This is a genomic window from Mycobacterium neglectum, from assembly GCF_002591975.1.
Lineage (GTDB): Bacteria > Actinomycetota > Actinomycetes > Mycobacteriales > Mycobacteriaceae > Mycobacterium > Mycobacterium neglectum.
Genome location: NZ_NVQE01000002.1, coordinates 229,077 through 270,149 on the forward strand (window position 1 = coordinate 229,077; position 41,073 = coordinate 270,149).

41 protein-coding genes and 1 pseudogene (1 of these 42 cut by a window edge) are annotated in these 41,073 nt (G+C 65.6%); 19 read left to right on the forward strand and 23 right to left on the reverse strand.

Features of this window, described 5'->3' with window-relative positions:
* The 8 genes from CSQ99_RS03075 to CSQ99_RS03110 form a co-directional block, all read right to left on the reverse strand.
* Positions 1-556: the 5' portion of an enoyl-CoA hydratase gene (locus CSQ99_RS03075; protein ID WP_099037562.1), read on the reverse strand. The gene continues 290 nt to the left of window position 1, outside the view; the window shows 556 of its 846 coding nt (coding positions 1-556); it begins with the start codon at positions 554-556; its stop codon lies beyond the left edge, outside the window.
* 18 nt (positions 557-574) lie between these two features.
* Positions 575-940, reverse strand: a complete 366-nt coding sequence (gene trxA, locus CSQ99_RS03080) for a thioredoxin (RefSeq protein ID WP_099037563.1) — start codon at positions 938-940, stop codon at positions 575-577.
* Between the two features lie 62 nt (positions 941-1,002).
* On the reverse strand, positions 1,003-1,227 hold the full coding sequence (locus tag CSQ99_RS03085; RefSeq protein ID WP_099037625.1) for an anti-sigma factor family protein: 225 nt from the start codon (positions 1,225-1,227) through the stop codon (positions 1,003-1,005).
* Positions 1,228-1,238: 11 nt separating this feature from the next.
* Positions 1,239-1,874 (reverse strand): RNA polymerase sigma factor, encoded by a 636-nt coding sequence (locus CSQ99_RS03090; protein WP_099037564.1) that lies wholly within the window; start codon positions 1,872-1,874, stop codon positions 1,239-1,241.
* Complete coding sequence (locus CSQ99_RS03095; protein WP_099037565.1) at positions 1,871-2,509, reverse strand: hypothetical protein; 639 nt, start codon at positions 2,507-2,509, stop codon at positions 1,871-1,873. The genes CSQ99_RS03090 and CSQ99_RS03095 overlap by 4 nt, the downstream gene beginning before the upstream one ends.
* Positions 2,510-2,539: 30 nt before the next feature.
* Positions 2,540-3,085, reverse strand: a complete 546-nt coding sequence (locus tag CSQ99_RS03100) for a hypothetical protein (RefSeq protein WP_099037566.1) — start codon at positions 3,083-3,085, stop codon at positions 2,540-2,542.
* 28 nt (positions 3,086-3,113) lie between these two features.
* Positions 3,114-4,814 carry an MOSC and FAD-binding oxidoreductase domain-containing protein gene (locus CSQ99_RS03105; protein ID WP_099037567.1) on the reverse strand — a complete coding sequence of 567 codons (1,701 nt, stop codon included), beginning with the start codon at positions 4,812-4,814 and terminating at the stop codon, positions 3,114-3,116.
* Positions 4,811-5,335, reverse strand: coding sequence for a CGNR zinc finger domain-containing protein (locus tag CSQ99_RS03110; RefSeq protein ID WP_099037568.1), 525 nt, complete (start codon positions 5,333-5,335; stop codon positions 4,811-4,813). Before CSQ99_RS03110 ends, CSQ99_RS03105 begins: the two co-directional genes overlap by 4 nt.
* A gap of 85 nt (positions 5,336-5,420) precedes the next feature.
* Here CSQ99_RS03110 and CSQ99_RS03115 point away from each other — a divergent pair, with 85 nt between their 5' ends.
* From CSQ99_RS03115 to CSQ99_RS03130, 4 genes and pseudogenes are all read left to right on the forward strand, one after another.
* A complete protein-coding gene (locus tag CSQ99_RS03115; RefSeq protein WP_099037569.1) occupies positions 5,421-6,290 on the forward strand; it encodes an alpha/beta fold hydrolase in 870 nt (289 codons plus the stop codon).
* 23 nt (positions 6,291-6,313) lie between these two features.
* Entirely contained in the window at positions 6,314-7,192 is an 879-nt protein-coding gene (locus CSQ99_RS03120) for a DUF427 domain-containing protein (RefSeq protein WP_099037570.1), read from the forward strand.
* Positions 7,189-7,625, forward strand: a pseudogene (locus CSQ99_RS03125) (VOC family protein). The gene CSQ99_RS03120 and the pseudogene CSQ99_RS03125 overlap by 4 nt, the downstream one beginning before the upstream one ends.
* Entirely contained in the window at positions 7,618-8,295 is a 678-nt protein-coding gene (locus CSQ99_RS03130) for a haloacid dehalogenase type II (RefSeq protein ID WP_099037571.1), read from the forward strand. The pseudogene CSQ99_RS03125 and the gene CSQ99_RS03130 overlap by 8 nt, the downstream one beginning before the upstream one ends.
* A 7-nt stretch (positions 8,296-8,302) precedes the next feature.
* Here the strand turns inward: CSQ99_RS03130 and CSQ99_RS03135 are convergent, their stop codons facing one another.
* The 7 genes from CSQ99_RS03135 to CSQ99_RS03165 are packed head-to-tail and all read right to left on the reverse strand — an operon-like array spanning position 8,303 to position 14,426.
* The gene (locus tag CSQ99_RS03135; protein ID WP_099037572.1) at positions 8,303-8,650 is read right to left on the reverse strand and encodes a metal-sulfur cluster assembly factor; all 348 of its coding nucleotides are present in this window, start codon (positions 8,648-8,650) and stop codon (positions 8,303-8,305) included.
* Entirely contained in the window at positions 8,628-9,083 is a 456-nt protein-coding gene (sufU, locus tag CSQ99_RS03140) for a Fe-S cluster assembly sulfur transfer protein SufU (protein WP_176560853.1), read from the reverse strand. Before sufU ends, CSQ99_RS03135 begins: the two co-directional genes overlap by 23 nt.
* A gap of 11 nt (positions 9,084-9,094) precedes the next feature.
* Entirely contained in the window at positions 9,095-10,342 is a 1,248-nt protein-coding gene (locus CSQ99_RS03145) for a cysteine desulfurase (RefSeq protein ID WP_099037574.1), read from the reverse strand.
* Between the two features lies 1 nt (position 10,343).
* On the reverse strand, positions 10,344-11,111 hold the full coding sequence (gene sufC, locus CSQ99_RS03150; RefSeq protein ID WP_099037575.1) for a Fe-S cluster assembly ATPase SufC: 768 nt from the start codon (positions 11,109-11,111) through the stop codon (positions 10,344-10,346).
* Positions 11,108-12,286 (reverse strand): Fe-S cluster assembly protein SufD, encoded by a 1,179-nt coding sequence (sufD, locus tag CSQ99_RS03155; protein WP_099037576.1) that lies wholly within the window; start codon positions 12,284-12,286, stop codon positions 11,108-11,110. The genes sufC and sufD overlap by 4 nt, the downstream gene beginning before the upstream one ends.
* A complete protein-coding gene (sufB, locus tag CSQ99_RS03160; RefSeq protein ID WP_099037577.1) occupies positions 12,286-13,713 on the reverse strand; it encodes a Fe-S cluster assembly protein SufB in 1,428 nt (475 codons plus the stop codon). Before sufB ends, sufD begins: the two co-directional genes overlap by 1 nt.
* The gene (locus CSQ99_RS03165; RefSeq protein WP_099037578.1) at positions 13,710-14,426 is read right to left on the reverse strand and encodes a helix-turn-helix transcriptional regulator; all 717 of its coding nucleotides are present in this window, start codon (positions 14,424-14,426) and stop codon (positions 13,710-13,712) included. Before CSQ99_RS03165 ends, sufB begins: the two co-directional genes overlap by 4 nt.
* 76 nt (positions 14,427-14,502) lie before the next feature.
* Here CSQ99_RS03165 and CSQ99_RS03170 point away from each other — a divergent pair, with 76 nt between their 5' ends.
* The 4 genes from CSQ99_RS03170 to CSQ99_RS03185 are packed head-to-tail and all read left to right on the forward strand — an operon-like array spanning position 14,503 to position 18,908.
* Positions 14,503-15,510, forward strand: a complete 1,008-nt coding sequence (locus CSQ99_RS03170; protein WP_099037579.1) for an NADP-dependent oxidoreductase — start codon at positions 14,503-14,505, stop codon at positions 15,508-15,510.
* Between the two features lie 16 nt (positions 15,511-15,526).
* The gene (gene mptB / locus CSQ99_RS03175) at positions 15,527-17,215 is read left to right on the forward strand and encodes a polyprenol phosphomannose-dependent alpha 1,6 mannosyltransferase MptB (RefSeq protein ID WP_099037580.1); all 1,689 of its coding nucleotides are present in this window, start codon (positions 15,527-15,529) and stop codon (positions 17,213-17,215) included.
* Positions 17,212-18,141 carry an ABC transporter ATP-binding protein gene (locus tag CSQ99_RS03180; protein WP_425437761.1) on the forward strand — a complete coding sequence of 310 codons (930 nt, stop codon included), beginning with the start codon at positions 17,212-17,214 and terminating at the stop codon, positions 18,139-18,141. The genes mptB and CSQ99_RS03180 overlap by 4 nt, the downstream gene beginning before the upstream one ends.
* A complete protein-coding gene (locus CSQ99_RS03185; protein ID WP_099037581.1) occupies positions 18,138-18,908 on the forward strand; it encodes an ABC transporter permease in 771 nt (256 codons plus the stop codon). Before CSQ99_RS03180 ends, CSQ99_RS03185 begins: the two co-directional genes overlap by 4 nt.
* On the opposite strand, the gene CSQ99_RS03190 is transcribed toward CSQ99_RS03185, so the two are convergent.
* Positions 18,822-19,508 carry a hypothetical protein gene (locus CSQ99_RS03190; RefSeq protein WP_099037582.1) on the reverse strand — a complete coding sequence of 229 codons (687 nt, stop codon included), beginning with the start codon at positions 19,506-19,508 and terminating at the stop codon, positions 18,822-18,824. The two genes, CSQ99_RS03185 and CSQ99_RS03190, sit on opposite strands and share 87 nt — an antisense overlap.
* 89 nt (positions 19,509-19,597) lie before the next feature.
* On the opposite strand from CSQ99_RS03190, the gene CSQ99_RS03195 reads away from it, so the two are divergent.
* Positions 19,598-20,170 carry a TetR/AcrR family transcriptional regulator gene (locus CSQ99_RS03195; protein WP_099037627.1) on the forward strand — a complete coding sequence of 191 codons (573 nt, stop codon included), beginning with the start codon at positions 19,598-19,600 and terminating at the stop codon, positions 20,168-20,170.
* 74 nt (positions 20,171-20,244) lie between these two features.
* Positions 20,245-21,228, forward strand: a complete 984-nt coding sequence (locus CSQ99_RS03200) for a COX15/CtaA family protein (protein ID WP_245908656.1) — start codon at positions 20,245-20,247, stop codon at positions 21,226-21,228.
* Here the strand turns inward: CSQ99_RS03200 and CSQ99_RS03205 are convergent.
* Positions 21,124-22,062, reverse strand: a complete 939-nt coding sequence (locus tag CSQ99_RS03205; protein WP_099037584.1) for an ATP-grasp domain-containing protein — start codon at positions 22,060-22,062, stop codon at positions 21,124-21,126. The genes CSQ99_RS03200 and CSQ99_RS03205 overlap by 105 nt on opposite strands.
* 19 nt (positions 22,063-22,081) lie before the next feature.
* Here CSQ99_RS03205 and CSQ99_RS03210 point away from each other — a divergent pair, with 19 nt between their 5' ends.
* A complete protein-coding gene (locus CSQ99_RS03210) occupies positions 22,082-23,053 on the forward strand; it encodes a quinone oxidoreductase family protein (protein ID WP_099037585.1) in 972 nt (323 codons plus the stop codon).
* Here the strand turns inward: CSQ99_RS03210 and CSQ99_RS03215 are convergent.
* Positions 23,050-23,982 (reverse strand): heme o synthase, encoded by a 933-nt coding sequence (locus CSQ99_RS03215; RefSeq protein ID WP_099037586.1) that lies wholly within the window; start codon positions 23,980-23,982, stop codon positions 23,050-23,052. The genes CSQ99_RS03210 and CSQ99_RS03215 overlap by 4 nt on opposite strands.
* A 177-nt stretch (positions 23,983-24,159) precedes the next feature.
* Between CSQ99_RS03215 and tkt the strand changes: the two genes are divergently transcribed.
* The 8 genes from tkt (at position 24,160) to CSQ99_RS03255 (ending at position 34,121) form a co-directional block, all read left to right on the forward strand.
* Entirely contained in the window at positions 24,160-26,253 is a 2,094-nt protein-coding gene (tkt, locus tag CSQ99_RS03220) for a transketolase (protein WP_099037587.1), read from the forward strand.
* Between the two features lie 20 nt (positions 26,254-26,273).
* Positions 26,274-27,395 (forward strand): transaldolase, encoded by a 1,122-nt coding sequence (gene tal / locus CSQ99_RS03225; RefSeq protein ID WP_176560855.1) that lies wholly within the window; start codon positions 26,274-26,276, stop codon positions 27,393-27,395.
* Positions 27,392-28,918, forward strand: a complete 1,527-nt coding sequence (gene zwf, locus CSQ99_RS03230; protein ID WP_099037589.1) for a glucose-6-phosphate dehydrogenase — start codon at positions 27,392-27,394, stop codon at positions 28,916-28,918. Before tal ends, zwf begins: the two co-directional genes overlap by 4 nt.
* Complete coding sequence (opcA, locus tag CSQ99_RS03235) at positions 28,915-29,826, forward strand: glucose-6-phosphate dehydrogenase assembly protein OpcA (protein WP_099037628.1); 912 nt, start codon at positions 28,915-28,917, stop codon at positions 29,824-29,826. The genes zwf and opcA overlap by 4 nt, the downstream gene beginning before the upstream one ends.
* Entirely contained in the window at positions 29,823-30,560 is a 738-nt protein-coding gene (pgl, locus tag CSQ99_RS03240) for a 6-phosphogluconolactonase (protein WP_099037590.1), read from the forward strand. Before opcA ends, pgl begins: the two co-directional genes overlap by 4 nt.
* Before the next feature lie 115 nt (positions 30,561-30,675).
* Positions 30,676-32,214 carry an HNH endonuclease signature motif containing protein gene (locus CSQ99_RS03245; protein ID WP_099037591.1) on the forward strand — a complete coding sequence of 513 codons (1,539 nt, stop codon included), beginning with the start codon at positions 30,676-30,678 and terminating at the stop codon, positions 32,212-32,214.
* A 237-nt stretch (positions 32,215-32,451) separates the two neighbouring features.
* A complete protein-coding gene (locus CSQ99_RS03250) occupies positions 32,452-32,829 on the forward strand; it encodes an ATPase (protein WP_099037592.1) in 378 nt (125 codons plus the stop codon).
* Positions 32,829-34,121: a cytochrome P450 family protein gene (locus tag CSQ99_RS03255; protein ID WP_099037593.1), complete on the forward strand. Its 1,293-nt coding sequence runs from the start codon at positions 32,829-32,831 to the stop codon at positions 34,119-34,121. Before CSQ99_RS03250 ends, CSQ99_RS03255 begins: the two co-directional genes overlap by 1 nt.
* Here CSQ99_RS03255 and CSQ99_RS03260 read toward each other — a convergent pair whose 3' ends face one another.
* The 5 genes from CSQ99_RS03260 to ppc form a co-directional block, all read right to left on the reverse strand.
* Positions 34,122-34,925, reverse strand: a complete 804-nt coding sequence (locus CSQ99_RS03260; RefSeq protein ID WP_099037594.1) for an SDR family NAD(P)-dependent oxidoreductase — start codon at positions 34,923-34,925, stop codon at positions 34,122-34,124.
* A 4-nt stretch (positions 34,926-34,929) separates the two neighbouring features.
* Positions 34,930-35,562, reverse strand: a complete 633-nt coding sequence (locus CSQ99_RS03265) for a TetR/AcrR family transcriptional regulator (protein ID WP_099037595.1) — start codon at positions 35,560-35,562, stop codon at positions 34,930-34,932.
* Positions 35,562-36,707, reverse strand: a complete 1,146-nt coding sequence (locus CSQ99_RS03270; protein WP_099037596.1) for a sulfotransferase family protein — start codon at positions 36,705-36,707, stop codon at positions 35,562-35,564. The genes CSQ99_RS03265 and CSQ99_RS03270 overlap by 1 nt, the downstream gene beginning before the upstream one ends.
* On the reverse strand, positions 36,704-37,927 hold the full coding sequence (locus CSQ99_RS03275; RefSeq protein WP_245908642.1) for a DUF1214 domain-containing protein: 1,224 nt from the start codon (positions 37,925-37,927) through the stop codon (positions 36,704-36,706). The genes CSQ99_RS03270 and CSQ99_RS03275 overlap by 4 nt, the downstream gene beginning before the upstream one ends.
* A 138-nt stretch (positions 37,928-38,065) precedes the next feature.
* Positions 38,066-40,855 carry a phosphoenolpyruvate carboxylase gene (gene ppc / locus CSQ99_RS03280; protein ID WP_099037597.1) on the reverse strand — a complete coding sequence of 930 codons (2,790 nt, stop codon included), beginning with the start codon at positions 40,853-40,855 and terminating at the stop codon, positions 38,066-38,068.
* Between the last annotated feature and the right edge of the window lie 218 nt (positions 40,856-41,073).

Sequence of the window (41,073 nt, forward strand, 5' to 3'; positions counted from 1 at the left end):
CGTCGCGGCCGGTCAGCATCAGTTCGAAGGCCCGCGAAGTCCCGATCGCGCGGGGCAGCAGATAGGACAGACCGAGCTCGCTGGCCGTCAGCCCGTTGTTGATGCCCGCCGCGCGAAAGTATGCCCCAGCTGCGGCGACGCGGATATCGCACGCCAATGCCAAGCACAGGCCGCCGCCGATCGCCGCGCCGTTGACCGCGGCGATGACCGGCTGGTGCATCTTGCGCAATGCGAGGATGACGTCGTCGAGCACCTCCATCGACCGCAGCGCGAAGCTGGGGCGCGTCAGCCCGTCGATGTGCGGTACCGAACCGGCCGACTTGTGGTCGGCGCCAGACGAGAACCCACGCCCCGCGCCTGTGAGCACGATCACGCGAACCGAGTTGTCGTAGTTCAGCTCGTCGAGGACCTTCTTGAGCGGAACCATGACGTCGAACGCCATCGAATTCATTCGCTCCGGACGGTTCAACGTCACCAGCGCCACGCCTGCGCGTGGGCGGTCGACTAGGACGAATTGTTCTTCTACAGGACCTGAGGGTTCGCTCACGGATTGCACGCTATCGCGTGCGAACCGTTACTCCGGCTGCCCGTTGTCCTGCGCGGCCATCGCTGCGTCGACGTCGAACTCCTTGACCTTCTGAACCAGGTCTTCCAGGGCGGCGGGCGGCAGCGCTCCGGCCTGGTTGAACACCAGCTTGCCCTTCTTGAACACCATCAGCGTCGGAATGGAGCGGATGTCGGCAGCGGCAGCGAGATCCTGCTCCGCCTCGGTGTCGACTTTTGCGAAGACGACGTCGGGATGCTGCTCAGAGGATGCGGCAAACGTCGGCGCGAATGCCTTACACGGGCCGCACCACGACGCCCAAAAATCCACCAGCACGATGTCGTTCTCCGTGATGGTCTCGTTGAAATGTTCGGCGGTGATGTCCTTGGTAGCCACGTCTCTCCTAACGTCAGGCTCAGGTCGTCTGTTCCCGGTATGTGGTCAGGGCAAAACCGAAGTCAGCCGAAATCCTTGAACGCGTCGAGCAGACGCTGCCGGAAGGCCGGATCGAGTTCGTCGTCGCGGATCTGGCCGACGGTGCGCACGGTCTGATGGAATTGCTGGAGGTAGTTCGCACAGCCGTCGCATTCGAGCAGGTGCTGGTCGAAGCGGGTTCGGGTGTCCGGATCGAGCGCACCGTCGAGGTATGCCGTCACCAGCTCCACGAGTTGATTGCAGTCCATCGAGTAGCTGGTCACGATGCCGCCTCCGTCAGATAGTCCTCGAGTACCTCCCGGACCGCGGCCCTGCCGCGGTGCAACAGCACCCGCTGATTGGCTGTGCTGATGTCGAGGAGCTCGCATACCTCCGCCGAGTCGAACCCGAGCATGTCGCGCAGCGAGACGACGATCCGCTGCCGCTCGGGCAGCTTGTCGAGTTCCCGGCGGGCCACGCCGACGAGCTCATCGCTCAGTAGAGAACCCTCGGGGGTCTCGGGAAACGCCGACGGCACATCGTCGGGCCTCCAGTGACCGGGATACGGGTCGTCGCCGCCGCGGAACCGTGCCGGGTCCACCGTGCCGCCGGTGTACGCCGCGATCGCCGCATCGGAATCGCGCCGTTCCTTCACACCGCGCGCCTTGGCGATATTGATCATCACGGTGAAAAGCCACGTCCGCAGCGATGATCGACTCTCGAACCTGTCGATCCCCTTGATCAATGCGATCCATGTCTCCTGGACCACCTCTTCGGCGATCTCGTGGCTGGGCACGTACCCGCGGGCGACACGCAGCATCGACGGGGTGTGCCGATCGAGCAGCTGCGCGAACGCCGTTTGGTCACCGTCGCGTAGTGCGGCGATCAGCCCGGATTCGTCGACTGCAGCGGTCACTGCTGCTTCGACAACTCTCGGCGGCCGCGTTCGAAGAAGTCCGCGATGCGTGTGGCGAGACCGTCGACGTCGGTGGCGCGGTCCAACGGGTAGAGCGCCCCGAACGGCGCGTTCCAGAACTCGCCGGTGGGCACCGACCACGGGCCGACATACGCATACGGCATGGGGTGCTGTTCGTCACCAGCGGATACGCCGTAATTGACTTCATCCTCGGTCACCGCGACGTCGAAGTGTTCGGGCCACAGCACCGGATGACATTCGGGCAGAAAGCTCTTCAATGCGTACCCGCCCGCGTAGTGGCTGCGGTTCACCAACTCGGCCGCTTCCGCGTTGAGCCTCAAGTCGGTGTTGGGCGGCAGCGGGTCGACGATCGTGTAAACCCCCTCGGGTGGGCCCGCGACGATGCCGGCGGCCTCGGCGATCGAACTCAACGGACCCTCCAAGGGCACCGCATCGTTCGGCAGAACCAGCTCGGTGCCATGTACCGCGACGGGGATGGTCACCGCGGCGAAACCATCGGGCCGGACAGCCAGCCGGATCGTCCCCGACGAGCGGTACTGCGGGCCGGCTATCAGACTTTCGGCCACCCCGCGCAGCTGGCGCCGGGTCCCGACATACTTCGCCTCGAAGGTCACACTGACTGAGTTACCAGATAGCGCCGGGCGTTACAGAGCCTTTCGAGCCAATGTCGCGGTCCGGTCGGCGTTGGCCAACAGCTGCGCCTGGTGTTTCGGCATCCAGAACACCTCGACGGCGAGGGCCACCAGATAGATGCCCGACGCCACGGTGTTCCCCCACGAGCCGTAGACCGAGTCCCACACCGCCGTGCCCGCCGCGACGACGAGGACGAAGATGAGCAGCCAACGCAACCACCGCCCCTTCTCCGCGGCGGCATGCAGGCCGCGGCTGTAATCAATGGCCGACGTGGCCAGTCGATGGTCATCGACGGGCTCGCCCCGGCGAACGGCTCGAGCCACTGACACGCGCTCCCGGCCGGAGAGGTCGCCGGCGTCCGGCCAGTACCGCGCCATACGCCGGGCCATCCAGATCCCGTAGAACGTGCCGACGATGACGAGCACGATCACCCCGGAAATCCAGAAGCCCGAGTCAAGCCATGCCAATGCACCCGCGCAGAGCCCGACGGCACCGCCGACTGTCAGTGCCCGGAGCGCGAATCCACCACGCCACACCACCGCGGGAATCGTGACCACGCGACATAGTGTGACCGAATTCGATGCCTCACAGGTCCAACACGACACCCTGACGCGGCTGGGCCGAACAGATCAGCACGGACCCCTCCGCGGGCAGTTCGAGGGGCGGCTGCCGATAGGTGACGGTCCCGTCCACCAACGGCGTCACGCAAATATGACACACGCCGCTGCGGCAGGAGAACCGTGTCGGAACATCGCAGGCCTCGGCGAGTTCGAGAATGCTGTCGTAGTCCTCCGACCAGTCGACGGTGATCCCACTGCGCGCGAAAGACACTGCCGGCCCTGCGCCCGGCGGCCCGTCGGGCAGATGTGGTGCCCGGTGCGGCGCGGCCGTGATGCCAGGGTTGATCGGCGGCAGCGCGCCGAAGAGTTCGGAATGTATCCGTGACTCCTCGATCCCCGCCCCCGCCAGCGCGCTGCGCATCTCGGCCATGAACGGTTGGGGCCCGCACAGATACGCGATCGCCGTGTGTGGCAATCCGAGCGCACCAATCGCCGCCGCGTCGGGTCGGCCGGACTCCGCGGTGAAGAACACGCGCTGGCGCGCATTGGCCAGCGAGTCGATCAGCTCGCTGACCTCTGGGCCGAAGGCGAGGCTCTTCGCGTCACGCGTGATGTGCAGCCACCAGACTTCCCGCTCGCTGTGCTGCGCGCCGAGAGCGTGCAGCATCGCCAGAACCGGGGTGACCCCGATACCCGCCGAAACGAGAACGACCGGATCGGCGTCGTCTTCGAGATAGAAGTCGCCGCGTGGCGCGGCCGCCGCCACGACGGTCCCGGCACGGACGTTGGCATGGATCCACCCGCTCACGCGACCGTGTTCTTCGCGCTTGACGCTGATCCGATACCGCGCGCCTGAGCTCGACAGCGAATAGCTGCGCAGTGCCGGGAGTTCGCCGTCGGGAACCCGCAGCGTCAGGAACTGGCCCGGCCGCGCAGCAGGCAACATCGCGCCGTCGGAGGCCTCCAGTTCGATGGACATGACGGCCGGGCTTTCGCGGCGGGTTTGCGCGACGCGCAGTGTGCGGAATCCGTGCCACCCCGGTTCGACGCCGACGGGCGGGGGCGATGTGGCAGCAGGGTTGTCCTGGACGGCAAGCAATTCGGCGAAGGACTGCTGCCAGCCCGGGCTCAGCGCAGGCACGTCGACCGCCTTGCGGAGCATGCCGACATCTCGGTCCGGGAGATACAGCAGCGCATCGATATCGGCGACGCTCAGTTCGTGACGACCCCGTCGCGTCCGCACGATCTCGTCGCCCGCCACGACACGGCCTTCGGTGATGACGCGAAAGTAAAACCCTGGGCGGTGATGGGCGACGAGGAGATTGGGCATCTCGGGCTCGCCGAGTCGCATACCGACCCGAAAGCACGTCACCCGCGGTTGGGTGACCTCGAACTCGGCCTCCCCGATCCGGTACCGGTCGCCGATGCACACCTCGTCATCGCCGAGACCGGTGATGGTGAAGTTCTCGCCGAACATGCCGGGCCGCAGGTCGTCGCGCCCGAAGTGGCGCTGCCAATGGTCGTAGGACTCCGTTTGGTACACCATGACCGCGCGTTGCTCACCGCCGTGACCGCCGAGGTCGCCCTGTCCATCACCGTCGATGTTCAGTCGCCGCACCATGACCGGGCCACGCACCGGTTCCTTGTATATGCCGGTGTGAACGGTCTTACCCCGCCACGCCACGTCCGCGGGTTTCCCGACGTTGACGGACACCAGAACACTCACAGCTCACCTCCCGTGCGGGCCCGGCGGTAGTGCCTTCTGGCCTTCATCCGGTTGCCACAGATGGCCATCGAACACCATCTCGCGGTGTTCGGCTTGCTGCGATCGATGAGGAACAACCGGCAGTCGGAGTTCGCGCACGACCGCAACCGGCCGGGACTCGAAATTCGCAGCGCATCCCAGGCCAGGACCGCGCGCGCGGCGCCGCTGGCACCACCGTCGACGTCCACCCGCCAGTCCAATCCGTCGGCTCCTGCGACGGGCCGCAGGCGGACGTCCTCGACGAACCGTTTGAGGGCCTTGGGTCCAGCCTCGCCACGCACCACTTTCTGCAGGACCGAGCGCGCTTCGAGTAGTGCGGCCTCCTCCGTCTTGGTGGTGGCGATTCCGTGGGCACGCATCCAGGTTTTCGCATCCGCTGAATTGGCGAGGCCGTCGTGCACGATGCCGTCGATCACCGGCGTTGTGTTCAGTAAGTCGAGCAGAAAGGCCTCGTCGGAAGGTTCAACCGCCACCAGGTCCATATCTAACCTCCAAATTGATATTGACAGGTTACATGAGAAGGAGTTCACTGTCACTAACCGATAAACCCAATCAAAGGAGTTAGTCATGGGAGTCCAGGTCCACCATCGCTACACCACCGTCAGCGGCCATCGGCTGTTCTACCGCGAAGCGGGTCCGCACGACGCACCGACGCTGGTGCTTCTGCACGGCTTTCCCACCAGCTCGTTCATGTTCCGCGATCTGATCCCCCGGTTGGCCGACCGCTATCACGTGATCGCGCCGGACCACCTCGGCTTCGGGCTGTCCGACGCACCCACCGTCGCGCAATTCGACTACACCTTCGACGCGTTGGCCGATCTCACCGAAGGACTGCTCGACCAGCTGGGCCTGACCCGATACGCGATTTACGTCCAGGATTACGGCGCCCCCATCGGCTGGCGGCTGGCACTGCGGCGTCCGCAGGCGATCAGCGCGATCATCACGCAGAACGGCAATGGTTACGACGAGGGCTTCGTCGAGAGCTTCTGGACGACGGTATGGGACTACCAGCGCGAACAGACCCCCGACACCGAGGCAGGCGTTCGCGCCGCGCTGGATGTCGATGGAATCAGGTGGCAGTACGTGACCGGCGTCGGCGACGAATCGCTCGTGAGCCCGGACACTTGGACCCACGACGTGGCCCTGGTGAGCCGGCCCGGAAACGACCAGATCCAGCTCAAGTTGTTCCGCGACTACGCGACCAACGCACCGTTGTACCCGGCGCTGCACGACTACCTGCGGACGAGCAGGGTACCGGTGCTCGCCGTGTGGGGTCACGGTGATCCGATCTTCGGGCCCGACGGTGCCCGCGCCTTCGAAAAGGACGCTCACGACGCAGAGATTCATCTGCTCGACGGCGGCCACTTCCTGCTGGAAACCGCCGCCGAGGAAGTCTCTGAGTTGATGCTCAGCTTCCTGCACCGAGTCAACGCGTAAATAGCAAGAGAAGGGACACGACAATGGGATTGGCATGGCAACAAGGCCCGCTGGCGGCGGGATCGATCGGCCGTTTCCTCACCGCGCAACCGATGCCCGAAAACCTGCTGTACGCCGAGCCGCTGCGCCGGCGGATGCGGGTCCGCGTGGACGACGACTGGATCGCCGACAGCGAGAACGTGTTGGCGCTTCACGAACCGGGTCGCTACCCCGTCGCCTACTTTCCGCTCGACGATGTCGTTGACGGAGTTCTGGTCGCCGAGGAGCGGGTCACAGGGCACGGCGATCTCGGCGACATGCAGTGGTACACCGTGGTCGTCGGCGAGCGCCGACTCCCCCACGCCGCGTGGCAGCATACGGCGCTGCCCGCCTATGCCACCGAGCTGACGCACCGCGTCGCATTCGCGTGGCGGGCGATGGACGGCTTCTACGAGGAGGACGACCGCATCGTCGGGCACGCAGCCGACCCGTACCATCGAGTCGACATCCGGAACACCTCACGCCACCTCGTCGTCCGCGACGGTGACCGGGTGATCGCCGACACCCACCACCCGGTGGTGCTCTACGAATCCGGCTTTGCACCGCGCTGGTACGTCCCGCGCGAGGATATCGACGAATCACAACTCGAACATGTTGAGGGCCAGACGTTCTGCCCCTACAAGGGGCTGGCCGACTACTACACGATCGGCGACCACAAGCGGGCCGCGTGGTCGTATATCGACGCGTGGCAGGAGTCCGCCCGCGTCAGCAATCTGGTCTCCTTCGAACCCGACAAGATCGAGGTATGGCTCGACGACCGCCGCTTGCATCTCGAACCGGGACAATCAGTCGTCGCCCACGGTGTCGACCGCGGCCTCGACTCCGACGAGGTGCTGCGAAGCCGCGCACGGAGCGCAACGTGAAGGCCACACTGGAAGTCGTGATCCTGCCGGTCTCCGACGTCGACAAGGCGCTGGACTTCTATCGCGACAAACTCGGGTTCACCCTCGACGTCGACTACACGCCGACACCGGACTTTCGCGTCGCCCAGCTCACTCCGCCGGGGTCGAGCACCTCGATTCAGTTCGGCCTGGGACTGACCGACGCACAACCCGGTTCGGTGCAGGGCCTCTACCTCGTCGTCGACGACATCGTCGCGGTGCGCGAGGAACTGGTCGACCACGGCGTCGGCGTGACCTCGATCCGGCACAAGAACGTCGACGACGGCCAGTGGCGCGTGGTCGTTTCCACTTGGGCGCGGATCCACGCAGGACCGATTACGCCAGCTTCGCCGACTTCAACGATCCGGACGGCAACACCTGGGTCCTTCAGGAGCGTGGCAACCGCAATGAATGACCGTCCCGCGGTGCTGGTCTTCGATGTGAACGAGACCCTGATCGACATCACCTCACTCGAGCCCCTTTTCGAGACGGTGTTCGGCGACCGCAGCGTGCTACGCGAGTGGTTCAACCAGCTCGTCATGTACTCGATGACGGCCACCCTTTCGGACAACTACGTCGACTTCTTCACGCTCGGACAAGCCGTTCTACGGATGATCGGCGACACTCGCCACGTGCTGATCGCCGACGGCGATCTCGACGAACTCGCATACGGAATGCGCACCATGCCCGCTCACTCCGATGTCGCAGATGGGCTCGCGAAGCTGCGGGCGCACGGCTATCGGCTTGTCACCCTGACCAATTCACCGCCGAGGCCGGGTGCGCCGACGCCGTTGGAGAGCGCCGGCCTCGCCCAATTCTTCGAAAAGCAGTTCAGTGTCGACACCTGGCGTGTTTTCAAGCCGTCGCCGCGGCTGTACACGGGCGTCGCCGAGCAGCTGGGGGTGGTGGCGACGGACTGCATGATGGTCGCCGCCCACGTCTGGGACACCATCGGTGCACAGTCGGCGGGTTTCCGCGGCGCGCTGATCACCCGCCCGGGCAACGCCGCGCTGCCCAGTGTCGAGTTGCCTCAACCGGATGTGGTCGTCGCAGACCTGGAGGAACTGGTCGAGCGGCTCGGCTAGCGCGGCTTCAGACCGTGAAGCCCAGTGCGCGGAGCTGTTCGCGGCCGTCCTCGGTGATCTTGTCCGGACCCCACGGCGGGTTCCACACCCAATTGATCTTGATCTCCTTGACCAGGCCGCTTCCGACCAATGCGGTCCGCGACTGGTCTTCGATCACATCGGTCAACGGGCAGGCCGCCGACGTCAACGTCATGTCGATCAACGCGATGTCGCCCTGCTCCCCTTTTTCGATGCCGAAGCCGTAGACGAGACCAAGGTCGACGACGTTGATCCCGAGCTCGGGGTCGACGACGTCGCGCATCGCCTCTTCGAGATCGGCGAGCATCTCCTCGCTAGGCACTGCGGTGTCGCTCATCTGACATCTCCTCACTGGCCTGCGCCAACGCATCCTTGAAAGCCATCCAACCCAGCAGCGCGCATTTCACCCGCGCCGGGTACTTCGAGACACCGGCGAACGCGATGCCATCTCCGATTACATCTTCGTCGCCCTCGACGGCACCGCGGGACGAAATCATCTCGGTGAACGCCGCGACAGTCGCCAGCGCCGCGCCGACGTCCTGGCCGATCACCTGGTCGGTGAGCACCGAGGTCGCCGCCTGGCTGATAGAACAACCCTGCCCGTCGTAGGAGATGTCGTCCACACGCTCACCGTCGTCGGACAACGTCACGCGCAGCGTCACCTCGTCCCCGCAGGTGGGGTTCACTTGGTACGACTGCGCGTTGTACGGCTCGCGCAGCCCCCGGTTATGCGGGTGCTTGTAGTGATCGAGGATCACTTCCTGATACATCTGCTCGAGCCTCACGCGAAGAACTCCACCGCCCGGCGCACACCGGCCACCAGCCGGTCCACCTCGTCATGGGTGTTGTAGACCGCGAACGACGCCCGTGCGGTGGCCGCGATGCCGAATCGCCGATGCAACGGCCACGCGCAATGGTGTCCCACCCGCACCGCGACGCCCTCGTCGTCGAGGACCTGGCCAACGTCGTGAGCGTGCACGCCATCGAGCACGAACGACACCGGCGAACCGCGGTTCTCGAGTGACTCCGGTCCGATGATGCGCACGCCGTCGATGGCCGAGAGCCCTCGCAGTGAGGCAGCCACCAACTCGGCCTCGTGCGCCTCGACGGCGGGCATGCCGATCTCGGTGAGATACCGTGCGGCCGCGGCGAGTCCGACGACCTGAGAGGTCATCGGCGTGCCTGCCTCGAAGCGCTGCGGCGCGGGCGCGTAAGTGGTCGTCTCCATCGTCACCGTCTCGATCATCGATCCGCCGGTGATGAACGGAGGCAGCACATCGAGCACCTCGCGCCGGCCATAGAGCACGCCGATGCCGTTGGGCCCCAGCATCTTATGCCCGGAGAAGGCCGCGAAATCGACGCCGAGCCCATGGAAGTCGACCGGCTGATGTGGCACCGACTGGCAGGCATCCAGCACGGTCAGCGCGCCGACCGCACTGGCTCGCGTCACCAGTTCACCGACCGGTGCGACGGCACCGGTGACATTGGAATGGTGGCTGAAGGCAACGAGTTTCACGCGGTCGTCGAGCTCGAGCGAATCGAGATCGATGCGTCCGTCGTGGGTGACGCCGTACCAGCGCAGCGTGGCGCCGGTGCGCCTCGCCAGTTCCTGCCATGGGATGAGGTTCGCGTGATGTTCCAGCTCCGTGGTGACGATGACGTCGCCAGGGCCGATGGCTTTCGGGAATCGATCGTCGCCGACCGCGTAGGACACCAGGTTGATGGCTTCGGTGGCATTCTTGGTGAACACCAGTTCGTCGGTGTCGGCGCCGACGAAGGCCGCGATGTCGGCGCGACCCTGTTCGTAGGCGTCGGTGGATTCCTCCATCAGCTGGTGGGCACCGCGGTGGACCGCGCCGTTGGACGTGGTCAAGAACTCACGCTCGGCGTCGAGCACCTGCAGCGGCCGCTGCGAGGTGGCGCCGGAATCGAGATACGCCAACTGGTTTCCGCCGCGCATGACCCGCCGCAGAATCGGGAAGTCCGCCCTGATCCGGGTGACATCCAACGTCTGCGCCGACGTGGTCATGTCAGGCTCCGACCGCCTGGGAGAAGCGTTCGTATCCGTTGGCGTCCAGTTCGTCGGCCAGTTCGGGACCACCGGACTCGACGATCCGACCGCCGACGAACACATGCACGAACTGTGGCTGGATGTAGCGCAGGATCCGCGTGTAGTGCGTGATGAGCAGCAGTCCACCGTCGGCCGACTCGGCGTACCGGTTGACACCTTCGCTGACGACGCGCAGTGCATCGACGTCCAGACCGGAGTCGGTCTCGTCGAGGATCGCGATCTTCGGCTTGAGCAACTCGAGCTGGAGGATCTCGTGGCGCTTCTTCTCACCGCCGGAAAAGCCTTCGTTGACACTGCGTTCGGAGAACGACGGGTCGATGTCGAGGCCTTCCATGGCGCTCTTGACCTCTTTGACCCAGTGCCGCAGCTTGGGGGCCTCACCCCGCACGGCGGTGGCGGCCGTACGAAGGAAGTTCGACATTGACACGCCTGGCACCTCGACGGGGTACTGCATGGCGAGGAACAGTCCGGCGCGGGCGCGTTCGTCGATGCTCATCTCGAGCACATCCTGTCCGTCCAGCGTGATCGAGCCGGACGTCACCGTGTACTTCGGATGGCCGGCGACCGCGTAGGACAGCGTCGACTTCCCGGATCCGTTGGGGCCCATCAGGGCGTGTGTCTCCCCCGAGTTCACGGTGAGCGTGACGCCCTTGAGGATCGGGATGTCGGTCCCGTCTTCCTTGGATACGACGCTGACGTGCAGGTCCTTGATTTCCAGCGTGGTCATGAGGTGGCCGTCCTTGATTCCGTTATCTGTAGTTCGTGTTCGATGGCCTCGGTGAGGCGTTCTCGCACCGCGGGCACAGCGATCTTGCCAATCAGTTCGCCGAAGAAGCCCCGGACGACGAGTCGTCTGGCCTGGTCCTCGGGAATACCGCGCGCCTGCAGGTAGAACAGCTGCTCGTCGTCGAAACGTCCGGTGGCGCTGGCATGTCCGGCGCCGGCGATCTCGCCGGTCTCGATCTCGAGGTTGGGTACCGAGTCGGCGCGCGCGCCGTCGGTGAGCACCAGGTTGCGGTTGGTCTCGAAGGTGTCGGTGCCCGTCGCCGCGGCCCGGATCAGCACGTCGCCGATCCACACCGTATGCGCGTCTGGCTTGGCGGAGTCCGGATCACCTTGCAGCGCACCCTTGTACGTGACGTGCGAGCGGCAGTTCGGCTGAGCGTGGTCGACCAGCAGGCGCGATTCGAAGTGCTGGCCGTCGTCGGCGAAGTACAGGCCGAGCAGCTCGGCGTCCCCGCCTGGCGCACAGAACTTCGTCCGCGCGGTGAGCCGCACCAGGTCACCGCCCAGGGTGACCGCCACGTGCCGCAGCACCGCATCCTTGCCCAGCGCGGCGTGATGGGTGCTGACGTGCACGGCGTCGTCGGCCCAGTCTGCGATCGAGACGACGGTCAGCCGCGCGGCGTCCGCGACGACGAATTCGACGTTGTCGGCGTAGGTTCCGCTGCCGCGATGATCGATGACGACAACGGCCTCGCCGAGCTCGCCCACCCGCACCTGCAGGTGGCCGTAGGCCGTCGCTCCCGCACCGGGCCCGGTGACACCGATTTCGATGGGCTCCTCGCAGACGACGCCCTTCGGGACGGTGACCAGGGTCGCGCTGTCGAACGACGAGAAAGCCTGGGCGGCAACTCGGTCCGCGGGCGTCCCGGCCTGTCCGAGGCGCTCGTCGCCGCGCCGCACCGTCTCGACGGTGACGCCTTCGCATACGGAGACCTCGATGACGGCAGTGCCGTTGGCGGAAGCGGAGCCGTCGTGCAGCCCGCGCAGGCGCTTCAGCGGGGTGAAGCGCCAGATTTCGTCGCGGCCACCGGGCACCTCGAAAGCGTCGACGTCGAACGACGTGAACAGCTCGCCTTTGTTGGCACCCTCGACCGCAGTGGTGAGGTTCTGAGTCACTAGCCGACCGCGCCTTCCATCTGCAGCTCGATCAGGCGGTTCAGCTCGAGCGCGTATTCCATCGGCAGTTCCTTGGCGATCGGCTCGACGAAGCCGCGCACCACCATGGCCATCGCCTCGTCCTCGGTCATGCCGCGGCTCATCAGGTAGAACAGCTGATCCTCGCTGACCTTGGACACGGTCGCCTCATGACCCATCGTGACGTCGTCCTCGCGGATGTCGACATACGGGTAGGTGTCACTGCGGCTGATCGTATCGACAAGCAGCGCATCGCATTTGACCGATGAGCGCGACCCATGTGCTCCTTTGTTGACCTGAACCAGGCCACGGTAGGACGCGCGACCACCGCCGCGTGCGACGGACTTCGACACGATGTTGCTCGACGTGTTCGGCGCCAGGTGGAGCATTTTGGCGCCGGTGTCCTGATGCTGACCCTCGCCCGCGAACGCCACCGACAGCACCTCGCCCTTGGCGTGCTCACCGGTCATCCACACGGCGGGGTACTTCATTGTGACCTTCGAGCCGATGTTGCCGTCGACCCACTCCATCGTGGCGCCGGCTTCGGCCCGCGCCCGCTTGGTGACGAGGTTGTACACGTTGTTCGACCAGTTCTGGATGGTGGTGTATCGGCAACGGCCACCGGGCTTCACGATGATCTCGACGACCGCCGAGTGCAACGAGTCGCTCTTGTAGATGGGCGCAGTACACCCCTCCACATAGTGCACGTAAGCGTCCTCGTCGACGATGATCAGGGTGCGCTCGAACTGACCCATGTTCTCGGTGTTGATCCGGAAATAGGCCTGCAGTGGGATGTCGACGTGGACGCCCTTGGGCACGTAGATGAACGAACCACCCGACCACACTGCGGTATTCAACGCGGAGAACTTGTTGTCACCGGCGGGGATCACTGTCCCGAAGTACTGCTTGAACAGTTCGGGATGCTCACGCAGTCCCGAATCGGTGTCCAGGAAGATGACACCTTGGGCCTCCAGATCCTCGCGGATCGAGTGGTAGACGACCTCCGACTCGTACTGCGCGGCGACACCGGACACCAGGCGTTGCTTCTCCGCCTCGGGGATGCCGAGCCTGTCGTAGGTGTTCTTGATGTCGGCGGGCAGATCGTCCCACGTGGCGGCCTGCTTCTCGCTGGAGCGCACGAAGTACTTGATGTTGTCGAAGTGGATGCCCTCGAGGTTTGAGCCCCAGTTCGGCATCGGCTTCTTGTCGAAGGTGCGCAGCGCCCGCAGGCGGGTTTCCAGCATCCACTCCGGTTCGCTCTTCTTCGACGAGATGTCGCGCACCACAGCCTCGGACAGACCGCGCTGGGCGCTGGCGCCCGCTACGTCCGAATCCGCCCAGCCATAGCCGTAGCGACCCAGCGACTCAATGGTCTGCTCCTGGGTCAGGGCTTCGGGGGTGGTCGTCATGTCGACGCTCCTAGCTTGCTTGTTGTGGTGGCTTCGGCGGGGGCTGTATGCCGAAGGTTGTTCTCGGTGAGCGGCACGTGCGTCGTGCACGCGCAGTCACCGTTGACGATCGTGGCGAGCCTTTGTACGTGCGTACCCAGGATCTCGGCGAAAGCCTCTCGCTCGGTCTCGCACAATTCCGGGAACTCTTCGGCAACGTGCGATACCGGGCAGTGATGCTGGCAGAGCTCAATTCCGTGCAATGGTCCGCTCACTTCGGTGGCGGTGGCGGCGTACCCGGCGGTGGTCAGTGCGCCCGCCACGCGGTCGACAACCGATTCAACGTCATCGGGCCCCTCGGTTACTCCCGAGAGGATGGTGTCGATGCGGCGGCGCGCGAATGTCCGTACGGCGTCGTCGCCGCCGATTTCCCGCAGCTGGCGCATCGCCGCGGCCGCCAGGTCGTCGTAGGCGTGGCCCATCTTGGCGCGTCCGGCGGAGCTGAGCCGGTACCGCTTGGCGGGCCGTCCGCGGCCGCTGTGCTGCCAGGCCGCCGCTGCGCTGGACTGCGCGTCGCCCGCATCCATGAGTGCGTCGAGGTGCCTGCGAATGCCTGCGGCCGAAATCCCCAGCTGCTCGCCGATCTCACCTGCGGTGATGGGTCCGGACTCCAGCAAAAGCTGGACGATCGCGCCACGCGTGTGGCGGTCACCGTTGTCCGGAACGAATTTCACAACACCATTGTGTCGGAATTCCGAAACCGGGTCTAGCAAGGGCACCCTTACGTGAGCGCCGTCATACGATCGCCCTGTGAGCAAAGAGAATCGGCGTGTGGTCCTGGCCAACCGCCCTACCGGACTGGTCGACGAGAACACACTGCGCATGGAGTCGGAACCGGTGCCAGAACCGGCGGACGGCGAGGCCCTGGTGCAGGTCCGATATCTGTCGATCGACCCGACGATTCGCACGTGGATGGACGACGTGCCCAGTTACCTGCCGCCGATCGGAATCGGCGAGGTCATCCGCAGTGGTGGCGTCGGTGAAGTGATCGAGAGCCGGACCGACGCCTATCAACCCGGCCAGCTGCTCTTCGGAATGACGGGGTGGCAGGACTACGTGATCGCCGACGCGGGCGAGAAGTCGATGCAGGTACTGCCCGATGGCGTGCCACCGGGGATTGCGATCGGCATCCTCGGAGTTACCGGAATGACCGCGTATTTCGGCCTTATCGATGTCGGGAAGGTCACCGAGGGCGACGTGGTGGTCATCTCCGGCGCCGCGGGCGCCACGGGGTCCGCTGCCGGGCAGATCGCGAAGATCAAGGGCGCGAAGAAGGTCGTCGGCATCGCCGGCGGAGCCGAGAAGTGCGCCTACATCGTCGACGAGCTCGGCTTCGACGAGGCGATCGACTACAAGAACGACAATGTCGCGGCGCGGCTGCGCGAAGCCTGCCCGGACGGCATCGACCTGTACTTCGACAATGTCGGCGGCTCAATTCTCAACGACTGCCTGGCGAATCTGGCGCTGCGCGGCCGCGTCGTACTCTGCGGCGCAATCTCCACCTACAACGACGACGGCCCGCCGACCGGCCCCAGTAACTACCTGACCCTGCTGGTGCGCCGTGGGCGCATGGAGGGCTTCATCATCATCGACTACCTCGACCGCTTCGGACCCGCGCAGATGGAGATGGCGGGCTGGATCGCCGAAGGCAAGATCAAGTCGTCGGAGCACATCGTCGAAGGGCTCGAGAAGGCGCCTGACGCGCTGAACCTGTTGTTCACCGGCGGCAACACCGGCAAGGTGATCGTCGCGCTCTGACCGCTACGCTGCACTGATGGCCGCCAGTCCCGGGTCCCTCAGCTCGTCGATTGCCCGCTGGCATGCCGACGAGCGCGCCGTCGGCTCGCCGCTCAACGACGCCGAGGTCATTGCGATGCGGCGGACGCGCCTGTTCGGCGCGACGGGCACCGTGCTGATGGCCATCGGCGCACTGGGCGTCGGCGCCCGCCCGGTGGTGCAGGATCCGACCTTCGGCGTTCGTCTTCTCAATCTGCCGTCACGGATCCAGACGGTCTCGCTGACCATGACGACCACCGGCGCGGTGATGATGGCGCTCGCGTGGCTGATGCTCGGGCGATTCGCCCTCGGCCAACGGCGGATGTCGCGCAGCCAGTTGGACCGCACCCTGCTGCTGTGGGTGCTGCCGCTGCTCATCGCGCCGCCCATGTACAGCCGCGACGTCTACTCCTATCTGGCGCAGAGCGAGATCGCCATCAAGGGCCTGGATCCCTACCGCGTCGGTCCCGCGCCCGGCCTCGGCTTGGACCACGTCTTCACGCTGTCGGTGCCGAACATGTGGCGCGAAACGCCTGCGCCGTACGGGCCGCTCTTCTTGTGGATCGGTCAGGGCATTTCGGCGATCACCGGCGAAAACATCGTCGCCGCGGTGCTGTGTCATCGCTTGGTGGTGCTGCTCGGTGTCGGCCTGATCGTCTGGGCCACACCGCGTTTGGCGCGGCGGTGCGGCGTGGCGGAGGTGAGTGCGCTGTGGCTGGGCGCGGCCAATCCGCTGTTGATCATGCATCTGGTGGCGGGCATTCACAACGAGGCGCTGATGCTGGGCCTGATGCTCGCAGGCACCGAGTTCGCGCTGCGCGGTATCGATGCCGTCCGCCCACTGATCCCGAAACCACTGGCCTGGCCACAGGGCCCGGAGGATTGGGCACGGTGGCGGCCGGCGCTGATGCTGTTGGTGGGCGTGGCGCTGATCACGATGTCCTCTCAGGTCAAGCTGCCGTCGCTGCTCGCCCTCGGCTTCGTCGCGATGGCGCTGGCGTGTCGATGGGGCGGCACTTTCAAGGCGTTCATCCTGGCCGGCGGATCACTCACGGCGGTGTCGGTGGCGGTGATGGCGCTCATCGGCTGGGCCAGCGGCCTCGGCTTCGGGTGGCTCTTCACGCTGGGTACGGCGAATGTCGTGCGCAGCTGGATGTCGCTGCCGACACTGGCCGCATTGGGCACCGGCCAGGTCGGTATCCTGCTCGGGCTCGGCGACCACACCACCGCGGTGCTCGGCCTGACCCGTGCGATCGGTGTCGTCATCATCGCCATGGTGGTGACCTGGCTGCTGCTCCTCGTGCTCCGCGGACGCCTGCACCCGGTCGGCGGTCTCGGCGTCGCCCTCGGGCTGACCGTGCTGCTGTTTCCGGTGGTCCAGCCCTGGTACGTGCTGTGGGCAGTCATCCCACTCGCGGCGTGGGCCACCCGCCCCGCCTTCCGAACGACGACGATCGTGGTCACCCTCGTCGTGGGCATCTTCGGCCCGACCGCCAACGGCGACCGCTTCACGTTGTTCCAGATCCTGCTGGCCGTGGTGGCGAGCACGGTGATCGTCCTGCTGCTCATCGCGCTGACCCACAACCATCTGCCCTGGCGCAGCATGCCTCCCGAAGACGCCCCACCAAAGGCCGAGCCACCGCCGACACCGCCGGTGAAGCCCGACGCCTACGCTGAATCCCCGTGACCCAACCTCCGGTCCCCGTGCGCCTACGCGGCGTCAGCAAGCGGTACGGGTCGACGACGGCGGTTTCGGGCCTCGACCTCGATGTCGGGACCGCCGAGGTGCTTGCGCTGCTGGGCCCCAACGGCGCGGGCAAGACCACGACCGTCGAGATGTGCGAGGGGTTCACCAAGCCCGACTCGGGCACGATCGAAATCCTCGGGCTGGATCCGTTCGGCGACAACGCCGCAGTGCGCGAACGGATCGGCGTGATGCTGCAGGGTGGCGGCGCGTACCCCGCGGCGCGGGCCGGCGAAATGCTCGATCTGGTTGCCGCCTACGCCGCGAACCCGCTGGACCCGAAGTGGTTGATGGACACGCTCGGCCTGACCGACTCGGCGCGCACGACCTACCGCAGACTCTCGGGCGGCCAGCAGCAGCGGCTGGCCCTTGCGTGCGCTGTGGTGGGCCGACCGGAGCTGGTGTTCCTCGACGAGCCGACCGCAGGCATGGACGCGCACGCCCGAATCGTGGTGTGGGAGTTGATCGATGGGCTGCGCCGCGACGGAGTGACGGTGGTGCTGACCACCCATCAGTTGGCCGAGGCCGAAGAACTGGCCGACCGCATCGTCATCATCGATCGCGGCGTCGCAGTCGCCAGCGGAACACCAGAGGAACTGATGCGCAGCGGTGCCGAGAACCAACTGCGGTTCCGCGCACCACGCATGCTCGACCTCTCGCTGCTGAGGTCCGCGCTCCCTGAGACATACAAGACCTCCGAGACGGCACCGGGCGAATACCTTGTCGAGGGTGACATCGATCCTCAGGTGCTGGCCACCGTGACTGCGTGGTGTGCGCGGGTCAACGTACTCGCTACCGATATGCGGGTGGAACAGCGCAGCCTCGAAGACGTGTTTTTGGAACTGACCGGGCGGGAGTTACGACCGTGAATCGCTTCGCGCCAGGCACCTTCACGCCCGATCCACGTTCGGCCACCGTGCAGAAGATGCTGACCGCACAGTTCGGCCTCGAGCTGAAGCTGCTGCTGCGCAACGGTGAACAGCTCCTGCTGACGATGTTCATCCCGATCACCTTGCTGGTGGGCCTGACGTTGCTGCCGCTGGGTTCGTTCGGCGACAACCGAGCCGCGACGTTCGTTCCCGCGATCATGGCGCTGGCAGTGATTTCGACCGCCTTCACCGGGCAGGCCATCGCCGTGGCGTTCGATCGCCGCTACGGCGCCCTCAAGCGGTTGGGCGCAACGGCGCTGCCGGTGTGGGGCATCATCGCAGGCAAATCACTGGCCGTCGTGGCCGTCGTGTTCCTCCAGGCAATGGTGCTGGGCGCCATAGGGTTTGCGCTCGGCTGGCGTCCGGCCATTGCGGGTTTGGCGCTTGGAGCCGCGATCATTGCGCTGGGCACCGCCGGTTTCGCCGCACTCGGTCTGCTTCTGGGCGGCACGCTGCGCGCCGAAATCGTGCTGGCGGTGGCCAACCTGCTGTGGTTCGTGTTCGCCGCTCTCGGTGCGCTGACGCTGGAGGGCGGCATCGTGCCGACCGCACTGACGTGGGTCGCGCGCCTGACGCCGTCGGGGGCGCTGACCGAAGCGCTGTCGCAGGCGATGACGCCGTCAGTTGACTGGTTCGGCCTGGCGGTGCTCGCGGTGTGGGGCGCCGTTGCGGCCCTGTGTGCCCTGCGCTGGTTCCGCTTCACCTGACGATTTCAGTTGCGGCAGCAGATATTCCAGTTGCCCGACTTCTTCGATGTTGTGCTTGACCCAGGCGTGCACCTTGTCCTGCGGAAAGCGGCGCGCCACGACCTTGTTCGCGAAGGAGAGCGCTGCGGACCGGACGCCGAGGTCCATCACGGTCACATAGTGCGCACCGCTACTGCCCGCCGACCACGTGTGCTCCAGTTGGAAGACCGGAATCCCCGCGATCCGCTTGACCAACCGGATACCCGACTCGTCGAGTTTCTCGACGCGGGCGATCTCATCGATCTTGTATTCGGGCCTGCCGCCGAACGCCTCGACCATGCGGAACCGTGCGCCCTCGGCGGCACCGCCGCCAGGCGCCGACCGCGCGAGTTCCCATGTGATGTGGTCGATGGGATGCCAGGCCAGATAGCGGTCGATGATCTCGCCGCCATAGGCGATCGTGCCGCCGAGGTGGGTGAACCAGTCGAGCAGCATGGACGGCGTGATGCCGGCCAGCGGGCGGTGGTCGATGGTGATGCGACGCCGACCATGAGGATGGTCGGTGTACTGGACCGTCGCGGTGTCGACGGCACGGAGCGGATAGAGCACCGGACGAGTCATCGGAATCCTCCAAGATACGTTAACGTTTCTTACGTCCCCGAGGCTAAGCTGTCGCCGTAAGATACGCAAGCGTTTCTTTGGAGGTCCTGGTGCGACGACGTCACGGCGACGAACTGGATGCGGCGATCCGTGCCGCCGTCCTGGGACTGCTGGCCGAGCACGGTCCATCGGGGGTGACCATGGAGGCCGTCGCCGCCGCCGCTCAGACCAGCAAGCCGGTGCTGTATCGGCGCTGGCCGGACCGCGGCTCGCTGTTGCGCGACACCCTGCTGCGGATCGCGACCACGGCGATTCCCCACGAGGACACCGGCAGCTATCGCAGCGACATGCTCGCGATCCTGCGCGGGTGGGCGGCGCTGTTCACCGGGCCCGAGTCCCCCGTGCTTCGTGCCGCCGTCGCAGCCGCCGCCCACGATCCGGAGCTGACCGCGGCGTTTCAGCAGGACGTCATCGGCTGGCGCAAAGAGGAAATGGCTGCGCTGCTGGCCCGCGGCGTCGAACGTGGTGACGTGCGTCCGGACGTCCCCGTCGAGATCGCGCGCGAGCTCGGGCAGAGCGTCCTGTGGCACCGGCTGTTGATCACCGGCGACCCGATCACCGACGATCTGGTGGTGCAGCTGGTCGACGAAGTCCTGGTGCCGTTCGTGGCGCCGCGCGCATAGGCCATCCCTACTACGGGCTGTAGTTACTCCTGCTCTACCATCGATCCGTGCCCGTCGGACGAATCTTCCTGCGGCTGGTCGATCTTCTGCCGTTGCCGAGCCTGCGTGTCCAGCGCGCGATCGCCGCCGCCGTCATCCTGACCCAGGGCGGCATCGCAGTGACCGGCGCGATCGTCCGCGTCACCGCTTCTGGCCTCGGCTGCCCGACCTGGCCCCAATGTTTCCCCGGCAGCTACATCCCGATCCCGCACCCCGAGGTCGCGGGCATCCACCAGGCCGTGGAGTTCGGCAACCGGATGATCACGTTCTTGGTGGTGCTGACCGCCGCGCTGGCGGTACTGGCCGTCACGCGTGCGCGAAGGCGCCGCGAGGTCCTGATCTACGCGTGGCTGATGCCGGCGTCGACCGTGGTGCAGGCCGTCATCGGCGGCATCACGGTGCTCACCGGCCTGCTGTGGTGGACGGTCGCCATCCACCTGCTGGCGTCGATGACCATGGTGTGGGTTTCGGTGCTGCTCTACGTCAAGATCGGCGAACCCGATAGCGGCGTTGTCCGGCACCGAGTTCCGAAACCATTGCGCCAGTTGACCATTCTCAGCGCGATCGCGCTGGCCGCAGTGCTCGTGACCGGAACACTGGTCACCGGCGCAGGCCCGCACGCGGGCGACAAGAGCATCACCCAGCCGGTGCCACGGTTGCAGGTCGAGATCACCACCCTCGTGCATATGCACTCCTCGTTGCTCGTGGCGTACCTGTCGCTGCTCGTCGCGCTTGGCTTCGCCCTGCTCGCCGTGCGCGCCCCGCGGCCGGTCAGGCTGCGGCTCGGGGTCCTCGTCGGGCTGGTGTGCGCGCAAGGAGTCGTCGGCACCGTGCAGTACTTCAACGATGTCCCGGCGACGCTCGTTGCCATCCACGTCGCCGGTGCGGCCGCGTGCACCGCGGCCACCGCCGCGCTATGGGCGTCGATGCGAGAACGGGCCGAGACCACGACGCTCGAGGGTGTCCTCGACCCCGACGACGAAGTCGCGCTGCCTGCGCGACCGCGTGGCGGCGTTTAACTGCCGCCAACCCAGCGACGGCTCGACGAGCTCGAGTTCCAGGAGCTTCGGGTCGGTCGGCCCGCCGAGCAGATCAACCCGGGCGTACAGCAGTTCGGCGACGTCGATGCCCAGGTGGGCGGCCGCGGCGGCCAGTGCCGCATGGCCGACGTCCCACAGCTCGAAGTCCGGATCGGCCGGTGTCAGCGACTCCTCGGCGTACGTGCCGGAGTCGTCGAAGGCGGGCCGGCTGCCCGGCGACGGCAGGATGGGCCCCTTGGTGAACGCATGTGACTGACGGCCACCAAGGAAGACCAAAGCGGTCTCGCCGTCCTCGACCCGGTCGTCGTAGGGCTGCACCAATGCCGTCCGGCCATCGGAATGCAGCGCCGCCACGTGGGCGCGGGCTTCATCGCTGTCGCTGAAACGCTGTGCACCAACGGATCCGGCACCGACCGCGGGCTTGACCACGAGCTCGCCTGACGGTAGCTGCACCCGCTCGCCCGGTGCGAAAAACCGGCTAGGAATGACTGGAACCCCGGCCGTGGCGAGGTCGGCGAGGTATCGCTTGTCGACATTCCAGGCGACCACCTCGGGCGCATTGGCCAGGTTGGGAACTTTCGTCGTCCAGTACAGGAACTCGTCGAGGCGGTCGATGTAGTCCCACGTCGCGCGGAGGATCACCAGGTCCGCCTCCAGCGTGGCCGGGTCATCCCAGGACAGCCAGCGCGCATGGAGACCCCGTCTGCGCAGCGCGACGACCAGTTCGGCGTCGTCCCCGTCCCCCTCGGGCAGCGCCGCACAGCCCGCGAGCACGATGCGGGGATGGAAGACGTCGGGGCGGGCGAGTTTCATACCAAGGCAGGATAGAAGGATGTACGCCATCGAAGTCGCCGAGACCGGCGGACCAGAAGTCCTGACCTACGTCGAGAAGCCGCAGCCGAGCCCGGGGCCCGGCGAGGTACTGATCAAAGCCGAGGCGATCGGCGTGAACTTCCTCGACACGTATTTCCGTTCGGGGCTCTACCCACGGGAGGTGCCCTTCGTCCTCGGCAATGAGGTGTGCGGCACCGTGGAGGCCGTCGGCGACGAGGTGGCGGCGCTGAGCGTGGGCGATCGGGTGGTCACCGCCCAGGCCAACGGCGCCTACGCCGAATACGCCTTGGCGACAGCTGATTTCTGCGCCTATGTGCCCGACGGTGTCAGTTCCGATGCTGCCGCCGCGTCGCTGCTCAAGGGGATGACCGCGCACTACCTGATCTTCTCGACGTACGCGGTGCAGCAGGGCGACGCCGTTCTGGTGCACGCCGGAGCGGGAGGCGTCGGCCTGATCCTCACTCAATGGGCCACCAGCATGGCAGCGCGGGTGATCACCACAGTGTCCACACCCGAGAAAGCCGAGCTGTCGCGGGCCGCGGGTGCCGTCGCTGTTCTCGACTACCCCGACGATCCCGCAGAGTTCGGCGCCAAGATCAAAGAACTCACCGACGGCGGCGTCGCCGTTGTCTACGACGGCGTCGGCGCCGACACGTTCGACGCCAGCATCGCCAGCCTCGCCGTCCGCGGCACGCTGGCGCTGTTCGGCGCATCCAGCGGACCGGTCCCTGCGTTCGATCCGCAACGGCTGAACGCCGCAGGCTCGCTATTCCTGACCAGGCCGACGCTAGTGCACTACACCCGCACGCCCGACGAATTCGCCTGGCGTGCAGGAGAACTGCTCGATGCTATCGGCAGCGGCACCATCAATGTCACGGTCAGCGAGCGCTATCGCCTTGAGGATGCCGAACAGGCCCACCGGGACCTGCAGGGGCGCAAAACAGTCGGCTCGGTGGTACTGGTGCCCTAGAGATGCAGCAGCGTCGGCAGATCCAGTGCCGAGTCGACCGCCAGCGCGCAGAACACTACGGCCAGGTAGTTGTTCGACTGCAGGAACAGGCGCAGCGGTTTGACCGGCTCGCCCCGGCGCACGCCACTGTGGAGCTGATGCGCCATCACCAGGAACCACGCTCCGGCCAGAATGGCGACGGCCGCGTAGAGCCAGCCGGTGGCCAGGGCCAGCGCAAGGGTCGCTGTCACCGTCAGCCAGGTGTAGATCAGGATCTGCTTGGTCACCTGTCGCTCGGTGGCCACCACGGGCAGCATCGGTACCCCGGCCGCTGCGTAGTCCTCCTTGTAGCGCATTGCCAGCGCCCAGGTGTGGGGCGGCGTCCAGAAGAAGATGATCGCGAACATCACCAGCGCGGGCCATTGGATGGTTCCGGTGACCGCCGACCAGCCGATCATCACCGGCATGCAGCCGGCGGCGCCGCCCCACACCACGTTCTGCGTGGTGCGGCGCTTGAGCAGCAGCGTGTAGACGAGCACGTAGAACGCGATCGTCGCCCCGGCCAGGTGCGCCGACAGCATGTTGGTCGTCCACCAGAGCCAGAAAAACGAGCCGACGGAAAGCATGAGCCCGAAGACCAGCGCATGGCTGCGCGGGACGGTGTCGCGGGCCAGCGGGCGGCGCTCGGTGCGCTTCATCTTCTTGTCGATGTCGGCGTCGGCCACACAGTTCAACGTGTTGGCCCCCGCCGCCGCCAGCAAGCCACCGAACAGCGTGTTCAGGATCAGCAATGGGTCGACCGTGCCGCGGTTGGCCAGCAGCATGGCCGGAATGGTCGTGACGAGCAGGAGCTCTATGACGCGCGGTTTCGTCAGCGAGAGGTAACCGAACAGCGTGGTGCGCAGGCGGCCTTGCGTCCCGACGGGGAGCTGGCTCTCGCGAATGTCCACGCAGTAACTCCTTGAAATGGCTGCAGCGCGCGCGGCGTCTACTACAGAGGATGGTAGACCGCTGCTGAACGGCCGCCTAATCGTCCCCCAAGCGGCCTGCAACGGATGACTATCCCGCACTAGGGTGTTTGAAGAGGCAGCTTGCCGAGCACAACCGTCGACCAGGAGAGGGCGCCTGTGACCACGCTCGAAGAAATTTCCACCCTTACCCGTCCGCATCACCCCGACGATTGGGCCGACGTGGACTCGGTTGCGGTCGACACCGTCCGGGTGCTGGCAGCCGATGCGGTGCAGAAGGTGGGTAACGGGCACCCCGGTACGGCAATGAGCCTGGCGCCGTTGGCCTACACGTTGTTCCAGCGACAGATGCGCCACGACCCGAGTGACGTGCACTGGCTCGGCCGCGACCGGTTCGTACTGTCCTGCGGGCATTCCAGCCTGACGCTGTACATCCAGCTCTACCTCGGCGGCTTCGGCCTCGAGCTGGACGACATCGAGTCGCTGCGCACATGGAAGTCCAAGACGCCCGGCCATCCCGAGTTCCGCCACACCAAGGGTGTGGAGATCACCACCGGGCCCCTGGGTCAGGGCCTGGCCTCGGCGGTCGGCATGGCGATGGCGTCGCGTTACGAGCGTGGCCTGTTCGACCCAGACGCACCTGCCGGCGAGAGTCCGTTCGACCACTTCATCTACGTCATCGCCTCCGACGGCGACATGGAGGAGGGCGTCACCAGCGAGGCCTCCTCGCTGGCAGGGACTCAGCAGCTCGGCAATCTCATCGTGTTCTACGACCACAATCAGATCTCCATCGAGCACGACACGAATATCGCTCTTTCCGAGGATGTTCCGGCGCGCTATCGCGCATACGGCTGGCATGTCCAGGAGGTCGAGGGCGGCGAGAACGTCACCGGAATCGAAGAAGCCATCGAGGCGGCACGCAGGGTCACCGACAAGCCGTCGTTCATCTCGGTGCGGACGATCATCGGCTACCCCGCACCCACGAAGATGAACACCGGTGGCGTGCACGGGTCGGCGCTGGGCGACGAAGAGGTGGCCGCCACCAAAAAGGTCCTTGGCTTCGATCCCGACAAGACGTTCGAGGTGCGCCCCGAAGTCATCGAGCACACCCGCAAGCTGGTGGAGCGCGGTAAGGAGGCCCACGAGAAGTGGCAACCGCAGTTCGATGCCTGGGCCGAGCGCGAACCCGAGCGCAAGAAGCTACTGGACCGCCTGCTCGCACAGGAACTGCCCGAGGGCTGGGACGCCGACCTGACGTACTGGGAACCGGGCAGCAAGGCACTCGCCACCCGCGCAGCGTTCGGTCAGGTGCTCAACGACGTGGCGGAGAAGCTACCTGAACTCTGGGGCGGCTCAGCTGATCTCGCGGGCAGCAACAACACCACGATCAAGGGGGTCAAGTCGTTCGGGCCGCCGTCGATTTCGACCGAGGACTTCACGGCCGACTGGTACGGACGGGTGCTGCACTTCGGCATTCGCGAGCACGCGATGGGGTCGATCCTGTCCGGCATCGTGCTGCACGGTCCGACCCGCGCCTTCGGCGGAACGTTCCTGCAGTTCTCCGATTACATGCGCCCGGCGGTACGGCTGGCGTCGCTGATGGATATCGACACCATCTACATCTGGACCCACGACTCCATCGGCCTCGGTGAGGACGGCCCGACGCACCAGCCGATCGAACACCTCGCCGCGCTGCGCGCCATCCCGAACCTTTCGGTGGTACGGCCCGGAGACCCCAACGAGACGGCGTACGCGTGGCGCAGCATCCTGGCCCGCGGTAATGGCAGCGGCCCCGTGGGTTTCATCCTCACGCGTCAGGGCATTCCAGTGCTGGAGGGCACGAGTTCCGATGGCGTGGCCAAGGGCGGTTATGTACTCGGCGGCGGAAACCCCGCCGACGACGCCGACGTGATCATCATCGGTACCGGCTCGGAGCTACAGCTCGCGGTGGAGGCCAAAAAGCTCTTGGCCGAAAAGGACATCACCGCGTACGTGGTGTCGATGCCGTGTGTCGAGTGGTTCGAATCGCAGCCGAAGGAATACCGCGATTCCGTTCTCCCCCCGTCGGTTTCGGCGCGAGTCGCCGTCGAGGCGGCGGTTGCGCAGAGCTGGTACAAGCTGGTGGGTGACACCGGGGAGATCGTGTCGATCGAGCATTACGGCGAATCGGCCGACGACAAGACGCTGTTTCGCGAGTTCGGTTTCACCCCCGAGGCCGTCGCTGCCGCCGCCGAGCGATCCATAGAGAACTAGAACGCAAGAGAAGGGCAACAATCATGACGCAGAACCCGAACCTGGCCGCCCTGTCCAACGCCGGCGTCTCGGTCTGGCTCGACGACTTGTCGCGTGACCGGCTGCAGACCGGCAATTTGCAGGAGCTCATCGACACGCGCAGCGTCGTCGGAGTGACGACCAACCCGTCGATCTTCCAGGCCGCGCTTTCGAAGGGCACTGCCTACGACGATCAGGTCAAGGAGTTGGCCGAGCGTGGCGCGGACATCGACGCGACGATCCGCACCGTCACCACCGACGACGTCCGCAATGCCTGCGACGTACTGACCAAACAGTACGAGCAATCCGGCGGGGTCGACGGCCGGGTGTCGATCGAGGTCGACCCGCGGCTCGCGCACGATGCCGACAAGACCATCGCGCAGGCCATCGAGCTGTGGAAGATCGTCGACCGGCCGAATCTGCTGATCAAGATTCCGGCAATGGAAGAGGGCATACCAGCCATCACCGCCGTGATTGCCGAAGGCATTTCGGTGAACGTCACGTTGATCTTCTCGGTGGAACGGCACCGGGCGGTCATGGACGCGTACCTCGCCGGCCTGGAGAAGGCCAAGGAAGCCGGCCACGATATCTCCAAGATCCATTCGGTCGCATCGTTCTTCGTGTCCCGGGTGGACACCGAGATCGACAGGCGACTGGAAGAGATCGGATCGGAAGAAGCGCTCGCACTGCGCGGTAAGGCCGGAGTCGCGAACGCGCATCTGGCCTATGCAGCCTACGAAGAAGTGTTCGTCGGTGGTTCACGCTTCGAGGCGCTGAAGGCCGCCGGAGCGCGAGTCCAGCGGCCGCTGTGGGCGTCGACGGGGGTCAAGAATCCGGACTACTCCGACACGCTCTATGTCACCGAGCTCGTCGCGCCCAACACGGTGAACACCATGCCGGAGAAGACGATCGATGCGGTGGCCGACCATGGCGTCATCACCGGCGACACCGTCACCGGCAAGGGCGACGAGGCGCAGGGTGTGTTCGACAAGCTGGAGGCCGTCGGCATCGATCTCCCGGACGTCTTCAAGGTGCTCGAAGACGAGGGTGTCGAGAAATTCGAGAAGTCGTGGCAGGAGTTGCTCGATGCCACGCAGGAACAGCTCGACGCCGCCAAGAAATGAGCGGATGGCGTAATCCGCTGCGCGACAAGCGCGATAAGCGGATGCCGCATATCGCGGGTCCGTGTGCGGTTGTCATCTTCGGCGTGACGGGAGACCTGGCACGCAAGAAGGTGATGCCGGCGATCTACGACCTGGCCAACCGGGGACTACTGCCCGCCAACTTCGCGCTGGTGGGGTTCGCCCGGAGGGATTGGTCGGACGAGGATTTCGCGAAGCTGGTCTTCGACTCGGTCAAGGATCACGCTCGGACGCCGTTTCGCCAGGAGGTCTGGGACCGCCTGGCGGAGGGAATCCGCTTCGTGCAGGGCACCTTTGATGACGATAAGGGCTATGAGCGGTTGGCCGAGTCGCTCGACAAGCTCGATGCCGAGCGCGGGACGGGCGGCAATCACGCGTTCTACCTGTCGATTCCGCCCAACGCGTTCCCCGTGGTGTGCGAACAGCTGAAGAAATCCGGGCTCGCGAACAAGCGGGAGGGCTCCTGGAGCCGGGTGGTCATCGAGAAGCCGTTCGGCCATGACCTGCAGAGCGCACGGGAGCTCAATAGCGTGGTGAACAGCATCTTCCCCGAGGAGTCGGTGTTTCGCATCGACCATTACCTCGGCAAGGAGACGGTTCAGAACATCCTGGCATTGCGCTTCGCCAACGAATTGTACGAACCGATCTGGAACAACAACTACGTCGACAGCGTCCAGATCACGATGGCCGAGGACATCGGTCTCGGTGGCCGTGGCGGCTACTACGACGGTGTTGGCGCGGCCCGTGACGTCATCCAGAATCATCTGCTGCAACTGATGGCGCTGACGGCCATGGAGGAGCCGGTCAACTTCGGGCCGGGTGACCTGCAGGCGGAGAAGATCAAGGTGCTGTCCGCCACCCAGGTGATGCAGCCGCTGGATCAGACCACCGCACGCGGTCAGTACGCCGCGGGATGGCAGGGCGGCGAGAAGGTCGTCGGGTTGCTCGAGGAGGAAGGGTTCTCCAAGGATTCGACCACCGAGACCTACGCGGCGATGGCCCTGGAGATAGACACCCGTCGCTGGGCGGGCGTGCCGTTCTTCCTTCGCACCGGAAAACGGTTGGGCCGCAGAGTCACCGAGATTGCGTTGATCTTCAAAAGGGCGCCGCATCTGCCCTTCGACAAGACGATGACCGAGGAACTCGGCCAGAACGCCTTGGTGATCAGGGTGCAGCCCGATGAGGGCATCACCACGCGGTTCGGCTCCAAGGTGCCCGGCAGCGCCATGGAAGTCCGCGACGTGAACATGGACTTCTCCTATGGTTCAGCGTTCGCCGAGGACTCCCCCGAAGCCTACGAGCGGCTCATTCTCGATGTGCTGCTCGGCGAACCGTCACTGTTCCCGGTCAACCGGGAGGTCGAGTTCTCCTGGGAGATACTGGATCCCGTGCTCGACTACTGGGCGTCGCACGGTAAGCCCGAGGCTTACGAATCCGGCACGTGGGGGCCCGAGTCGGCCACAGAGATGCTGCACCGCATGGGGCGTGAATGGAGGCGGCCGTGATAGTCGACCTGCCCGATACAAACACAAACGACATCAACAAGAAGATCACCGGCCTTCGCGAAGAGGGTGGCGCGATCACGCTGAGCCGAGTGCTCACGCTCGTCATCGCACTCCACACCGATGATCTGCTCGAGGACTCCATCCAGGCCGCCAACTTCGCCAGCCGTGAACACCCGTGCCGGGTGATCGTGGTGGTGGCGGGTGATCGGGACGCGAAAGAGCCTCGTCTCGACGCACAACTGCGCGTCGGCGGTGATGCGGGAGCGGGCGAAGTTGTCGCCCTGCACCTGCACGGCGAAATGGCCGACCACGCCAGCAGCGTGGTGCTGCCGTTCCTGCTGCCCGACACCCCCGTGGTGGCTTGGTGGCCTGCCGGAGGGCCTGACAATCCGTCGCGAGACCCCCTGGGACAGTTAGCGATTCGCCGGATCACCAATGCGACGGATTGCGCAGATCCGATGGCAGCGATCAAGGGGCGCCTTGCCGGCTACACCTCAGGCGATACCGATCTGGCGTGGGCCCGCATCACCTACTGGCGGGCGCTGCTGACGGCTGCACTCGATCAGCCGCCATACGAGCCCGTCACCTCGGCGGTCGTATCCGGGCTTCGCGACGAGCCGTCGCTCGACGTCCTCGCGGGCTGGCTCGCCGCCCGAATCGACGGTCCCGTGCGGCGAGAGGTCGGCGACCTGAAAGTGGAACTGATCCGCAGCAGCGAGACCATCACATTGCGCAGGCCGCAGACCGGTGTGACCGCGACGATCAGCCGGACCGCCAAGCCGGACTCCCTGATCCCGTTGGCCCGCCGGGAGGCCAAGGAGTGCCTTGCGGAGGACTTGCGCAGGCTCGATGCCGACGAGATCTACCACGAGGCGCTGGAGGGAATCGAGAAGGTGCAGTACGTATGAGCACTGTCATCGAGAAGTACTCGGATACCGCCGCTTTGGTGGCAGCTGCCGGCGATCGACTCGTGGCATCGATCACCGACGCGATCAACGAACGGGGCCGTGCGCTCATCGTGCTTACCGGCGGGGGCACAGGGACCGGGCTGCTCAAGCGGGTCCGCGAGCAAGCCGACGGGATCGACTGGTCGAAGGTCCACCTGTTCTGGGGCGACGATCGCTTCGTTCCCGCCGATGACGACGAACGCAACGAGAAGCAGGCGCGCGAGGCGTTGATCGATCACGTCGATATCCCCGCGGCCAATGTGCACGCAATGGCACCCAGCGGTGGCGCGTTCGGGGACGACCTCGACGCTGCTGCGGCGGCGTATGGGCGAGTGCTGGCCGAGAATGCCGACGAAGGCCAGCCCGAACCCGATTTCGATGTCCATCTCCTCGGCATGGGCGGTGAGGGACATATCAACTCGCTGTTCCCCGATACGCCCGCCGTTCGGGAATCCAGCCGATTGGTGATCGGCGTGAACGACTCCCCCAAGCCGCCGCCGCGACGAATCACCCTGACACTGCCCGCTGTTCAGCGGTCGCGTGAGGTTTGGTTGGTGGTGTCTGGCGAAGGAAAGGCCGACGCAGTCGCCGCTGCGGTCGGGGGTGCCAGCCCCGTCGACGTACCCGCTGCCGGTGGTGTCGGCCGCGAGGCGACTGTGTGGCTCCTCGACGAGGCCGCGGCTTCCAAGCTCTAGGTCGCCGAGGGCGCTCGGTCGCCGTTGGCCAGTCGAGTTATCCCCAATCGCTGTTTTGTCCACAGGCGGCGTTGACCTGCTTGCTTCCGTTGTTGGCGCGATTACAGTCGAATGCATGTTCGATCACCTCGTCGATGCCGCCCTCACCAGCAGGGCTTCGGCTGCGGTGGGGGCGTGGGCGCGGGTGGAAAACGCCGCGTGCGCGCGGCGGCTGTCGGCGATGGCCGATGAACTCGACGCGATGCTGGCCGCTGATGGTTCTGCCGAACGCGAGCAGTGGTGTCTGGACAACTGGGACGCCGTGGCCGCCTCGGTGGGCGCCGCCCAGAACGTGTCGTTGGGGGTGGCCGCCCATCAATTGTTGATCGCTGACGCGCTGCGCCACCGGCTGCCGCGGGTGGCCGAGGTGTTCGCCGCCGGGGCGATCACCTACCGGATGGTGGCCGCGGTCGTCTCCCGGACCCGGCTGATCAAAGACACCGATGCGCTGGGGAAGGTGGATACCGAGATCGCCGCCCACATTGTGGGGTGGGGGTCGTTGTCGGTGGATAAAACTCAGACCGAGATCGACTACTGGGTGGACCGCTACGACCCGGCGGCGGTGCGGCGCAGCGAAGACCGGGTGCGGGGCTGTCATGTCGATATCCGTGAACCCGACGAGGGGACCGCCGATATCGAGGCGCGGCTACTCGCTACTGATGCTGAGGCGTTGGATCAGCGGTTGGAGGCGATGGCGGCCGCGGTGTGCGAGGGTGATCCGCGCACGCTGGATCAGCGTCGCGCGGCCGCCCTGGGCGCCTTCGGGCACGGCGCCGACCGGCTGGTGTGCGCGTGTGAGAATCCCGACTGCGACGCCGCCGGTGTCCAGCCGAGCACGGTGGTCGTGCACGTCGTCGCCCACGAGGAGTCGTTGGCCGATGACACTGCGGCCCAGTGGGACGGCAAAGAAGAGCCCGACCCCAACGCCACGCAGTGGACGGAGATGACCCTGCGGGAAGCGCTGACCGATCGGCGGCCACCACCGACCGGACCCGCGGCCACCCCACCGGCGGCGCTGATGGGTGGTGGCATGCTGCCCGCCCCGTTGTTGGCGGCCAAGATTGCGGGTGTCGCCAAGATCGTGCCGATCCGCCACCCCGGCGACAAGCCTCCAGAACCGCGCTACATTCCCTCTGCGGTACTGGCGACGTTCATCCGGTGCCGCGACATGACGTGTCGGTTCCCGGGCTGTGATGAACCCGCCCAGCATTGCGATATCGACCACACCATCGCCTACCCGGCGGGCCCGACCCAGGCATCCAACCTCAAATGTCTGTGCCGAAAACATCACTTACTCAAAACATTCGGCGACTGGCACGACCGCCAGTGGCCCGACGGCACCGTCATCTGGACCTCCCCACACGGGCAGACCTACACCACCCATCCCGGCAGCCGAATCCTGTTCCCCACCCTGTGTGAACCCACCGCCCCGGCGAGCCCACGCGGCGATGTCCACACCGACACCACCGCGGGGACCGCCCGCACGCTGGCCATGCCCCGACGCACAACCACCCGAGCCCACAACCGCACCCAAGCCATCAACAACGAGCGAGCACGCAACCAACCCCTGGTCGACGCAAAAGCCCCCGAACGAAACAGACCCCCACCGTTCTGAGCACAACCGCGCGGTTGCCGCACTCATCGGGCAGGCCCGCCCATGGTCCGATCGCTGTCGCCGTCCCGAAACCCCGCGTCATAGTCGGCGGCTTGCCTCGCCGAATCCGTTGCGAGAGTTCTGCGCCACCGATCACCTGGGCATTGGCGGGACGGCGTCTCCCCTCCGCACGTCGTCACATCAGATCAGACGACCAGTCCGCCTCGGTGGTTCCCGCCCATGTGGTCAAATGGCCGAATGGTGGACAAGGGTGGCGGTAAGCCAGGCCCACGGAGTGGCCGGGAACGGATCCAGAAGCTGGCGCAGGCCGCACTCAACGCCGACGTCACGGTGGAGCAGGTCGACACCATCCTGGCCGGGCTGACGGCGACGCTGTCCGACCTCGACAACTCGACCGAGAACCTCGACGCAACGTTGGAGCGCTTCAACGACACGATCAGCCGCATCAACGAACTCGCGCCGCGCCTCATCGCGGTGGTGGACCGCCTCGAGGGCATCGTCGACCGCGTCGAGCGCATAGTCGGCATCGGCGAATCCGTCATATCGCCGTTGGCCGCGACCGAGCAGGCCGTCCGCGGCGCGGTGAACAGGGTTCGCAAGACCACCGGCCTCTAGTGTCGGCGAACCTCCCGGTTCCCGAGCCCCCGGTCGCCGAGGGAGTAGGCCTTCCCTGGGACGTATCGGTCGACGACGCCGTCGCCGCGATCGCCGCAGCGCGCGCTCGTCACGGCGACACATTCGCCGTATACAGCGGGAACGAGCACTACCTATTCACGTTCTCCCCCAAGGGCGTCGAAGCGTTCTACGGTCTCCCCGAGGAGAAGGCCAGCAAGGGCGTCGCCGACTACCTCATGCTGCGACGCAAGCTTCCCGACGAGATCTTCGACGGCAGGCGCGTCCTTCCGACTTCGTTGTTCCGCCGAGATGACGTCGCCTCGTATCTCGCCAACCTCGACCGCGCCTTGGCGCATACGGAGGCCGAGCTGGGATCCGAAGGGACCGTGGATCTCTTCGGACTCACCCGCCGTCTGGGACACCGGATGGGCTTGGCGTCCTGGGCGGGACCGGGCTGCGCGGAGGGAACCCCGTTCGAGCGGCTGGTGCTGGCATTCGAAACCCTCGACGGTTCGGACGCGTTCGTACATCCCGATGCGATGGCGGCCGTCGCGGCTTCGGATAAACAGGCCGAGCGATCCGCACTTGAGGACGTGGTCGCGGTCATCGAAACTGCCACGCGTGCATTGGATTCCAACGCTGTGGTCGAAGGCGATCTGTTCGGCCGGATAGTGAATGCCTGGGCATCGGAACCAGATGACGTGCGACTGCGCGGAATCGCACTCGATGTAGCGCTGATCCACATCGCCTCCATGTCGAACCTCATGGCCGCGCTGGGCTGGGCACTCGTCGACCTGCTCGAACACCCGATGCCAGCCCAGCGGGTGGCCAGCGGTGACCACGAGTTCGCCCAGCGGTGCGCACTGGAGAGCACCCGGCTCGCGCAGCGGTCGATCATGTCGCGCTCCGTCCTGACTCCCGTCGACCTCGACACCGGTGACCAGACCTACCGCGTCCCCGCCGGCTGGACCATCGCCACACTGTTGCCGCTTCTGAATACCTCGGCCGCACCGGACCTGCAGACCTGGGAGCCCAACCGCTGGCACCGATATCGGCTCGCCGATGCGGCATCGCTCGCGTCGCCGATGTTGGTCACCGCATTCGGACACGGTAAGCATTCATGTCCCGCTCAACCGTTCTCGCTGGCTGCGATGACAGCGGCGATGACCCGCCTGCTGAACACCTACGAGATGACTCCGGATTGGCCGAACTATCCACGGCCGGTGCCTGCCCAGATCGGTGGTGTCGCGCGATCCGCCGATCCCTGTCCGGTGAACTACGTCTGCCGTTGATCAGACGAAATCGGAACCGCCGTCGACGTTCACGGTGGCCCCGGTGACATAGCCGTTGCGTTTCGACGCCAGATAGACGGTGATCGAAGCGATCTCTTCGGGCAGGCCGGCGCGGCCGAGATCGCACGGCTGGTGAAAGTTGTTGTCGATCCATGTCATCACGTCGATGGGATCTCCTGCGTCGAGCCCGTCCGCGGCAAGAATATCGGAGAGCGCTTCGGTGAAGCTTGCCGTGACGATGGTTCCCGGGCAGACGCAGTTGACCAGAATTTCGTCCTTGGCAAGGCTTTTCGACAGATTCTTGGTAACACTGCTCAGCGCCGCCTTCGATGCGGTGTAGGCGACGATGCGTGGATTCTGCCGCTGAATCGAGTGGGCCGACAACGTCACAACCCTCCCCCATTCCGCGGCCCGCAGCATCGGCAGCGCAGCCCGGATCGACCGCACCCCCGACATCGCGCCCAACGCAAACGTCTCCTCCCATTGCGCGTCGTCCATGTCTTCGAAGTAGCCATCGCCCGGCCCGATCGTGTGGACCAGGCTGTTGAGCTCACCCCACCGCTGCGCGACGGTCTCGAAGCCCGCGGCGATCGACCCGGCATCCGACATGTCGACGCTGATTCCGACCGCATCCGGTGAACCGGCATCCCGAAGCTTCGCCACCGCTTCGTCGAGGGCATCAGCGCCCCTCGCCATCACTGCGACCTTGGCACCCTCTTCTGCCAATGTCGTCGCAATGGCCAGGCCCATTCCCTTGCTGCCACCCGTCACGACGGCCGTCGATCCCGTCAAACCCAAGTCCATCGAGTCACCTTCCCTGGGGATGTACGACGCCGAGTCCGCGCATGCAGAAACGGACGACCTGTTCGCGAACGTCATGTTGATCGCAGTCGCCGGTCGTCCATTGGCGCTCGGTGCTCGCCCAGATCGCGCCATGAATCGACAATGCGTCGGCCGCCGGATCGATATCATGGAAAAGCCCAGCAGCCCTTCCCTTCTCGAGCTGCTCGACGAGCGGCCTCAAGATCTCTGCGTAGGCATCGCCGATCAACTCGGGTGCCGCGAACATCTGCGTCTGCGCCTCCAGCGACATCTGCCGCAGGTCAGATCGGATCTGTTCGTTGAACGCCAGGTCCAGGCGTCCTTCGATCCACGCCACGACCGCGTCCGCCGGATTGGACGCCGCCGCCATCTTCCGCTTCAGCCTGCGCATCTCGATCCGTGCGAATTGCAGGAATACCGCGGCCACCAATGCGTCTTTCGAATCAAAATGGCGATAGAAGGCGCGGGTGCTCAGCGCGGCGCGATCGAGCACCCGCGCCACATTGACCGCCGCGATTCCCTCGTCGCGCACGATCTCTGCGGCGGCCTTGACGAGTGCGTCGCGCACTCCGGGGTCGGGGTCCAGCTTCTTGCGTCTGCGCCTGACGACGGTGTCCATCACGCGGTGGCCTCGTAGGCTGAAAGGTAGTCGGCGAAGGACTCGTGGACCTGCTCCCGCGTCAGACCGTAGTCGGCGAGATCGTAGGCGTGCTCACCGCGCGAGCCTGGCCGGTGCCCATCGGCCCAGTGGAGCACCCGGCGGCGGGCCTCGCCCGTGAAGGTCAGGCCCAGCCGCTCATAGCCATTCTCGAGCGTGCCGATCGGATCGGCGTTCAGGTCAGCGAAGGAGACATCGACGAACCGGCTGTCGCCGAACCGCCTTCGGAATTCCATCGCTCGCCGGACACCTTCGGCCCAGCAGCCCAACTGCTCGGCGCCGAGTTCGTGCGCATCGTCGCGGTCACTGCTCCAACTGCGTACGTACTGGATCAGGCTGCACACCGAGGCCAGGACCTTTGCCGGATCTCGGTGACTCCACAGGAACTTCGCGTTCGGATACGCCGCAACCAGCGCATCGAGCGAGAACATGTGCACCGGTGTCTTCAGGTGCCAGAGGGTCGGCGGACAGTGCCACTGAAGGAGTTTGAGCACCTGCCGGTGGAATGTGTACGTCTCGCCCATGTCACAGTGCATCAGCCATGCCAGGTACCCGGGGACCCGCACCACCCCGTCGAAGTGGAAGGTTCGGAAACTCATACCCATCAGGTCCTGGCATTCGGTCGCGGCCTGCGGCTCGGAGTTCATCATGGTCCGCATGCGCGGAAACATGCTGTCCATCATGGCGATTCCTTCGGCCGCCTGGGCGATCCGCGGATCGTCGTGCTGGGTTGCTCCCTCCGGTGGTGGTGTGCACGCCTGCGACTCCCACATCCGCAACGAGCGAAACTGTGGATCACTGGCCACCAGTTGGCTCAACGCCGTTGTACCGGTGCGTGGCAAACCGATCACGAACACCGGGCCGCCGATGACTTCGTCGTCGATCTCGGGGTGCTGCTTGTAGGTGTCTATGATCCGCAGCCGCTGGATGAGGGCGTTGCTGATGGTGGCGTGCTGAATCACCCCGCCCATCTCGTTGAGGTCGGCTTCGTCGTTCAGCGCGTCGACAGTCCGCTCCAGCCCCTCGCGATAGTAGGCCGAGCCGAAATCGTCGAGACCGGTGGCAACTCGTGCGCCGTCTTCGAGTCCGTCCACCGTGAACGTCATGCGGAGAACCTTTCGTGAACAGCGCGCCTGCGCGCCGCGACGATGTTCGTCCGCTCCTCGGGACTCACTGTCGCAAAACCGGAAGGCAACTCCGACGACACGTCGGCGAACTTGACGACCCGTGCGCTCGGCGTCGGCGCAGTCTCGGTTCGCACACAGCGCAGGATCATCGCACCGTTGCTATGGCCAGCGGTATCAAGCCAATTCGCGATACCCGGATCGCGCGAGCTGATGACCACACGGAGGATTCCGTCGGAGTCGATAGCCGCCTGATGCGCATTGAGGCTGGACTGATGGCGGCCGTAGTGAATGGTCTCCCACCATTGATTGCCCAGCGAGTAGCTCCAGTACACGCCGTCGGGCGGCTCGACCTCCAGGATCAACGCCTCGTCGGGTTGGAGTTCGTAGCGTCCGATGACCGGGCGGTTCTCTGCCGCGGCACCCATGTCGGAACGATCGATCGGCGGCATGAACGCGTTCGCAGGCGGACTCGCGTTGAAGTCGAGGAAGAACTTGAGGTTGTCGTGAACGAACTCTCCCAGCGCGTGGATCTGCCGCGACACCGCGACATCAGCTGCCACCGAGCGGCCTTTCGGCTCGACCTCGTCGCCGATGCGCTCGATCTGTAGCACCGACGGCTGCTCGGTGTCCCAGTCATAGAAGAAGTGCCGCACCACCAGCGTGGGATGGTCACCGCCCAGGCGCATCCAGTTGCCCTCGTGCTCGTCGGCCGAGAGCACCACCTCGAAGTCTCCGTCCGCGTCCATTTCGAGGTCGTCCACCAGACAGTTGGCGGTGGACGCGATTCCGTTCATCGTCTGCAATCCGACATAGCGTGCAGTGCCGCGATTACCGAAAAGCCGATATGTCTCGCCACCGCGCAGCGCGGCCCGCAGGTACAGGCAGTCCGGACACTCCATGCCCCAGGTCAATATGTCGTCGGTGCTCGTCCTGGTCACGGCCAGCACCGGATCGGGCTCGACCCGTAGTGCCTCGTCGACACCGACCGCCAGCAACACCATCAGGTGCCTCATCCCCGACGCGTAGTCGACGGTGTTGCGGTTGACTTCGCTGGACGCGACGAGCTCGCCCGCGGCTTTCAATCGATCCAGCAGATACGCCCAGGCCACAGGCAGCTCATCCGCGCCGCCACCCTGCCCTGACAGGGTCGCCTCGGCGATGGCGAACGGCAGCCAGGCCATCGGGTTTGCGTCGCTCACACATCTCTCCAGTCCGCTTAAATGAAAACATAGTTTTCAGTTAAGAACCCACTGACTGTGACATCTCGCCGCCGGCGTGTCAACGATCGGATCGACGGCGTCGAGAATCGTGCCCCTCGATCGCGACAGCGCGACGTCCTAGCCGCTGTTGCGCAGCGCGGTCGCCAGTCCACTCATCGTGAGCAGGATGCCGCGCTGGACGAGCTCGTCGTCATCGCCGGATCGGTAGCGCCGCAACAGTTCCACCTGAAGATGATTCAGCGGTTCGAGATAGGGGAAGCGGTTGAACACCGATCGCGCCAGCGCCGGGTTGTCGGCCAGCAGATCGTCCTGACCGGTGATCAGCTTGTACATCCGGATGGTTCGGGTGTGCTCGGCGACGATCTTGTCGAACACCCGCTGTCGCAACTGCTCGTCGGACACCAACTCCGAGTAGCGCGCCGCCAGGCCCATATCGGACTTCGCCATCACCTGCGCCATATTCGAAAGCACGGTCCGGAAGAAGGGCCACCGGCGATAAAGATCGCGCAGCACCTCCAACCGCCCGTCGCCCTCGTTGATCCATTCCTCGAATGCGGTTCCAGTGCCGTACCAGCCGGGCAGCATCACTCGTGACTGGCTCCAGGCCAGCACCCATGGAATCGCGCGCAGATCGGAGATCGCAGTGGTGGGCTTACGTGAGGTCGGCCTGCTGCCGATGTTGAGTGCGCCGATCTCGCTGACGGGGGTGGACTCCTTGAAATACTCGACGAATCCCGGTGTTTCGTGCACCAGTTCGGAGTATGCGCGCTGCGCACGGGCGGCTAGATCGTCAAGCACCTCGTAGGCAGGACCGGCGGCGTCACCGAGGCCCTCGATGTCGAGGAGCGTGGCCTCCAGAGTTGCCGCCAACAAGGTTTCGAGGTTGCGGTGCGCGATCTGCGGCTCCGCATACTTGGCGGCGATCACCTCACCCTGCTCGGTGATTCGAAGCGACCCGTTCACCGCTCCCGGCGGCTGCGCCCGGATGGCGTCGTAGCTGGGTCCACCACCGCGCCCGACGGTGCCTCCGCGACCGTGGAAGAGGCGCAACCGGATTGCCGTCTTGCGAGCAGACTCCACCAGGTCGAGCTCGGCGCGATACAGCGCCCAGTTGGCCGCGAGGTATCCGCCGTCCTTGTTCGAGTCGGAGTAGCCCAGCATCACTTCTTGGCTGTCCCCGCGGGCGGACGCGATGGCGCGATACACCGGGAGGTCCAGTGCCTGCTCGAGAATCGATGAGCCGCGTTGGAGGTCGTCGATGGTCTCGAAGAGCGGCACGATCCCGACGGGTGCGTAGACCTCCGTCCCGGAGACGTCCAACAGACCGACCTCCTTGAGCAGGACGGCGGCTTCGAGCATGTCGGACACCGACTGGCACATCGAGATGATGTAGTTCGGCACGGCTTGCGGCCCGAACACCTTGACCGCGCGCGCGCCCGCCGCAACGATATCGAGTTCCTTGCGCGCCAACTCGGATAGCTCGGCGCCGTCGCCGATCAAAGGCCGGCGGGTGGCCACCTCTGCGGCGAGCAGTTCGACGCGGTCCGGTTCGGCCAACGAACGGTAGTCGGCATGTACACCCGCCCATGCCAGCAGCTCGGCGATGACTTCCTCGTGCACATCGGAGTTCTGCCGCATATCCAGCCCGGACAGGTGAAACCCGAAGACGTGCACGGCTTCCCGAAGTCTGGACAACCGGTCGTCGGCCAGCACCGCGCTGCCGTTGGAGCGCAGAGACTCGTCGACGACGTCGAGGTCGGCCAGGAGTTCGGCAGGCGTCTGGTATCTGTCGAGCCCGAGGTCGAGTTCGTGCTCCGGCTGGCGGTCGAGGATCTCGAAGGCCGTTGTCGTCAGGCGCGCATGGATGACTCGCAGCGCGCGGCGGTACGGCTCGTCCGCGCGAGCGGGCTCATCGCACTGACCGGCCAACGCAACGAGCGCGTCACTGACTTTCACCAGCCGCGCAGACATCGACAGTTCCTCTTCGAGCGCGGTGATCTCGGTGAAGTAGTAGTCCAGAGCCGTGTAGGCGGCGCTGCTGGTCGCCAGCCGCACTACCTCGGCGGTGACGTTCGGATTGCCGTCTCGGTCCCCGCCGATCCACGAGCCGGGCCGCAGAAAGGGCTCGCTCAGCAATTTGCTATCGGGCCATCGGGACTGCAGCGCGTTGCGCACCTCGGCGTTGACCTGCGGGACGACGTCGAAGAACGCCGAAGGGTAATACCGCAGGCCGGTTTCGATCTCATCCTGGATCTTCAACCGGGACAACCGGATCAATGCCGTCTGCCACAGCGTGAGAATGTTGCGGCGTAGTTCCCGCTCGATGCCGCGGCCGTCGTCGGTGCGCTGGTGCCCGTTCATTCGCAATCGCATCAGTTCGGTGATGCGGTGCTGGGTGTCGAAGATCGTGCGCCGACGAGTTTCGGTGGGATGCGCCGTGATCACCGGTGATACCAGCGCGCCGGCCAACGCGTCGGCCACTGTCGACGCATCGAGCTTGGCCGAATCCAGTTTGGCGTACGTCGCTGCCAGGGTGCTGTCCTGCGGTGGCTCTCCTGCGCCGACGTGGATCACCCGCCTGCGCTCACGGTGAATGTCCTCGGCGACGTTGGCCAACAGAGCGAAGTGGGTGAATGCGCGGATGACGGGGATGGCCTGATGAATGTCGATGCCGTCGAACATGGAGCTCAGCTCGGCACGATCGATCTCGGAGCGTCGCACCCGGAACGACTCCACGCGGGCGCGTTCGACGAGGTCGAACACCTCCTCGCCGTTCTGATCGCGAACGGTCTCGCCAAGGATGGCACCCAACAATCGGATGTCTTCGCGCATCGGTTCGGTGGCCTCACGGCCGACCTTCGTGCGCTGCACCGAACCAATGGGTTCCAACCCGCCGACCTCTGCCATGTCCCCAGTATCGGTTGCCCGCCTATTGGGCGCATGACGAGTCCGGCACAATCCAGACGGTGACCGGCACCCGCAGCCGGTAAGGGATGTACTAGACGGTATGGGGGCGACTTGAGGCCGAAGGCCTCGGGCTGCAATTGGACGTGGGTTGCCGGTGACGAGTGAACACTCGCACCGGTAGAGCCACAGTTGCAGATCAGGAGGCCTCCGGTGAGTTT

Excerpts from the sequence above, each read along its gene's own strand:
- ppc (WP_099037597.1), bottom strand. The coding sequence starts at position 40,855 with ATGGCAGAGGTCGGCGGGTTGGAACCCATTGGTTCGGTGCAGCGCACG.
- CSQ99_RS03205 (WP_099037584.1), bottom strand. The coding sequence starts at position 22,062 with ATGAAACTCGCCCGCCCCGACGTCTTCCATCCCCGCATCGTGCTCGCG.
- CSQ99_RS03145 (WP_099037574.1), bottom strand. The coding sequence starts at position 10,342 with ATGACCACGTCGGCGCAGACGTTGGATGTCACCCGGATCAGGGCGGAC.
- CSQ99_RS03110 (WP_099037568.1), bottom strand. The coding sequence starts at position 5,335 with ATGGACCTGGTGGCGGTTGAACCTTCCGACGAGGCCTTTCTGCTCGAC.
- pgl (WP_099037590.1), top strand. The coding sequence starts at position 29,823 with ATGAGCACTGTCATCGAGAAGTACTCGGATACCGCCGCTTTGGTGGCA.
- CSQ99_RS03190 (WP_099037582.1), bottom strand. The coding sequence starts at position 19,508 with ATGACTCGTCCGGTGCTCTATCCGCTCCGTGCCGTCGACACCGCGACG.
- CSQ99_RS03260 (WP_099037594.1), bottom strand. The coding sequence starts at position 34,925 with ATGGACTTGGGTTTGACGGGATCGACGGCCGTCGTGACGGGTGGCAGC.
- sufC (WP_099037575.1), bottom strand. The coding sequence starts at position 11,111 with ATGACCACGCTGGAAATCAAGGACCTGCACGTCAGCGTCGTATCCAAG.
- CSQ99_RS03245 (WP_099037591.1), top strand. The coding sequence starts at position 30,676 with ATGTTCGATCACCTCGTCGATGCCGCCCTCACCAGCAGGGCTTCGGCT.
- CSQ99_RS03210 (WP_099037585.1), top strand. The coding sequence starts at position 22,082 with ATGTACGCCATCGAAGTCGCCGAGACCGGCGGACCAGAAGTCCTGACC.
- sufU (WP_176560853.1), bottom strand. The coding sequence starts at position 9,083 with ATGTATCAGGAAGTGATCCTCGATCACTACAAGCACCCGCATAACCGG.
- CSQ99_RS03265 (WP_099037595.1), bottom strand. The coding sequence starts at position 35,562 with ATGGACACCGTCGTCAGGCGCAGACGCAAGAAGCTGGACCCCGACCCC.
- mptB (WP_099037580.1), top strand. The coding sequence starts at position 15,527 with ATGGCCGCCAGTCCCGGGTCCCTCAGCTCGTCGATTGCCCGCTGGCAT.
- sufB (WP_099037577.1), bottom strand. The coding sequence starts at position 13,713 with ATGACGACCACCCCCGAAGCCCTGACCCAGGAGCAGACCATTGAGTCG.
- CSQ99_RS03120 (WP_099037570.1), top strand. The coding sequence starts at position 6,314 with ATGGGATTGGCATGGCAACAAGGCCCGCTGGCGGCGGGATCGATCGGC.
- CSQ99_RS03135 (WP_099037572.1), bottom strand. The coding sequence starts at position 8,650 with ATGAGCGACACCGCAGTGCCTAGCGAGGAGATGCTCGCCGATCTCGAA.
- CSQ99_RS03085 (WP_099037625.1), bottom strand. The coding sequence starts at position 1,227 with ATGGACTGCAATCAACTCGTGGAGCTGGTGACGGCATACCTCGACGGT.
- CSQ99_RS03250 (WP_099037592.1), top strand. The coding sequence starts at position 32,452 with ATGGTGGACAAGGGTGGCGGTAAGCCAGGCCCACGGAGTGGCCGGGAA.
- CSQ99_RS03130 (WP_099037571.1), top strand. The coding sequence starts at position 7,618 with ATGAATGACCGTCCCGCGGTGCTGGTCTTCGATGTGAACGAGACCCTG.
- CSQ99_RS03270 (WP_099037596.1), bottom strand. The coding sequence starts at position 36,707 with ATGACGTTCACGGTGGACGGACTCGAAGACGGCGCACGAGTTGCCACC.
- zwf (WP_099037589.1), top strand. The coding sequence starts at position 27,392 with ATGAGCGGATGGCGTAATCCGCTGCGCGACAAGCGCGATAAGCGGATG.
- CSQ99_RS03115 (WP_099037569.1), top strand. The coding sequence starts at position 5,421 with ATGGGAGTCCAGGTCCACCATCGCTACACCACCGTCAGCGGCCATCGG.